Raw genomic sequence first — 57671 nt, 5'->3', positions numbered from 1 at the left:
ACCGGTCGGCATGTTCCGCCTGGGCTTGTCGTCGGAACTGGCTGATCTGCTTGCCGGGCTGTCGCTCGCGCAGATCGTCAAACTGGCCTCTTCCGACCAGCTTTTGTGCTTCTTCCGCTTCAACGACCACTCGATGTTGTCGGCGTTGACGCAAACGACGAAGCACACTGCAGTTGCACCGACTCACGCGGCGATCCTGCTTGCAGGCCAGCCCGCCGAGCAATTTGCCTGATCGAGGTGACTGCGATGCAAAAGCGTAGCCTGACGGAAGACGCACAAGAAGTATTTCGCGCCATCGCCCTGATCGAACTGGGCGCACGCATGCAGGTGCTGGAGAGCGAGTTGACGCTCTCGCGCGACCGCATGATCCGCCTGTACCGCGAGGTGAAGGGTGTATCGCCGCCCAAGGGCATGTTGCCGTTCTCGGCGGACTGGTACATGACGTGGCTCGCGAACATTCACGCGTCACTGTTCTATAACACGTACCTGTTCCTGAAGAACGAAGCGCGCTGCTCGCATCTCGACGCGCTGACGAAGGGATACCGCCTGTACCTGGAGCACTGCAAGCACAGCGAAACCGAACCGGTGCTGGACTTGACGCGCGCCTGGACGCTGGTGCGTTTCTTCGACGCCGATATTCTGCAATTGACGAAGTGCTGCCGTTGCACCGGCAAGTTCGTCGCGCACAAACACGATCTGCAGCACAACGTCGTGTGCGGTGCATGCCAGCCGCCTTCGCGCGCCGGCAAGACGAAGAAGGCAGCGGCGGCCCGTCAGGAAGCAATCGAAGCAACCCAGGTCGCCGAAGCCGCCTGACAGAGGCGCCCGCATCATTTGCGATGACGGCTGGTCCGCCCGATTCGCACCGAAGCCTGAAAAGAGTCCGCGCAATTCACTGCGCGGACTCTTTTGTTTTGGTGCTCAGTGGCGACGCGCCAAGCTCGGCGTTCGAGCCGCGGGTTTCCCCGCGAGGGCGCGACGCCGGCCAAATCCAACTCAGTCCACCAGCCCCACCGTCTGAATCACGAGCCACAGGTTCGCGGCGGTAATCACCGCAAACAGCGTCCACGCAACGATTCGGGTGACAAGCGTGTTCGCAAACTCGCCCATCAGCGCGCGGTCGCTCGTCATGCGAATGAGCGGATAGAGCGCGAACGGCAGTTGCAGGCTCAATACCACCTGGCTTGCGACGAGCAGCTTGCCGACCGCACCGTTGCCCAGCATCTGGACGCCTATCAACGCGGGGATCAACGCGAGCGCACGCGTGATGAAGCGCCGCTGCCAGCAGGGAATTTTCAGGTTCAGGAAGCCTTCCATGATGACCTGCCCTGCCACGGTGCCCGTAAAAGTGGAGCTTTGCCCCGACGCGAGCAGCGTGATCGCGAACAGCACCGCCGCGAAGCCGGTGCCGACAATCGGCGCGAGCAGTTTGTAGGCGTCTTCGATTTCGGTCACCTGGTTATGACCGGTCGCGTGAAAGGCGGCAGCCGCGAGAATCAGGATCGCCATGTTGATCATCAGCGCGAGCAGCAGCGAAACGATGGTGTCGATGCGCGACATGCCGATTGCCGAGCCGATGCTCGCGGAATCGCGCTTGACCGCGCGCGTCTGCACAATCGACGAATGCAGATACAGGTTATGCGGCATGACGGTCGCGCCGAGAATGCCGATCGCCAGATACATCGGCTCACGTGAACTCAGCGCCTGCCACGACGGAATCAGCCCTTGCGCCACCGACGGCCAATGCGGCTTGACCAGCGCGAGCTCGACGATGTAGCCAACGCCGATTGTCGCAATCAGCCCAAGCATGATTGCCTCGAGGTCGCGAAAATTCTTGCCCTTCAGGCCGAGCACGATCAGCGTATCGAATGCCGTGAGCAATACGCCCGTGGTGAGCGAGCATTTGAAGAGCAGATGGAAGGCAAGCGCGCCGCCCAGCACTTCCGCCAGATCGCACGCAATGATCGACAGCTCGGCCAGCAGCCATTGTCCCCGCGCGACGGCCGGTGAATAGCGCGCTTTGGACAACTCGGCCAGATCGCGCCCGGTGACAATACCAAGACGCATGCTCAGACACTGCAGCGCCATTGCCGCGAGACTTGAGAGCATGACCACGAACAGCAGGCTGTAGCCGTATCGCGAGCCGGCTTCGATGTCGGTGGCCCAGTTGCCTGGGTCCATATAGCCGATCGAAACCAGCAGGCCAGGGCCTGCGAATTGCAGGATCTTTTTCCAGAAAGGCGCGCCAGGCGAGACGGCGACTGAGCCTTGCACCTCGGATGGGCAGAATGGCGCTGTCGCGGTAGTCGGTAGTTTGAACTGCAATCCGGGAGTCTCTTGAGGATGAATGAAACGGCGCAGACAGGCTGCGCCGCGAACCGCCTCAAGTGTACAAAGAAACCTCCGGCAATGTCCCGTTCAGTGCATACCGGCCGACGTCGCGCACGCGATAGTCGAGCGGATCGTGCAGCGTATGCACGCGCGCGTTGCGCCAGAAGCGGTCGAGCGCCAGTGGCCCGTGCGTTGCGCGCGCGCCGCACGCGTCGAAGAGTTTCTCGCTAACCTCGAGCGCCGCGCGGTGCGCGACGATTTTCGCCTCGGATGTGGCGAGTGCCACGTGCGCACGCGCCTGCGCGCTGAGCGAAGGGCCTTCGCGCCATGCTGCATCCAGCGCCTGCGCGGCGCGCACGGCCAACGCCTCGGCGCTCACTGCCTGGATGCGCATTTCGCCAAAGCGCTGAATCAGGTATGGATCGTCGGTGGCCTTCGCCACGCCCGAAGTCAGCCACGGTTTGCCGTACTGCGTGACATACGCTCGCGCTTCCTCCAGCGCGCCTTGAGCAATGCCGACGAACAGGTTCGTCATCACCTGTTGCGAGACAAGCGTGCGCAAACTCGCATACGGCGTGTCGGCACGGTCCAGCACCTCGTCAGGCTCCACTCTGACCTGCGCAAAAGAAACGCTGCCGCTGTCGGTCTGCCGCTGGCCGATCGGATTCCAGTCGTCGTTGACGGTGATGCCCGCGCGCGCGGTCGGCACTACTGCAAACAGTGTCGTGCCGGACTGAGGGTCCTGCGCGGAAACCGTCATCATTTGCGAACCGCGCGTGCCGGAGCAAAAGCCTTTTTGCCCGTTCAGAACATAACCGCCGTCGCCGGTTGCAGTTGCAACGAGCCGCGCATCCAGCGGATTCACCGCGTTGCCCCACCACCAGCGCTCTTTCACCGTCCCTCTCAGGTAGCGCTCGCGTTGCGCGGCATTGCCCCATACATAGATGCTCACTTCCTGCAAAAAAGTGAAGCCGAGCAGATGCGCGAGCGCGCTGTCCACCTGGGCGATCTTGCGAATGACCTCGTAGATCTCCGGCCAGGGCGCGCCTTCCCCGCCGAATTCGCGCGGAATGGCGAGCGTGAGCAAGCCCGCCTCGGCGATCCACTGTTTTTCCTGTGCGGCATGCCCGCCGGCCTGGTCGCGTTGCGCAGCGTTCGCATGCAATGCTGCAAGCAGCGCGGCAAGATCGCGCGAGACCGGCGCGGCGGACGCCTCGCGCGCGCGCAGCGCGCCGGCTTGAGCAGAATCGTTCATGCTGTTTCCACGTGAGGACGTTTGAAGGGCGAATGAGGAAAGCGTAGAGGACGAAGAGCGGCGGAAGGCTCGCGCCCATCGTCCAGCAGGTTTCATGATAGGCGGTGACGCCGCCAACCGGTAGGAGCGGCGCTATTCGTCATGCGAAAGCGCTGTTGCGCCGACGCGAGATCGGCGTGCTCTCGCGCACCGCAAGACATCAGGCGCGCTGCGCGAGCCGCCGCACGAAGCGGTCGCCGACCAGTTGCACCGCGGTGACGATTGCGATGAGCAGCACGATTACCGTCACCATTACCGTGGTATCGAAGCGCTGATAGCCATAGCGGATCGCGAGATCGCCGAGGCCGCCCGCGCCGACCGCGCCCGCCATCGCCGAGGAGCCGATCATCGCCACCACGGTTATCGTGAAGCCGCCAACGATGCCAGGCAGCGCCTCAGGCAACAGCACATGCCAGATAATGTGCCGGCGCTGCGCCCCCATTGCCTGCGCCGCCTCGATCAAACCGCGATCCACTTCGCGCAGACTGACTTCCGCCACGCGTGCAAGAAACGGAATAGCGGCGATGCTAAGCGGCACGATCGCGGCCCATACGCCGATGGTCGTGCCGATCAAGAAACGCGTGAGCGGCAGCAGCGCGACGAGCAGAATGATGAACGGCGTGGAGCGGAATGCATTCACGAGCGCGCCGAGCGTGCTGTTCACCGCGCGTTTTTCGAAAATGCCGCCGCGCGTGGTCGTGACCAGTACCAGCGCAAGCGGAATGCCGACGAGCGCAGCAATCACTGCGGAAACGCCGACCATCACGAGCGTATCGCGTATCGCGCCGACGAGTTCAGACAGCCAGAGTTCAGACATAGCCCAGCACCTCGACATGATTCGCATGGCGGCGCGCCCGTTCGAGCAACGCGCCAACCTGCGCGTGCAGCGCGGTGCGTCCGCTTGCACGAACCTGCGCGGACACGATAAGACGACCCTGCGCGTGCCCCTGAATACGGTCGATACCGCCATGGACGAAACTCACTCCGCTGCCCTCGACGCTCAGCGCTGATGCAAGGCCGGCCAGATCGGGATCGCGCGCGTCGCCGCCGGTGAAGCGCAGGTCGAGCAGAACGCGGGCGTCGCCTTGCGCAATGTCGGCGAGCGGCTTCACTCGCTCGGCCAGGTCCGCCGGCAGATCGTGCACCAGCGTGCGCAGCAGCGCACGCGTCGCGTCGTGCTGCGGAGCGCCGAACACGCGCCACACCGGGCCTGTTTCGACTACGCGGCCACGCTCGATCACAGCCACCGTATCGCACACTTCGCGAATCACCTGCATTTCATGTGTGATCAGAACGACGGTCAGATTCAGCCGCCGGTTGATGTCGCGCAGCAAGGCGAGAATTGCTTGCGTCGTTTCGGGATCGAGTGCGGACGTGGCTTCGTCGCACAACAGAATGTCGGGGTCCGTGACGAGCGCGCGCGCAATGCCCACACGCTGCTTCTGTCCGCCCGACAAGCTCGCCGGATACGCATCGCGCTTGGCGGCAAGCCCAACGAGTTCGAGCAGCGCGTCCACTTTTTTGTCGATGGCCGCTTTCGGCACACCGGCAATTTTCAGCGGCAACGCAATGTTCTCGCGCACGGTCTTTGCCGAGAGCAGATTGAAGTGCTGAAACACCATGCCGATACGGCGGCGCAGCGTAACGAGTCCGCGTTCGTCGAGTTCGCCGACACTCACGCCGTTCACGCGCACCGCTCCCGAACTCGGCTTTTCGAGGCCATTGACGAGCCGCAGCAGCGTCGACTTGCCCGCGCCGCTGCGGCCGATAATGCCGAATACCTCGCCGCGCGCGACCTTCAGCGTCACCTCCGCGAGCGCCGTGGTCGACACACCGCGCGAGTCCGCGAACACTTTGCCTACGTTGTCGAACACCACGGCGGCCTGGGTGGCCGCTGCATGCGCGCGCTGATCCGCTGCAAGCGCCGGCGAATCTTCAATGAACTGCGGTGCGTCGAAAAGAGTGGCCACGGCTTCGCTCCTCTCAGGCTTCCACGGTTTGCTTGACGCCGCTTTGCGGGCGGCGATGCTGCGCACCGGCATGCACTGCCGGCAAACGCGCGCGTCCGCCGCCGAACAGCTTCTCGCGCAAAGTCGGCGCGGGGTCGTAATCTTCCTTGTAAACGCCGCGGTTTTGCAGCTCGGGCACGACGAGATTCACGAAGTCCTCGAACGATTCGGGCATGACCGTGCGTGTCAGATTGAAGCCATCCACGCCCGCTTCGTCGATCCACGAAACGAGCTCGTCGGCAATCTGTTGCGGCGAGCCGACCACGGGTTTCGCGCGGCCGCCAAGCGTCATCTGTTCAAGCACTTTGCGCTTGGTCCACACGCCGCTCACGCTCTTGCTGGAAATGGCCTCGACCGCGGATTGCATGGAGTCGGTCTTGACATACGAGATCGGTTCATCGAGCGCGTATTGCGAAAAGTCGATACCTGTCGAGCTGGAAAAATGCGCGATGCCCCCTTCCGCGCTCGCATATCGCCGATACTCTTCGAACTTTTCCCGCGCGGCGCGCTCGGTTTCGCCTACCACGACGGTAATGCCCGCGAAGATCTTGATGTCGTCGCGCGCACGCCCGAAGCTCTCCGCCCGTGCGCGAATGTCGTCGACAATAGACCGCGTCAACTGCTTGTTCTGCCCACCCACGAACACACATTCCGCATGACGTGCCGCGAAATCCACACCGCGGCTCGACGAACCCGCCTGATACAAAACCGGCGTGCGCTGCGGCGAAGGCTCGCTCAGGTGAATCGCGTCGATCGAATAGTAGGGACCGTCATGCTTTACGCGGTGCACCTTGGCCGGCTGCGAAAACACCCGTGCAGCGCGGTCGCGCACCACTGCGTCGTCTTCCCAGCTTTGCTCCCATAGCTTGTAGACCACATCCATGTAGTCGTCGGCGCGCTCGTAGCGGTCGTCGTGGCTGATCTGCTGCGCGAGACCCATGCCGCGCGCGGCACTGTCCAGATAGCCGGTCACGATGTTCCAGCCGACGCGGCCTTTCGTGAGGTGATCGAGCGTCGACATGCGGCGCGCAAACAGATACGGCGGCTCGTAAGTGAGATTCGACGTGACGCCAAAGCCGATATGCTGCGTGACGTGCGCCATGGCCGGCACGATCAGCGCCGGATCGTTGATCGGTATCTGCACGGCTTCGCGCAACGGCGTGTCGGGGCCGCCTTCGTAGACGTCGTACACGCCCACAATGTCGGCGAGAAAAATGCCGTCGAACTTGCCGCGTTCAAGTGTTTGCGCAAGACTCGTCCAGTACTCGAGGTCCGTATAACGAGCAGACTGGTCTCGCGGATGCGTCCACAAACCGTGATTGATATGACCGACCGCATTCATGTTGAACGCGTTCAGCAGGATCTTTTTCTTCGGCATCGCGCGACTCCCGTGGTTCTCTTCAGTATGAAAGTCACCGCTTACCAGGCGACCGCGTAAAGATCGCCAAATGCCTTGTCGAGCGCGGCGCGCACCGCCGGCGAATGCTGATAGATCGAAATAAACTTGCGAATGCGCGGATCGTTTACGCTCTCCGGACGCACGACCCATTGAATCGCATAGTTCCTGTTTTCCAGCCCGTCGAACAGCAGTGCGCTGTTCGGATCCGTGGTGCCCGCGAGCTTGATGAAGCTCGGGTAGCCCTGCGCCAGATCCACGTCGTCAAGCGAGCGTGCCAGTTGCGACGCCTCGAGTTGAATGATCTTCAGATGCTTGGGGTTCGCGGTGATATCGAGCGTAGTGGCGCGATAGTCGATGCCCGGCGTGAGCTTGATCAAACCGGCTCGTTGCAGCAGCAACAAACCGCGGCCGCCGTTCACCGGATCGTTGGCGATGGCCACCGTCGCGCCGTCCTTCAGTTCGTCGAAACGCTTTATCTTTTTCGAGTACAGGCCGATCTTCATGATCGTGCCTGGCGCAATTGCAACGAAGTTGTAGCCGCCCTGCTTTTTCGCGTTCTCCAGAAACGGAATGTGCTGGAAGTAATTGACGTCGATGTCCTTGTTCGCAAGCGCCGCGTTCGGCGTATTCCAGTCGGTGAATTCGGTTACCTTGACGTCGAGCCCCTGCTCTTTCGCTTCGCGCACCGCGACTTTGAGCGCCTCGATTTGCGGGCTGGTGGCGGTGCCTATCTTCAGCGTCGGCGCATCCGCCGCAAGCGTGGGCGCGGCGGACACCGCAAGTGCAAGACCCAATGCGCTGAGCAGCGCGAGCGCCGGCGCACGCAAAAAGCGCAGCGCGTTGAGAAGAAAAGTACGCATGGTGGACTCGTGTTGACGATGTGATGGATTCGCGGCGAGCCTGACCGGCAGTCTGCGCCAAAGTGCGAATCATCATAGTGGCCACGATGCGCGCGGGTCTACGAAGCGATTTTCGAAAGGAAAGTGCGAAAAATGATTTGCGCATAAAACAAGCCGGACCGCGCTCGTGGCGCGGTCCGGCTCTTTTCCAACACTCAAATGGGTAACCGAAGCGTTTAACGCTTCGCCACCTGTTCTCCAGTCACGCTGCCAGAAGCAGGCGTTGCAGCCGGAGCCGCCGACCCCACCGCGGTGCCCGACGCCGGCGCATCGCCCCAGCCGCCACCGAGCGCGCGAATCAGGTTCACGGTTGCCACTGCCTGCGTGCCCTGCAAGTGGCTCGCCTGCAGTTGCGTGCTGAGCACCTGCCGCTCGCCGTCGATCACGTCCAGATAGCTGACCGCGCCCTCCGTGTACTGCGTACGGGACAGACGTGCGGCACGCTGCGACGCCTGCACGGCGTTGTTCTGCTCGCGCATCTGGTCTTCCAGCAGCCGCAGATCGGCCAGGTTGTCTTCGACTTCGCGGAACGCGACGAGTACCTGCTGACGATACTGCGCGACGTCTTCGTCGTAGCGCGCGCGTGCCTGCGCCAGATTCGCCTTGCGCCGGCCGCCGTCGAAAATGGGCACTGTCAGTGCGGTGCCTGCAAACGGACCGAGAATGAACGCGCGGCTCGACCACATGAACAGATCGCCCAAGGTCGCCGACTCATAGCCGAATGCGCCCGTAATGTCGAGCTTCGGGAAGAACGCCGACTTCGCCAGACCCACGCGTGCGTTTGCCGCCGCCATTGCGCGCTCCGCCGCCGACACGTCTGGCCTGCGTTCCAGCAGCGCCGAAGGCAGGCCAGGCGGCACCCGCACCGTGACCGGCGTGAGCGGCGCTTCGGCGAAGGAGAACTCCGCCGGCGGCTTGCCAAGCAGAATCGCGAGACTATGTTCCGAAGCCGCGCGCTGACGCGCGATACCCACTGCATCGGCGCGAGCGCTCGCGAGTTCATTGCGCGCGCGCGACACGTCGAGCTCGCTAATGTCGCCTTCCTTGAAGCGGCGCTCGATAAGCTTGAGCGTGTCTTCACGCAACGCCACCGTGCGGCGATACAGATCCTGGTCGGTGTCGAGCTCGCGCAACTGGAAATAATTTTGAGCAACGTCGGCCTGCAGCGACAACTGCACCGAACGGAACAGCGCCTCGCTTTGCTGCTCGTCCGCGCGCGAAGCATTCACGTTCGAGCCGACACGTCCGAACAGATCCGCCTCATACGACGCGCCGACCTGTGCGCGCCAGATGGTGCCGGTCGTGCCGCCCGCGCTGTCCGGCTGGAATTGCGAAGCCGCGGAAGCGCGCTCGCGAGTCGGGCCGAAACCCGCGTCGAACTTCGGGAACCAGTCCGACTTCGCCGCGCGCGTCACCGCTCGCGCCTGCTGCACGCGCGCCGCTGCCGCCTTCAGGTCCTGATTCGCGGCAGCCGCCTGCTCCTCGAGGGCATCGAGTTGCGGGTCGCCGAAAATCTTCCACCATTCGCCGCGATGCGCGTCGTCAGCGGGTTGCGCCGTTTTCCACGTGCCCGTGTCCTGCGCCGATACGGCTGACGCTCCCGAAGCCGCTACCGGCGCTTCCTTGAAGGCAGCGGGCGTATCCACTTCTGGACGCTTGTAGGTGGGCTCCACCGAGCAGGCCGCGAGCAGCGCGAGCAGCAAACCACTCGCTGCCACACGGCCCCATCCGCTCAAAAACTCATAGCGTTTCATTGTTGTTCTCTCCTCAGGCGTCCGTGACCGGCGCGCCAATGCGCGGCGAGTCTTTCTGCGCGACATGAATCGTCCCGCCGGCCATCGTACGCAGCACCACATAGAACACCGGCGTCAGCATCAGCCCGAACAACGTCACCCCGAGCATGCCGAAGAACACCGCGACACCCATTGCATGACGCATTTCCGAACCGGCCCCGGTGGACAACACCAGCGGCACGACACCCATGATGAACGCAATCGACGTCATCAGAATCGGCCGCAGACGCAAACGGCTCGCTTCAATTGCCGCCGAAAGCGGGGTATGTCCATCGTGTTCCAGTTCGCGGGCGAATTCCACGATCAGAATCGCGTTCTTCGCGGACAAGCCCACCAGCACCATCAAGCCGATCTGCGTGAAGATGTTGTTGTCGCCGCCGGTGAGCCACACGCCGGTCAGCGCGGACAGCACGCTCATCGGCACGATCAGGATCACGGCGAGCGGCAGCGTCAGGCTTTCATACAGCGCGGCGAGCACGAGGAACACGAGCAGCACGCTGATCGGGAACACCCACAGGCCCGCATTGCCCGCAAGAATCTGCTGATAGGTCAAGTCGGTCCACTCCAGCTTCACGCCGCGCGGCAAAACTTCGGCCGCCACGCGCTCGGCCGCGGCCTGAGCCTGACCCGACGAGAAGCCAGGCGCCGGTCCGCCGTTAATGTCCGCAGCCGTATAGCCGTTGTAACGCACCACCATTTCCGGACCATACGTCGGCGTAACCGTGACGAGCGACGACAACGGCACCATGTCGCCCGCCGAATTGCGCGTCTTCAGTTGCAGGATGTCGTCGGCGTGTTGACGGAACGGCGCGTCTGCCTGCACCCGTACCTGATACACGCGGCCAAAGCGGTTGAAGTCGTTCACGTACAGCGAGCCCAGATAGATCTGCATCGTGTTGAACACGTCCGTGACCGGCACGCCAAGCTGCTTCGCCTTCACACGGTCGAGGTCCACGTTCAGTTGCGGCACGTTGATCTGATAGCTGGAGAAGGTCGGCCCAAGCTCAGGCGTTTGCGCCGCCTTCTTCACGAATGCCTCCGCTGCCTTGTTCAACTCCGCGTAACCGAGCGCGCCATGGTCCTCCAGCTGCATCTTGAAGCCGCCGAGCGTGCCGAGACCGAGCACCGGCGGCGGCGGGAACACGGCGACGAACGAGTCCTTGATCGCGCCATACTGCTGATTCAACGAGCCTGCAATTGCGCCCGCCGAGAGCTTCTTGTCGCCGCGCTCCTTGAACGGCTTGAGCGTGACGAACACGATGCCCGCGCTCGAGCTGTTGGTAAAGCCGTTTACCGACAAGCCAGGGAACGCCACCGCGCTTTCCACGCCCTTCTGCTTGAGCGCGATAGCGCTCATGTCGCGGATCACTTTTTCCGTGCGATCCAGCGACGCGCCGTTCGGCAACTGTGCAAACGCAATCAGATACTCCTTGTCCTGCGCGGGCACGAAGCCGCCTGGCACGATACGCGCGATCAGCACCGTTGCGCCGAGCAGAATCGCGTACACCGCGAGCATTGCGCCCTTACGGCGCAGCACGCCCGTCACGCCGCGGCCATAACCTTCGGAGCCGCGATGAAACACCTTGTTGAAGCCCTTGAAAAAGCGGCCCAGCACCCGGTTCATCACACGCGTGAGGAAGTCTTCCTTCGCGCCGTGGCTGCGCAGCAGCATCGCGGACAATGCCGGCGACAGCGTCAGCGAGTTGAACGCCGAGATCACCGTGGAGATCGCGATGGTCATCGCGAACTGCTTGTAGAACTGACCCGTGAGGCCCGTCATGAACGCAAGCGGCACGAACACGGCGACGAGCGTGAGCGCAATCGCGATAATCGGCCCGCTCACCTCCTGCATCGCCTTATACGTTGCGTCGCGCGCACTCAGTCCGTTTTCGATGTTCCGCTCGACGTTCTCCACCACCACGATTGCATCGTCCACCACGATCCCGATGGCGAGCACCATGCCGAACAGCGACAGCGCATTGATCGAGAAGCCGAATGCAAGCAGCAGCGAAAAGGTACCGACAATCGACACAGGCACCGCGATCAACGGAATGATCGACGCGCGCCACGTCTGCAGGAACACGATCACGACGATCACCACCAGCGCGATAGCTTCGAGCAGCGTATGCACGACCGCCTCGATACTCGAACGCACGAACTGCGTGGGGTCGTAGACGATCTTGTATTCGACGCCCGCCGGCATGTCTTGCGCGAGTTCCTTCATCGCGGAGCGCACTTCGTCGGAAATCGCGAGCGAGTTCGCGCCCGGCGCCTGGTTGATTGCGAGCGCAACCGCCGGCTTGTTGTCGAGCAACGAACGCAGGCCGTATTCCGACGCCGCCAGTTCGATGCGCGCAATGTCGCGCAGGTAGGTCACGCCGCCATCCGGCGCGGTCTTCACGATGATGTCGCCGAATTCGCCCTCCGTCTTCAGACGGCCGCGCGCATTCACCGACAGCTGCAATTGCGTGCCCGGCACCGAAGGCGACGCGCCGATCACACCGGCTGCCACCTGAATGTTCTGCTCGCGGATCGCGTTGACCACTTCGGTTGCCGTCAAACCGCGCTGCGCGACTTTCTGCGGATCGAGCCAAACGCGCATTGCGTAGTCGCCCGAGCCCCACAACTGCACTTCACCCACGCCCTGAATGCGCGCGAGCCGGTCCTTGACGTTGAGCAGCGCGTAATTGCGCAGATACGTCATGTCGTAGCGGTTGTTCGGCGAGATCAGGTGGACCACCATGGTGAGCGTAGGCGAGCTCTTGATGGTCGTCACGCCAAGCCGTTGCACGTCTTCCGGCAGACGCGGCAGCGCCTGGTTCACGCGGTTCTGCACGAGCTGCGTGGCGAGATCCGGGTTGGTGCCGAGCTTGAAGGTCACCGTCAGCGTGAGATTGCCGTCGCTATTTGCCTGCGACTGCATGTACAGCATGTTCTCCACGCCGTTGATCTGCTCTTCGAGCGGCGAAGCGACGGCTTCCGCGATCACTTTGGGATTCGCGCCCGGATACTGCGCGTGCACCACGACCGACGGCGGCACCACTTCCGGGTACTCCGAGATCGGCAGCTTGAAGAGCGAAATCACGCCCGCCAGCAGAACCAATACCGATAGCACGCCCGCGAAGATCGGCCTGTCGATGAAGAATTTGGATATGTTCATTGGAAGCTCTTGATGTTTGGAGCAAGCGGTTGGAGCATGCGCCGCGCGTTGCCTGCCGCGGCTGCGACGCTCACGAGTTCTTGTCCGCTTTGGTGCGCGTCTGTGCGAGCGGCGCGCTGTTCGGGTCCTGGTCGGTCGTCATGGGCACCATGTGCGCGCGCACCGCATCGCCCGGCCGCACGCGCTGGATACCGTTGACGACGATCCGGTCGCCTGCCTTCAGACCGCCCTTCACGACGCGCAGACTGCCCTGCATGTCGCCCACCGAAATCTCGCGATACGCGACGTGATTGTTCTGGTCCACCACCAGAACGAACTTCTTGTCCTGGTCGGTGCCGACTGCTGCGTCGTCGATCAGCAGCGCCGGGTGCGGTTCGCTGCCGCCCACTTTGACGCGCGCATACAGGCCCGGAATGAGCGTGCCGTCCTGATTGTCGAAACGCGCGCGCACGCGGATCGTGCCCGACGACGTATCCAGACGGTTGTCCACCGACTCGATCGTGCCGCTGCGCGAATAGCCGGTTTCGTCGGCGAGGCCGAGTTCCACCGGCACCTTGCTGCCGTCCTTCGCGCGACGCAGATACTGCAGGTAGGTCTGCTCGTCGGCGTCGAACGATGCGTAGATCGGCGAGACCGATACGAGCGTGGTGAGCGGCGCGGAGCCTGCACCGGCCGACACCACGTTGCCCACCGTGATTTCCGCGCGCGACACGCGGCCCGACACCGGCGCGACGATCCTGGTGTAGCCAAGATTGATGCGCGCGGTTTCAAGCGCGGCTTGTGCGGCCTTCAGGTTTGCACTCGCTTCGCGCGCGGCGTTCTGCTTCTCATCGTAATCGCGCTTGGCGATGGCGTTGTCGGCAATCAGGCGTTGCGCGCGTTCCCAGTCGCTTTGCGTATAGCCCGTGCGCGCCTGAGCCGCCGCAAGCTGCGCTTCGGCACGGTCTACTTCCGCCGCGTACGGACGCGGGTCGATCACAAACAGCGTGTCGCCCTTCTTCACGAGCGCGCCGTCCTTGAAGTTGACGGACACGATGGTGCCCGGCACCTGCGAACGGACGTCCACTTTTTCCACTGCTTCGAGTCGGCCCGAATAGGTTTGCCAGTCGGTAATCGTCTTTTGCACCACCGTGGCTACATCGACTTCCGGCACGATGGTCGGCGCAGCGGGCGAGCTCGCGTCGACACGGATCGCGCCAAAGGTGCCGAGTCCGGCAAGGACCACGACGGCAAGCGCGGCAACCGCCACGCGGCGGCGAGAAAGAGGAAGAATGGTCATGTGTAGCTCCCGGTATCGTTGATTAATGTTCTGCCTGGTTCTGTTTCAGTGCTGCTTCCAGCCACTGGTTTCAGCCGCTGGTTTCAGCCACTGGTTAGCGATGTGCGCGCGCATCGAAGCGCCACTGAAAAAATCTCACTGCCTCCTGCAAGGCGGGCGGATGATCGGCCAGCGCCGCATGCGAGACCGCCGGATAGCGGACCACCTGAGTCAGCACGCCCGCGTCGATCAGACTGCTCGCGTATTTCTCCGCCTCGACGTGCAGCACGTCGTTCTGCGCCGTCGCGATCAGCGTGGCCGGCAAGCCAGCAAGCCGCGACGACTCCAGCGGCGCCGCATACGGATGCATGCGTTGCGACGCCTGCGGCAGGTATGCGCGGTAGCAGGCCGCGCATTCTCTTGCCGTGATGTCCGAGCCGAGGCGCTTTTCGTCGCCAAGGCGCGTGAGACTCGGGTCCAGCATCGGCCCGAATAAAGCCTGCGCGGCAATCTGCACGTCGCCCCGATCGCGTGCGATGAAAGCGAGGCAATTGGCCAGTTGGCCGCCCGCATCATGGCCCGCCACGCCAACCTTTCTGCTATTGCCGCCAAATGCACGCGCTCGCGTCTGCACCCACAACGCCGCGCGATGCGCGTCTTCCGGCGCGGCGGGAAACGGAAACTCCGGCGCAAGCGAATAGCCGACCGACACCACTAACGCAGGTAAATGTTCCGCGAAATAGCGCGACGCAAAATCCGCCTGCTCGATCGACCCCTTCGTAAAGCCGCCGCCGTGAAAATAAAGCAGTACCGGCAGTGCGGTTTTCCTCGTCTGCCGGTACAAGCGCAATGTGATGTCCTGCGCGTGTCCTTCAATCTGTACGTCAGTTACTTCCAGTGCCGTGCTGTCGGCCTCCGCCGGCTCATTGGCGGCGGGCGTAAAAGAGAACGGCGGTTTGAATGCATCCATGTGGAGCCGCGCAATGCGCAAAGAACTTCAATGGTGCGAATTGTGGGTTCGGCAGACTCGTAAATAAATGCCTATAATCCGGCAACACAATTCGGTCCCTCTGAACAATCAACCGATTGCCCGGTGGATCCGAACCCTGCTCAGTACGCCTGCCCCTTCTGGAGGTTTGCAATGGACCGGCTTCAGGCCATGCAAGTGTTCACGCGTGTCGTCGACACAAACAGTTTTACCCGCGCAGCGGAAACGCTCGACCTGCCGCGCGCCTCCGTTACCACGATCATTCAGAACCTCGAAGCGTTCCTCGGCACACGGCTCATGCACCGCACGACCCGCCGGCTGTCGCTCACGCCGGACGGCGCCGCGTACTACGAGCGCTGCGTGCGCATCCTCGCGGACGTGGAAGAAACCGAGGCCAGTTTCCAGAGCGGCAATAAAAAACCGCACGGCAAGCTGCGCATCGACATGCCTGGCTCGATTGGCCGCTTGCTGGTCATTCCGAAGCTGTGTGAATTCCACCAGCGCTATCCGGACATCGACCTGCAACTCGGCCTCTCGGATCGACCGGTCGACCTGCTGCAGGAAGGCGTGGATTGCGTCGTGCGGGTCGGCGCGCTGCAGGATTCCTCGCTGGTGGCGCGGCGTATTGGCCTGTTCGAGGGCGTAACGTGCGCGGCTCCGTCATACATTGAGCGGGCCGGCATGCCGACTTCGCTCGAGGACCTGGAAAATCACAAAGCAGTCAATTACTTCTCGAGCCGTACCGGACGCACGCTCGATTGGGCATTCATGGTTGATGGCAAAGAGGTTGAAGTGAAGATGAAGAGCATCGTCTCGGTCAACGACGCGGATGCCTACGTGACCTGCGGGCTGGAGGGTTTTGGCCTGATTCAGCCGGCGCTCTTCATGGTGCTGCCGCAACTGCGTTCGGGCCAACTCGTTGAAGTACTGCCCGAACTGAAGCCTTTGCCGATGCCCATTTCCGCAGTCTATCCGCACAGTCGGCATCTGTCGCCTAAAGTCCGTGTTTTCGTAGACTGGATCGCCGAAGTATTCGATCGCTGCCCATTGCTGAGCGGTCGAGGCACACTCGACGCTACCTGCTCGAAGCGCACACTCGAAGAACGGGAGTTTTCTCCCGCACTCGACACTCCGGTTATTTCGGAATGGGTCGCGTGAGGCGGTTCAATTGAAGTACACAAAATGAAACAGTGAATTCCAACCGCGGCGCTAATGCCGCGGTTGTTCTTTGTGCCTTGGTTTTTAGGGCTCTTAAAGCGATTGTTCTGGAATCGCGACAATTCATTTCGCGAAAGCGCAATTTATCGACACGCGCCCGAAGTCTACATTTCACCCTGTCCGCAGCGCCCTCGTGCTGCCAATGAATCGACAGGAGTGAATCATGAAACGCAATCTTCTCGCAGGTCTTGCTCTCTCGCTGCTCGCCAGCGCGCCGGTTTTCGCACAAGGCAATGGCATTGGCCACGCCGGCAGTTATCAGACTCAACCCGCCGCGACGACGAGCGGAAAAACGCGCGCAGAAGTGAAGGCCGAACTGGTTGCAGCATATCGTGACGGCTCGCTGCCTTCGCTGAATCGCACCACGTATCCGAACAAAGGGCTGATCGGCCAGACGCAGGCTGCACGCATCGCACTACAGGAAGGCGCGAGCGGCGATGTCACGCGAGTAGCGACGGGGCAATAAGCCCGCGGAACAGTGAACTGCCAAAATGCTTAGTGATCCGGAATGATTTCGGCCGCTGCGATAAATGCGAGTACATTTGCAAAGGAGTAGATCATGACACCATCGGAACTCGACAACTGGGATACGGACGCGGCAGTATGGACACCGTATCGCGCACCGCAAAGGTAATGCGCGGCGCAACTGCAACAAGGGCCGCATGAAGCGGCCCTTGTTGCAGCAGTAGCTTAGCGCTTTGGTACGCCGTCGCGCCATTCGCTCCAGTGCGTGACGATATCCTGCACGAGCGGATTGCCCGAGCGGTACAGGTTCTCCAGCGCAATCGTAAAACCGCCTTGGGCCGAGTAGTTCAGCAGATTGTCGGCGCTGGTCTGCCCATCGTACGGGCGGTCGAAATCGGAGCCCGCGCGCAATACAGCCACGCGGTTCAAATCGACTTTATGGACCGAAGCCGCGCGTTTGAGCGCTTCATACGTCGCATTGTCTTCCTGCTGCGTCGTGCAATAGACGCCTTTCCCATCGGTCAGTATCCTGGTCCAGTCGCGTGCACGTTGCCCTAGCAGCGTGCCGGACCACCACGTGTCGCCCGCGAGCGTATCGCATTGAATGACGGTGGGCGGACGGTTGGCCGGCGCATACGAATACTTGGCGCGCGCAGCCTGCGCCTGTGCATTGTCGGAAAGCACGACGTTGCGCGACAACGCGAACGCTGTATCGGCAAGCTGCGTATTGAGCTGGAATACTTCCGTCCGGTAATCGAGCGGCGGCTTTTCCGAAGGGCTCTTCGTGTTGATGCCGAGATAGCCGGTGTTCCAGCCGGCTGGAATTTCACGCCCGTCTATTTCCCATTGAATGCCGAAATCCACGAGATATTTGGCCCATGCGGCGGAGCCGACCGTGCCCTGCTGCGGGTCGATGCCGGCAATGCCCGCCACCATGAAGTACGTATGCCGCAAATCGAAACGCGGCGAGAACGTCAGCGCCATGATGGAAGCCGCGGCATTGGTGTGTCCCATGCCGGTGGTCATTACGCACACGTCCTGGCGGTTGCAATGCACCGCCGGGTAGTCGGGCGACAGGCCGTCCACTGGAATATCGCGCCACGGGCCGAGCTTGTCGAGCCACACCTGGCCTTCCGGGCCGAACATGGAGATGATCATCACCTTGACGGGCCGCCCGCGCGAAGCAACGTCTTCATGCGAAAAAGCGCTGCTGTCGTCCGCGCTGGCGGGTCCGGAATTAAAGGCTGCGCATGCCGCGAGTGCAATGACGGAGAGCGCGCCAAATGTGCGAGTCAGCATCGTGATCTTCCTTTTGCCTGTCATGCAGTTGGGGAGAGTGCCGCTTCAAGCCGGAAGAAGTATAGATGCGACGAAATGATTGTCCAGCCGATTACGCGGCAATTTCGCTACTCGCGCGAAGCTCCGCGCGAGCCGCATGCACCAAAAGAATGAAACCCACGGAAGAAGCCCACGAAGAAGGGCAACAAACAAGCGCAGGGAAGAAACTCAAACGCGTGGAATGTCCGGTTCGAAAAACACCCAGCGCACCTGCGGAAACGCAGCCTGCAAGTCGGCCTCTATGACGTTGATTGCGTCGACCATGGCTCGGCCGCTCGCGTAATCGATCATTTCTGCCTGCACCGCCACCACCACATGGCGTCCCCATTGCAGCGTGATCATATTGATGATGCTGCGAATTTCGCTGCGTGCGCGCAAATGCGCCTCGATTTCGCGGCGCACTTCCGGGCTCGCCGATTCGCCGACGATCATCGACTTCACCTCGCGCGCCACCAGCCCGGCAATCACCATCAGCAGCAGCCCGACTGCAACCGAGCCCAATGCGTCGTAGACGGGATTGCCGGTCACGAGCGTCAGCAGCACGGCAACGAAGGCCATGGCAAGCCCCATCAGCGCTGCAATGTCTTCGCCCGCTACCACCAGCAGTTCCGACTCGCGCGTCTCCCTGAACCAGCGCCACATGCTCTTGTCGGGATGCACGCGGCGAATCTCCTTGAGCGCGCCCCACAGCGAGAGCGCTTCCAGCACCACCGACACGCCCAACACCACCAGCGCCACATAGGCATACTGCAAAGGCTCACGCGCGATTATGCGATGCACGCCTTCGTACACGGAAAACGCGCCGCCCACGAAAAACAGCAGCAGCGCGACCAGCAGCGAATAGAAGTTGATCTCGCGGCCGCCGCCCATCGGATGCAACGGGCTTGCCGGCCGGCGCGCCTGACGCAGACCGAACAGCAGCAGCAGTTGATTACCGCAGTCGGCAGTGGAGTGAATGGCTTCGGCAAACATCGAACCGGAGCCGGTGAACGAAGCGGCGGCGAACTTGCAGACAGCAATGCCAAAGTTGGCGGCGAGCGCGTAAATAATGGCTTTCGGCGATTCTTCTTTCATCGTCGTGGAGGGCGTTGGACTCATTGCAAACGGCTTTTACCGGCCGGGAACCCGTATTATGGCGATGCCGGGCGGCGTGGTCCAATAGCGGCGCGGGACGCATCGCGCCCCCGCCGCTCACGCCCGTTCGAGCGCCGCCATTTCCCGCACGATCACCAACAGCATCGACAGACTCGCGCCACCCGTAGCCCGCAAGTCCGCGAGCAGCCGCGCATAGCGCTCCAGTTGCGCGGCCCGTTTGTCGCGCCATGCGTGCACCAGGGCGTCCGGCGTGGAAGCGTCGTCGGCCCCGGCGAGCGCGCTCGTCGTGAGCGCGCGTTTCAGACGCGCGAGTTCGGCCAATGCGGATGCGCGCGCCAGCATGTCCCAATGCGACGGCGCAGGCAATGCGGCCGCCCGCTCGCTGATCCAGTGGTAGTTGAGCAGCGTACCGAGCGCGAAGTAGACGCCCGCCACGAGTTCGAGCTTGCGCTCGCAAGTCGACGCCACCTCCGCGATGTCGAGCAGCGCCGCCGAAATCTCGCCGCTTGCTATGCGTACCGCGAGGTCGCTGTCGACACCCGCATCCACCAGCACGCGCTGCCGCTCGGAGAGCGCCTCGAGGTCGGCGGCCGGCAAGAGCGCCGGCCATTGCGGCGCGAGACGCTGCGCGGCGTCGCGGCAACGCGCCAGCAGATCGCTCACGTCGTCGCTGTTCACCGCCGGCGACGACAGATGCCGCAGGAACCACAACGCCGAACGTTCGACGAGCCGCGCGACTTCGACGAACATGCGCGCCTGCACGTCGTCGGCGACGCGGTTGTCGAGCGCATCGATGCTGTGCCACACGTCGTCCAGATCGAACACGTCGCGCGCCATAATGCACGCGCGCACGATGTCGCCCGGCCGCGCGTCGGTCTCTTCCATGAGGCGGTGCACGAACTCGCAACCGACGCGGTTCACCAACGCATTGGTCAAGTGCGTCGCGAGAATTTCACGGCGCAGCGGGTGTCGCTGCATTGGCTCGCCGAAACGCTGGCGCAAAGGCTTCGGAAAGTATTCGATCAGCATGTCGCCGACGAGCGGGTCTTCCGGCACCGACGATTCGAGCAGCGCGTCGTACAGCCACATTTTGCTGTACGCAAGCAGCACCGCGCGCTCAGGTGTGGTGAGCCCCTGTTTCGCGGCCTGCCGCTCGGCCACTTCTTCGTCGCTCGGCAAGAATTCGATGGTGCGGTTCAGGCGCCCCGCGCGTTCGAGGTAGCGCATGAGGCGCGCTTCCGCGTCGAGCAGTTCGACACCGTAGCGGCCAGCAATGGAAAGCGCCTGGGTCTGGTAGTAGTTGTCCTTCAGCACCAGCAGGCCGACTTCGTCGGTCATTTCGGCGAGCAGCGCATTGCGCTGCTTGTCGGTCATTTCGCCGTCGGCGACGACGAGTCCGAGCAGGATCTTGATGTTGACCTCGTGGTCCGAGCAGTCGACGCCCGCGGAGTTGTCGATTGCATCGGTATTGATGCGCCCGCCGCGCTGCGCGAATTCTATGCGCCCGAGTTGCGTGAGCCCGAGGTTGCCGCCTTCGGCAACCACCTTGCAGCGCAGATCGGCGCCATTCACACGGATCGCGTCGTTCGCGCGGTCGCCCACTTGCAGATGCGTTTCGCGCGTCGCCTTCACATACGTGCCGATGCCGCCGTTATAAAGCAGATCGACGGGCGCCTGCAAAATCGCCCGCATCAGTTCCGCAGGCGACAGCGCAGCCTCACTGATACCGAGCACCGACTGCACCGCGGGCGACAGCGGAATGGTCTTGGCGGTGCGCGGAAACACGCCGCCGCCGGCTGAAATGAGCGAGGGGTCGTAGTCCGCCCAGCTCGATCGATCGAGCAGAAAGAGCCGGCCGCGCTCGGCAAGACTGTTTGCCGGATCGGGATTCGGGTCGAGAAAAATGTGCCGGTGATCGAACGCTGCAACGAGCTTGATATGCGGCGACAACAGCATGCCGTTGCCGAACACGTCGCCTGACATGTCGCCGATGCCGACTACCATGAAGTCCATAGTCTGTGTATCGACGCCCATTTCGCGGAAGTGCCGCTTCACCGACTCCCATGCGCCGCGCGCGGTGATCGCCATCTTCTTGTGGTCATAACCAACCGAGCCGCCCGACGCAAACGCGTCGTCGAGCCAGAAGCCGTATTCCTGCGAAATGGCGTTCGCGTAGTCGGAGAAGGTGGCCGTGCCCTTGTCGGCGGCCACTACCAGATACGGATCGTCGGGATCGTGGCGGACCACGTCGCGCGGCGGAACCACGGTCGTGCCCGACAGGTTGTCGGTGAGATCGAGCAGGCCGCGCAGGAAGGTCTGATAGCAGGCAATGCCCTCGCGCATCCACGCGTCGCGCTCGCTTTGCGGCGGCGGGTTCTTCACGACGAAGCCGCCCTTCGAGCCTACCGGCACGATCACGACGTTCTTCACCATCTGCGCTTTCATCAGGCCGAGCACTTCAGTGCGGAAATCCTCGCGCCGGTCGGACCAGCGCAGGCCGCCGCGCGCCACGCGTCCGCCGCGCAAATGCACGCCCTCCACGCGCGGCGAGTACACCCATATCTCGAACATCGGCTTGGGCTCGGGCAAACCGGGCACTTGCGCGGGATTGAACTTGAACGACAGATACGGTTTGGGCTTGCCTTGCGCATCGAACAGGTAGTAGTTGGTGCGCTGAGTCGCCTTGATGACGCCGAGAAATTGCCGCAGTATGCGGTCCTCGTCGAGATTGGGCACCTGGTCGAGCGCGCCGTCTATCGTCTTCAACAGATTTGCGACGCGCGCTTCGCGCGTGCCCTCGAGCGTCGGATCGAAGCGCGCGACAAACAACTCGACCAGCATGCGGGCAATTGCCGGGTTGCCGGTTACCGCGCGCTCGATATACGCGTCGCTGAAGGTCGAGCCTACCTGCCGCAAATACTTCGCATAGGCACGCAGTATCGTCACCTCGCGGGCGCTCAACTGTGCACGCAGCACGAGTCGATTGAAGTCGTCGCTTTCCACTGCGCCGGTCCACACCTGGGCGAACGCGTCTTCGAAAAGATCTTTCACGCGCTCGATATCGAACTCTGTGTCGTCCGCCAGTTCAAGGCCGAAATCGTGAATCCACGCAGGCGTTGCGCCGAGCGCTTCGATCAGATACGGCCGCTCTTCGTCTACCCGCACGCCGAGATGTTCGAGCATCGGCAAGCTGCGCGACAAGGCGATCGGCATGCCCGCGCGATACACCTTGAAGCGGAATGCGCGCGGCCCGGCTTCGATAGGACGGTACAGGTTCATCGCGAGCCGCTCGCTGCCCTGCACGCGCTCGATCAGTTCGATATCGCGCACCGCCGTGCGCGCGGCGTAGTCGTCGCGATAGCCGGCAGGAAACGAATCGGCATAGTGTTGCAGCAGACGGTTGCCCTGCTCCTCGCCGAACGCGTCGAGCAATGCATCCGCCAGATCGTCCTGCCAGCGGCGCGCAACCTGCACGAGACGTGCTTCGAGTTCGCGCGTATCGACATCGGGCATGCCGCCCGCTTTCGCATGGACGACGAAGTGAATTCGCGCGAGCGTCGACTCCGAAAGCAGCGGCGTGAATTCGACGCTCTCTCCGTTGAATGCGTCCACAAGCAGATTCGCGATACGCTGCCGCAAATCGGTGTTGTACTTGTCACGCGGCACGAACACTAGGCACGACACGAAACGGTCGAAGCGGTCGCGCCGCACGAACAGACGCGTGCGCTGATGCTCCTGCAAACGCAGCACGCCAAGCGCGATGTCGTAGAGCTGGTTTTCGTCGGCCTGGAAAAGCTCGTCGCGCGGATACGTTTCGAGCACCGTGAGTAGCGACTTGGCAAGATGACCTTTCGGCAGGAAACCGGCCCTTCTCACAATGTTCGCGCATTTGCGCCGCACGATCGGAATCTCCGCCGCAGACACGAAATATGCGGTCGATGTATACAGGCCAATGACGCGCCGCTCGCCGACCACCTTGCCGTCCGCACCGGTCAGCTTGATGCCGACGTAGTCCAGATAACCTGGGCGATGCACGGTCGCGCGCGAGTTGGCCTTGGTCAGGAAGATGGGCGAGGCGCTCGCAATGATCTCGGCGGCGGCCGGCGGCAACGCCGTGACCTCGGAAGCCGCCGCGCCGCCGGGGGACATACCGCCCGGCTGCGCGCGCAAGCCGTCGCGCAGAATGCCGAGCCCTGAGCCGGGCACCGCGCGCAAGCCGTAGCCCGTGCCGTGTTGCACCAGTTCATAGTCGCGCTGACCGAGGAAGGTGAAATGATCGGCCACCATCCACTCGAGGAACGCGCGCGCTTCCATTGCATCCGGGCCGCTCTCGCCCGCCTTCATGCTTTTTATCGTGACGCGCGCGAGCTCTACTATCTTCGGCCAGTCTTCGACTGCGGCACGCACGTCGAGCAGTACCTTGGCGATGTCCTCGCGCAGTGTGTCGAGCTTCGCCGCGTCGCCGCAACGGTCCACTTCGAAATGAATGAACGAGGCCAGTTGCGAGCGTGTGTCGGCGGCTTCCTCGGCGCCTTGCGTGACGCGCACAATGTCGCCGTCGGCACCCCGCCAGATGCGAAACACCGGATGCACGACCGAATGCAGCGCGAGCCCGTGGCGGTTCACTGCCATTGAAACGGAATCGACCAGAAACGGCATGTCGTCGTTGACGATCTCGATCACCGTGTGATCCGAGTGCCAGCCGTGCTGCTCGAGAATCGGGTTATAGACGCGCAACCGTTCCTTGCCTGGCACGAAGCGCTGCGCGGTCTGCCAGTGGGCGAGCGCGGCGCCGTACAGATCGGCAATGGAGCGGCTTTGCAGATCGTCGGCGTCGACGAAATCGTAGTAGTGCCGCAGAAAAGGCTCGACGATCTGAAACGCCGGCTCGGGCAAGCGCCCTCGTGCAAACTCGACGACATCGTTCAGCAAGTGCGTGACGGCTTCTTCGTTCTTTGCTTGCATGATGAACTCCCCCGGCTGGCGGCATTGGCGAGGATCGCCCGGATCGGATGCATCGTCTGAGGAACGATTATGCACCCGCATGGCGCCATGCGACCGATGCGGGGAGTTAGGTTATACCCGCTGCTGCGCTTGCGCGGGCCGCAAGGGCGAGCCATCCGCCCACCTGTTGCGCGACCCACGCCGAATCGTCGTGCGGCAAATCGTGGCCCGCCCACGGATGCACGCGATGCGCGGCACCCCACGCCGCCGCGAGCTTGGCGGAACACGCAGGATTCACCAGCCGGTCCTCGCGCGAGGAAAGCAGCAGCAGCGGACAAGCCGGCTTCGCCGCTGCCGCGCGAAAGCGCGCCGCGGCCCACAGTTGCCGCCATGCATTCGCAAGGCTCACCGGCGCGCTGCGGCGAATCATGCACCATGCGTCGAGATCCGCCTCGTGCGCGCCGACGTCATTGCATGTCAGGCGATGAATGCCGCGCTCCGCGCGCGACGCGTCGTGCCAATGGCTCGCCACTTGGATCAGCTCCGGCCATGCGCCCGGACGCAACCGCTCATGCGCCCGACTGAACGGACGCATGCTGGTGTTGATCAGCACCATTCGCGCGATTTCGTCGGGATACCGTTGCGCCCATGCTGTCGCGACCATGCCGCCCAGCGACATCGCCAGTATGTTGAAGGGCCCGCTCGTGGCCTCGTGCGGCGCGCGCTCCTGCAGTGCGGCAATACGCACGGACTCGACCATCGCTGCAACGGTAGCGGGCGCTCGCACATGCGCGAGCGCACCGTTGCCCGGCAAGTCGAGCAACATCAAACGCGCCCCGCCCGTGGCTTCGCGCAACAGCTCGGGCAAGCGGCCCCAATGACGCGTCTCGCGCGTCAGCCCGCGCAGCAGTATCCACGTACTCATCAAGTGTTCGCCCTGTACCAGTGATCAATCGCGCTTTGCAGCAATTGCTCGCGGCGCTGGCCTTGCGGCAGCCAGCGCTGCGACGAAAACGCCGCACGCGCGAGGAAATCGAGCAGATTCGCGTGGCGCCGCAACACGCGAGCCGTGCGATGCGCCTTCACGGGATTGAAGAAGCCCTGGCGCGAAAACAACTGGCGCGGATTCTTCTTGATCCATAGCCACGATCCGAGTTCAAGCGTCATCGGCAGAAAGACGTTGGCGGCGGGCGCGCGGTCGTACGCGCAGTCCCACAGATCGCCATGCAGCAGGTATTGATGGCTTTGCGGCTCGAACGTGTAGCCGTGATGTGGATGCGCGCGCTCGAACATGGTTTTCAGCACGTACATTTCCGGCAGATGCGGCATCAGCTTGCGCGTGCGTGCGTACGGAAACCAGATGCTGTCGCTCCAGCCGTAGCCCGAATGGCAATCTAGCGCGATGCTCATCGGCCGCGCGGCCAGCTCGGTTTCGACCACTTCGAGCAACGCGGCGGCCTCGGCTTCCATGGGACCGCCGCGGCGCCCGCGATACCACGGCAACCATGCGCCGACGCGCTGGCCACCTGCCAGGAGCGGCACGCGCTCGTCTGCGTTTTGCGGCGCATTGCGCATCAGGTCGACGCCGTTCGGGTTGGCGCGCGTGGCCGCCCACATTCCGCCAGGATTGACGATCGGCATGAAGACGAGGCGGATGGATTGCAGTTGGCGCACCAGCAGTTCGTCCCATTCGAGCCGCGCGAGCAGCGCGCGCATGTAATCCAGCACGAGTTGCGAGCCGATCCGCTCGAGTCCGTGAATGCCGGCGAAAAAGCCGATGGCCGGCGCCTGCGGATCCGTCGACCCAATGCTCGCCGTATGCACGCTGAAGCGCCGGCCCCGCACGGCCGTCTCGCAGACGGTGCGGATCGCAAAACTTGCGCTGCCCTGATCGAGGATCGTCTTGAGATCTTCGTACTCCGCAAAAGTGTCGGGAAGAAAGCTCAAAGGCTGCATGTGGGCGTCGCAGAGTATCGAGGACGGCAGGGCCATGACGCAATATAGCCTGGCTGTCTGTCAGCCTGTATGACGGCTGCGCCAATGCACACGCCGTCATGCGCCTGTCATTCAACCGTCATGTTGCCGGCCGCGAATTTGCGCCTTTTGCCTCGCAAAGCCCCTTCGCATGAGTGGCCCATTCATCGGTCCCACATCGACCCATGCAACGGTCGAGGCGTTCTGCTCGAATAATCACGGGCTTGCGGCCAGATATGAGGCCCGTCCCCCGTGCCCACTATTCGACTTCCATGCATACCTCTGTCGTCTTGCTAGTCCTGCTGTCGGCGCTGCTGCACGCCAGCTGGAACGCGTCGCTGCATCTGTCGCAAGACCGCGTGTGGCTGCTGGGCATGATGGCCATTCCCTACCTCGCCGTGAGCGCCGTCGGCGTGCTCGTGTTGCCGATGCCCGCGCCGGCTGCATGGCCGTATATCTTTGCGTCGGTGCTGCTGGAGTTCGGCTATCTGCTCGCGCTGATCCGCGCTTACCGAAGCGGTGACTTCGGCCAGATCTATCCGATTGCGCGCGGTCTGTCGCCCATGCTGGTGTTCGTCGGCGCACTCGTATTCGCGCACGAATCGTTGAAACCGCTCGCTGCCACCGGCGTCGCGCTGGTGTCGAGCGGCATCGTCTCGCTCGCGTTTCGCCGTGGCATGCGCTTTTCCGGAGAAAGCGTACCGTTCGCGCTTCTCACCGGCTTGTTCATCGCGACGTATTCGGTGGTGGACGGCATTGGTGCGCGCGTCGCGGGCAACGGCCTGAGCTACATCATGTGGGTTTACCTGCTCTGGAACGTACCGCAGTTTCTGCTCGCGTGGCATTGGCGCGGCGGCGCGAAAGGACTGTTCGTCGGCCGCGCGGTGGTGCTGCAGGGCATCGCGTCTGGCGCGCTGGCGCTCATCGCCTATTGCGTGATTATCGAAGCGTACCGCTATCTGCCTATCGCAATGGTGTCGGCGCTGCGCGAATTGAGTTCGATCTTCGCAGTGCTGATCGGCTGGCTCTTCATGCACGAGAAACTCACGCTACGGCGTGTTGCGGCATGTGCGCTCGTCACGTTGGGCGCGGTGCTCATCCGCATCTGACGCGCTTGTGCACGACGCTTGCGCGCCGCTCGCCCCTTCAAATGGCTCCTACATTTTTATAGAAATGGCTCTGAAGTCCAGAGCCAAATCTCACTATAGTCGCTGCATGTGCCGCGCCTTCACGCGCGGCGTCCGCCGACAAGCGAGGAGCCACGCGATGAACCTGAAGAACGCAGAATTGAAGAGCCGCAAGGACGCAGCCACGCCACGCGGCGTCGGCGTAATGTGCGATTTTTACGCCGAGCGCGCCGAAAACGCCGAACTGTGGGACGTGGAAGGCCGCCGCTTTATCGACTTCGCCGCGGGTATCGCAGTGTGCAACACGGGACACCGTCATCCGAAGATCGTAGCGGCGCTGCGCGACCAGTTGGATCACTTCACGCATACGGCGTATCAGATCGTGCCGTACGCGTCCTACGTCGAGCTTGCGGAAAAACTCAACCAGCGCGCACCCGGCGATCATCCGAAGAAGACTGCCTTTTTCACCACCGGCGCCGAGGCTGTCGAAAACGCGATCAAGATTGCGCGCGCCGCGACCGGCCGTCCGGGCGTGATCGCCTTCACGGGCGGCTTTCACGGCCGCACGCTGATGGGCATGGCGCTCACCGGCAAGGTCGCGCCGTACAAGCTCGGCTTCGGCCCGTTTCCGTCCGACGTGTTCCATGCGCCGTTTCCCAATCCGCTGCACGGCGTGAGCACCGCTGACTCTCTGAAAGCGCTCGAATTCCTGTTCAAGGCGGACATCGACCCGAAGCGCGTGGCCGCGATCATCTTCGAACCAGTGCAGGGCGAAGGCGGTTTTTATCCGGCGCCAGTCGAGTTCGTGCGCGCACTGCGCAAGCTGTGCAACGAGCACGGCATTCTGCTGATCGCTGACGAAGTGCAAACCGGCTTTGCCCGCACCGGCAAACTGTTCGCCATGCATCACTACGACGTGGTGCCTGACCTGATGACGGTCGCCAAGAGTCTGGCGGGCGGCATGCCGCTGTCGGGCGTGATTGGCCGCGCCGACGTGATGGACGCCGCGGCGCCCGGCGGCCTCGGCGGCACGTATGCCGGCAATCCGCTCGCGCTCGCCGCCGCGCATGCGGTGCTCGACATCATCGACGAAGAAAAGCTTTGTGAGCGCGCCACCGTTCTGGGCGACCGGGTCAAAGCCAAACTGCTCGCGCTGCAAAAAGACGCGCCGCACATCGCCGATGTGCGCGGCCCCGGCGGCATGGTGGCCGTCGAGTTCTGCAAGCCGGGCAGCAGCGAGCCGGACGCCGACTTCACGAAGCGCGTGCAGGCCCGCGCGCTCGAACGCGGCCTGCTGCTGCTCGTGTGCGGCGTCTATTCGAACGTGGTGCGCTTCCTGTTCCCATTGACGATTCAGGACGCCGTGTTCGACGAGGCGCTCGCCATTCTCGAGGACGTGATCAAGGACAGCGTTGCTGTGGCTGCTTGAGGAATGCGAAAAACATGGCCACACTGACTCTGCAAGATCCGGCTCTATTGAAGAGCGCCGCGTACATCGCCGGAGAATGGCAACGCGCGGACGACGGCGCGAGCTTCGAAGTCGTGAACCCGGCAACGGGAGAAACCATCGGCACGGTGCCGCGCATGGGCACGACGGAAACGCGCCGCGCCATCGCCGCAGCGAACGCCGCCTGGCCCGCCTGGCGCGCGAACACCGCCAAACAGCGCGCGGCGATCCTGCGCAGATGGCACGACCTGATGCTCGAGCATGCCGACGATCTCGCGCTGATCCTGACCACCGAGCAGGGCAAGCCGCTTGCCGAGGCAAAGGGCGAGATCCAGTACGCAGCATCCTTTCTCGAATGGTTCGGGGAGGAAGCGAAGCGCGTGACCGGCGACACCATCCCGACGCCCGCAAGCGACAAGCGCATTGTCGTGACGAAGGAACCGGTCGGCGTCTGTGCAGCCATCACGCCGTGGAATTTCCCGGCTGCAATGATCACCCGCAAGGTCGGTCCGGCACTCGCGGCGGGCTGTCCGATCATCGTCAAACCGGCCGAAGCCACGCCGCTCTCGGCGCTCGCGCTCGCCGTGCTGGCCGAGCGCGCGGGCGTGCCGCGCGGCGTGTTCAATGTCGTGACGGGCGAACCGAAAGCGATCGGCGCGGAAATGACCAGCAACCCGATCGTGCGCAAGCTCTCGTTTACGGGCTCGACGCCGGTTGGGCGTTTGTTGATGGCGCAGTGCGCGCCCACTGTGAAGAAGGTATCGCTGGAACTGGGCGGCAACGCGCCGTTCATCGTGTTCGACGACGCCGATCTCGACGCTGCCGTCGCGGGCGCGATCGCGTCGAAGTATCGCAACAGCGGCCAGACCTGCGTTTGCACCAACCGCTTCTACGTGCACGACCAGGTGTACGACGCATTTGCCGAGAAGCTGCGCGCCGCCGTCGAGCAACTGAAGGTGGGACGCGGCACCGAGGCCGGCGTCACGCAAGGTCCGCTGATCAACGAGGCGGCTGTGCGCAAGGTCGAATCGCATATCGAGGACGCGCTTGCCAAAGGCGCGCGGGTCGTCACGGGCGGCAAGCGTCACGCGCTCGGTCACGGCTTTTTCGAGCCGACCGTGCTCGCCGACGTGACGCCCGAGATGAAGGTTGCGCGCGACGAGACCTTCGGCCCGCTTGCGCCGCTGTTCCGCTTTTCATCGGACGAGGAAGTGATCCGGCTCGCGAACGATACGGAGTTCGGCCTCGCGTCGTACTTCTATAGCCGCGACATCGGGCGCGTGTGGCGCGTTGCCGAAGCGCTCGAATACGGCATGGTGGGCATCAATACCGGCCTGATCTCAAACGAAGTCGCGCCGTTCGGCGGTGTCAAGCAATCCGGTCTTGGGCGTGAAGGCTCTCACTATGGGATCGACGATTACGTCGTCATCAAGTACATGTGCGTGGGGGGTGTCTGAACGTGAAAACGGCACGCCAGCGCGTGCCGTTCTTGTTTGGCGCTTGTCTTTGGCGCCAGTACTTCGCACCTGCCTTTCGCCCCTGCCTTTCGCCCTTAGTGCGCGGCGAGCAGCGCCGCGCCACACTCACTTAGTGGGCGACGTACACCGGCGCCGAATACGAGCTCGACGTAACCTCGGCGCGGCTGCCGGCTTGCGACGAACCGTTGGTCGCCGAACCGTAACCGCTCGTCTGGGCCGTACCGTTCTGCGCGGCAACGCGCGCCTCAGCGGCCTGGATGTTCGCCGGGTAATCGTAGTCGTTCGCAGTGGCCGGGTTGTAGCCGGCCTTTTCCAGTTGAATCAGCTCAGCGCGGACCTGAGCGCGCGTGACCGGCTGGTTCGACTGCGCGAACGCCGCGAGCGGTGCGGAAATAAGAGCAGCAATAACAGCGGCTTCGATCAGCGATTTCATGATTACTACCTCCAGAGATTGTTTTGTCAGGCGCCGAAGGCGGTTGTCTTCAGCAGATGGACACAGTCTAGGAGGCAGACGACCTAGGGTAAACCCCGAATCTGCGAATTCACTGTTGCGAGGCGCGTGCTAATTCGCCGGCTCGCGGGCTGATTTGCGCTTTGGGCGGCACCAACGCGCCGCCCGGTTGCCGGTCGCTTCTCGGGCTCATGCCGAAGCGCGCGCGATACGTCCGCGAAAAATGCGACGGGGACTCGAACCCGCAAGCGACGCAAATGGACGTGACCGACATGTCCGTCTGTTGCAGCAGTTCGCGCGCGCGGCCAAGCCGCAATTGCAGATAGAAGTGCGTGGGCGTGTCCTTCAGCGACGCGCAGAAGAGCCGTTCCAGTTGCCGGCGCGTCACGCCGATTTCCTGCGCGAGCCGGTCGGGCGTGAGCGGCTCTTCCATATGCTGCTCCATCACGCCAATCACCTGTATCAGCTTGCGATTGTGCACACCGTAGCGCGCGGCAATCTCCATGCGCTGATGATCCGAACGCTGGCGGATGCGGCTCACCACGAACTGCTCCGACACCGCCGACGCCAGCGCGGCGCCATGCTTGCGGCCGATCAGGTCGAGCATCATGTCGATCGACGCAGTGCCGCCCGCGCAGGTGATGCGCCGCGCGCCGATCTCGAACAGTTCCTGACTGGCATCCAGCGACGGGTAGCGCTCGCGAAATGCCGACAGCGCCTCCCAATGCACCGTCACGTTGTCCGCGCTGCCGAAAAGCCCCGCTTCCGCGAGCACGAAGCTGCCGGTGTCGATGCCGCCGAGCGTCGCGCCCGCGCGCGCGAGGCGCTTTAGCCGCTCGCCAAGTTCGCGCGTGTAGCACGCGAGCGGCTCGAAGCCCGCCACCACGAAGAGCGTAGGGCCGCCGCCGGACGGCTCACCGTGGCTGCCCTTGCCCGCCTCGCCCAGATTGCCCGCTTCGTCCAGCTCGCCGATTGCTGCGTCGGCGTTGATCGAAATGCCGTTGCTGGCCGCGACCGGCGCGCCGTTCAGACTGACAATGCGCCAGCGGTACAGCTCGCCGCGAAAGCGGTTCGCCACGCGCAACGGCTCGACAGCCGACATGAAGCCGATCGCCGAATAGCCCGGCAGCAGCAGGAACGATATCTCTTCAGGCATTTCGCGGGAATCCGGTAAAGGCACACAAGCCGGGAGCGCGAGCGGACGCGCGGTTCCCGGCGAGCGTAGCAAGCGGCTAGCGAGCGGACAAGGCGCCAAAAATCGCGGCGGGCACATGCTGCGTTGCAATGCCGGAGGGCTTGCGCAACCGCGAACTCCCGCCGACGCATGCCCCTGGTGGTTTTCCCTCGTTGTCGCGTAGAAGCAAGAAGGGGTCGCTGACGGTCGCTTTGGCGGCAATATGGGGCATTAACGTTAGTGCCATTCCGTACGCATGATTGATCGGTTCATGTAGCACCTCGTGCATCACTTGCCGGCGGGCCGCCCTTTGCATTGGAACATCGGGGCGACTCCTTTCGAAAACGCTAACAGACGTATATCGGCGTCAATAGGGAAGGTCATGAAGTCACGCATCAAAACGCTGCTCGCCCAATTTGCCCGGCGCGGCCAATCCACACAAGCTGCGCGACGGGCCCGGCTCGCTTGCGCCGCGGCCGCCTGCGTTGCGGCCGTCACCGCGCTGCCCGCGTCGGCCCAAGACCCGGCCGCCTGCCGCGCCGTGCGCTTCGCGGACATCGGCTGGACCGACATCACGTCGACCACCGCGCTCGCCTCCACCGTCTTCGAGGGGCTCGGTTATCAGCCGGTGACCACCGTCGCTTCGGTGCCCATTTCGTTTGCCGGCCTGAAGAGCAAACAGCTCGACGTGTCGCTCGGCTACTGGTGGCCGGTGCAGGAGAAAGCGATCGCGCCGTTTGTCGAATCGAAATCCATCGACGTGCTGCAACCGCCGAACCTGACCGGCGCGAAGGCCACCTTCGCGGTGCCGGGCTATGCGTATGACGCGGGCCTGAAAACCTTCGCCGACATCGCCAAACATCGCGATCAGCTCGACGGCAAGATCTACGGCATCGAGCCCGGCAGCAGCGCCAATGCGGCCATTCAGAAGATGATCGCCACCAACAAGTTCGGCCTTGGCGGCTTCAAGCTGATCGAATCGAGCGAAGCGGGCATGCTGGTTTCAGTGGAACGCGCAATTCGCGACAAGAAATGGGTGGTGTTTCTCGGCTGGGAACCGCATCCGATGAACATTCAGATCGACATGAAATACCTGTCCGGCAGCGACGGCGTATTCGGTCCGAACGACGGCGAGGCTCGCGTGTACACGCTGACCTCCCCCGACTATCTGACGCGCTGCCCGAACGCGGGCAAGCTCGTGAGCAACCTGCGCTTTTCCACGCAGCTCGAAAACGTGGTGATGCAGTCGGTAATGAACAAGGAAAAGCCCGCCGATGCCGCAAAGGCGTATCTGAAGAAAAACCCGCAGGTACTCGACGCATGGCTTGCCGGCGTGAAGACCTACGACGGCAAGGAAGGTCTGCCCGCGGTCAAGGCTTACCTCGGGCTGTGAATTTCACGAGTGGCGCACTGAACACGCACTGAACAATCAGAGGAACCTGTACGCATGAACCATGAAGTTATCGTGACCTGCGCGGTCACCGGCGCCGGCGATACCGTCGGCAAGCACCCCGCCATTCCCGTTACGCCGAAGCAGATTGCCGAGGCCGCCATTGAAGCGGCAAAGGCCGGCGCCACCGTCGCGCATTGCCATGTGCGCGACCCGAAGACCGGCCGCGGCAGCCGCGACCCGCAACTGTATCGCGAGGTGGTGGACAGAATCCGCTCGTCGGGCACGGACGTCATCATCAATCTGACCGCGGGCATGGGCGGCGATCTGGAGATCGGTCCCGGCGAAGACCCGATGCGCTTTGGCGCCAACACCGACCTGGTGGGCGGCCTGACGCGCCTCGCGCACGTCGAGGAACTGCTGCCCGAAATCTGCACGCTCGACTGCGGCACGCTCAATTTCGGCGACGGCGACTACATCTACGTGTCGACGCCTGCGCAATTGCGCGCGGGTGCGAAACGCATTCAGGAACTCGGCGTGAAGCCTGAACTGGAGATCTTCGATACGGGCCACCTCTGGTTTGCCAAACAGTTGCTCAAGGAAGGGCTGCTCGACGCGCCGCCGCTCTTCCAGTTGTGCCTGGGCATCCCCTGGGGGGCGCCCGCCGACACCACGACGATGAAAGCGATGGTCGACAACCTGCCTGGCGGCGCGCAATGGGCCGGCTTCGGCATAGGCCGCATGCAGATGCCGATGGTCGCGCAGGCCATTCTGCTCGGCGGCCACGTGCGCGTGGGCCTCGAAGACAACATCTGGCTGGATAAAGGTGTGCATGCAACCAATGGCACGCTGGTGCAGCGCGCGGTGGAAATTATCGAGCGTCTCGGCGCGCGCGCGCTGACGCCTGCCGAGGGCCGCCGCAAGCTCGGCCTGCCCGCGCGCGGCGAACGGCCGCTCGAACGGCGCGCGGCCGGCGCATACGCTTGAGCACCCGAAAAACTCATAGGCAAACAAGGATATCTCAGCAATGGCAGTGATCGTCGATATCAAAACATTCGCCGCAATCGGCGCGGGCGTGATCGGCAGCGGCTGGGTGGCGCGCGCGCTCGCCCACGGCCTCGACGTGCTCGCGTGGGACCCGGCGCCCGGCGCGGAAAAGCAGTTGCGCGACAACGTGGCGAATGCATGGCCCGCGCTCGAGCGCGTCGGACTCGCGCAAGGCGCGTCGCAAGCGAGGCTGCGCTTCGTCGATACGATCGAAGCCTGCGTCGCGCAAGCCGATTTCATTCAGGAAAGCGCGCCCGAGCGCGAGGAACTGAAGCTCGCGTTGCACGAGCAGATCAGCCGTGCCGCGAAGCCGGACGCGATCATCGCCTCGTCGACCTCGGGCCTGTTGCCGAGCGACTTCTATGCGCGGGCCGTCAACCCGCAGCGCTGCATAGTCGGGCATCCGTTCAATCCGGTCTATCTGCTGCCGCTCGTCGAAGTGCTCGGCGGCGAGAGCACGGCGGCCGACACCATCGACGCCGCGCTGCACATCTATCGCTCGCTTTCGATGCGACCGCTGCGTGTGCGCAAGGAAGTGCCTGGCTTCATCGCCGACCGGCTGCTCGAAGCGTTGTGGCGCGAGGCCCTGCATCTGGTCAACGAAGGCGTGGCGACCACCGGCGAAATCGACGACGCCATCCGCTTCGGCGCGGGCATCCGCTGGTCGTTCATGGGCACCTTCCTTACCTACACGCTTGCGGGCGGCGACGCCGGCATGCGCCATTTCATGCAGCAGTTCGGCCCCGCGCTGGAGCTGCCGTGGACTAAACTGGTAGCGCCGAAGCTGACGGACGAGCTGATCGACCGCGTCGTGGACGGCACCGCGGAACAGGTCGGCCCGCGTTCGATCAAGGCACTGGAGCGCTATCGCGACGACTGCATCACGAGCGTGCTGGCGGCAATTAGCGAAGCCAAGGCGCGGCATGGGCTGCAGCCCGCCGATTGAAGCCAGGGCTGCAAGAGCGCGCGGCTGCGCCGCGCAAGCGGCGCAGCAAGCGTACCGGGCACGGCACCGCGCTGCGCCGGACGAGCCGGCCAATGTGCCCCGCACACTGTGCGCGATCGCGGTTCGCTCACGCGCCCGACCAAGCTGCCGATCGCGCTTCCAACCACGGCCCCACCTACCAGGAGACCTGGCACCATGCCGCAAACCGCTTCCCTGCCCTGCTACCGCGACACGGTGCGCGCGGAATGGGTCGACTACAACGGCCATTTGCGCGACGCGTTCTACATGCTGATTTTCAGCTTCGCGACCGACGAACTGATCGACCGCATCGGTCTGCCCGACGCCGTGCGCAGGCAACGCGGGCGGTCCATCTACACGCTCGAAGCGCACATCAACTATCTGCACGAGATCAAGGAAGGCACGCGTGTGCGCGTCGATATGCGCGTGCTCGCGCATGACGCGAAGCGGCTGCATCTGTATCTGGAGATGTTCGCCGACGAAGGCGAGACGCCGGTGGCCGCGGGCGAGCAGATGCTGCTGCACGTCGACACCAGCGGGCCGCGCTCCGCGGCGTTCGATCCGGACGTTGCGGCGCGCGTCAAGGAACTGGCCGACGCGCACGCGGCTCTACCGGCTGCCGCCTACGCGGGCCGCATGATCGGTCTGCCGGCAGCGGCCCAACGCGGCCGGAGCCACCATGCTTGAGCCGCAAATGGCCGCGTTCATTGCGCGCGCCGCCGCCGTCTATCCGGGGCACAGCACGTCTTTGACGCCGCGCGAGCAGCGCGACATCTACGACCGCTATGCGGCCGCTTTGACGCCGCCGTTGCCGTCGCAAGTCGTCGCTGAGGACGCGCCTTTCCAGACCGCCGCCGGCCATTCGATAGCGCTGCGCCTGTATCGCAACCGCGCCCGCGCGCAGGGTTCGCCGCACGGCGTCGTGCTGTACTTCCACGGCGGAGGCTTCGTGCTGGGGTCGCTCGACAGTCATCAGCTCATCACTGCGCGCCTCGCGGCGGATACCGGCCTCGACGTGATCGCCGTCGACTACCGGCTCGCGCCTGAACATCGCGCGCCGGCCGCGCACGACGACTGCCTGGAAGTCACGCGCGCGGCGTTGCAAAGCCGGCTGCCGTTCGAGCTGCCCGCGGGCGCCACCCTGCAACTCGCCGGTGACAGCGCCGGCGCGACCCTCGCGGCCAGCGTCGCGATGCTTCTGCGCGATGAAGGCGTTGCCGGCATCGGCGGCGTTGCGCTGATCTACCCGATGCTCGGCACGGACCCGCAGCCGCCCGCACGCGATACCGAAGCGCACGCGCCCATGCTGACGCTCGCCGACGTTCACGCGTTTCGCGACATGTACTGGGGCGAAGCCGCGCCGCGCGCCGACTGGACCATTCCGCTCGCTGCCGCGCGGTATGACCTGCTGCCGCCTACGCTCGCCATCGGCGCGGAACACGACCCGCTCAGAGACGACGCACGCGTGTTCGTCGAACGCATTCAGGCAGCCGGCGGACAAGCGCGGCTGTGGATCGGTGCGGGACTCGTTCACGGCTGCTGGCGGGCAATCGATTCAAGCCCCGGCGTGCAAGCCATGCACGTCGAAGTGTGCCGCTTTCTCTCGGAACAGGCCGGGCTCGCCTGATCACCAGGATCGGCAATAAAAGTTATGCGTTATCAATAAGTCCACTTGTCACGCGCAGGCGAAACGTCCGTGCTTGCGCATAACCACTTCCCCTGCTTCTTATGCTCATGCGCGCATCCGATTGCGCGCTTGCGCGTGTTCTGTTGGCTGACCCACTGAATAAAAGAATCGCCGCGTCAACACTGTCGTCGGCCTGATGCACCGCGATCCTGGCGGCCTTGCGCGAGCCGCGCGAGGATAGCGCCGCACTTATCGCGCGCCAATAGCCACATCGTCCATTTCCCCAACAGAATGGGATGTGCCCGTCTTGTCGGCAGGCATGTGTGGCTGCCACCAGCAGCCGTTCCTGTAAAAGGAAAATCGTATGTTGATGCGAGAAGTCATTCCCCAAGCTCTGAATCGCGGCAACGCTCATCTTTCGGATAATCCGCTGACAACGGATGCCCCGAAGACCTTCGTTCATTCGTTCGACATCTATCTAAAAGATTCGAATGCCTTCATGAACACTTATTTCGCGCGCTACTTCGAATGGCAGGGCGTGTGTCGCGAGCGGTGGTTCCACGAGTGCATTCACGACGATCTGCTCGGCTCAGACGGCATGTTCGTCACCAAACGCGCGCATCAGGAATATGTGCATGAGACCTTTCCGTTCCAGCGTGTGGACTGCTACCTGAACACCGTGCAGGTCAGGCAATGCTCGGCGTACTTGCTGTTCCGCTTTTGCGTCGACGGGCGCAAGGTGTCGCAGGGTTATCAGCAGATTCTGTACGCCGGGCGCGACCGCAAGATCCGCCGCTTTCCGGACGGCATAGTCGAACGTGTGAAGGAGTATGAGTTGCCGTTGTCCGCGCTGACCGAGTAGGACGCGGCGCATCCACGGGGCCTTAACGCCGGCGTGCGTCGCGCGCCGGCAGTTCTGGCAACGCCCTGTCCGCTGCCGAGCCCGGCAGCGGCAGGCGCACGGTAAACGTAGTATGCACGCCGCGCACCGAAGCGCATTCGATACTTCCGCCGAGCAACTCGGCTGCGCGGCGGCAAAAGGCAAGCCCCATTCCCGCGCCGCTGCCGTGGCGCTTGGTCGAAAAGAAGGCGTCGAAGATATGCGGCAGGACATCCGGCGCAATGCCCGGACCCGTGTCGCGAAATTGCAGCACGCAGAATTCGTGGTCTTCCAGCGCACCGATCGTGATCTGCCCTTCGCCGCTCACATGAATCGCGTGCAGCGCGTTTTTCAGCAGGTTGAACAGCATGAACACCACCACGGTGTCCGAGCCGGAAAAGCGCAGCGTGGCGTCGATGGGCAGCACGGTGACGCGCTCGCGTTCGCCGGCGCGAAACGGATAACGCTCCAGAGCGGAATTCACGCACTGCTGCACGGCGTGCGCGCTGAAACGGCTGCGGTCGAGGCGCTCGAGCGTAAAGGAAGCGAGCGCCATTTCGACCATCGCGCTCGTGCCCGACACTTCCCGCCGGATGGCGGTGGCAAGCTGGCTGATGCGCTCTGACTGCGCGGAATGCTCATGATCTTCGTAAAGGCCGTGAGCGACGGCGAGGCGATAGCCGTTGAACACATGACTCCACACGCTCGCAATCTCGTCCGCGTGCATGCCGATGGTGGCGAGCGGAGTCGCGATTTCATGCGCGATGGTGGCCGCCAGCGCATACGGATGAATCAGGTCATAGCGGACGATGGTGATGGCGAGCAGCCCGAGGCTCAAGGCGATGAACAGCACGCCTGGCGGATAGAACGGATAGCCGTAGTTGACCGCGTAGTCGACGGCGGCAAACGAGTAAAGACCCAGCGCCGCGAGGCACAGGTCCAGACGCCGCCGCGCCTGGCCGCCCGCCTGCTTGCGCGCGCCGAAGAGAAGCTGCGCGCTGCGCAGCGCGAGCAATACCGTTTGCAGCACATGCAACGGATGCAGGGGACCGGCGAGCGGATAGTAGCCGAAGAAATAGTGCCGATAGCCCGACACCACCTCATTGCCGGGCAGCAGGGCCGCGAGCACGAAACACAAGCCATATGAGGCCAGCAACACGGGCCGCTCGCGGCGCCGCGCCGCCACCTCTGTGACGAAGTGATAGAACGTGGTGGGCAGAAAGAGAATGAACAGGTAGCCTGCGCGCACCAGCAAGCCCGCTACGTGCGGGTCTTCTGTCTGAAACAGCAAGGTCCATGTGCCCTGCCACGTGAAAGTGGCTGAGCACATCAGCAGGAACGGCACCGACAGCCTCGTGATGCCTTGCGTGATGACCACGTAAAGGCCGAACACCACGAACATGGCCGACACGAAGGCGGTTGGAATGGCGTACATGGGGCTCGGCGTGCCGGCAGGCGTTAGCGCGCGCGCTCACTCCGCCACTGGGCAAACGTCAGCGGCCTGATGCCGGCTTCGGCCACTTCGGGAGACTCTATCGGGCTCCAGCAGTAGAACGCCTCGCCCCAGCCGGGAATGGGTTGCGGCTTGAGCATCCGGAACTCGACATTCGAGCGATAGGCGAGATGCGGCCAGAAGAGCGGCATGACGTCGCGCACCGCCATCTGCCTGAGCAACTCGGCGGGGCCGCTTTCGTCCGCAACGATCTCGCCTTGCGCGATCCAGTCGTGCTCGGCCCATGCGACGAAGACACTTGCCCTTCCCTCGCGGTCGAACATCAGAATGGCATTCTGCTCCGGCCGCCAGTAATACTCGACGATGCCGTTCTCCTTCACCACTTCGTCGATCACCTTGTGGGTGCGCGGATCGCAATAGGTCATGCCGTTCTCGCCCAGCGCGAGCCAGCCCGCCTCGGAGCAATGGCGGCTCTTTGCGTCCTTCAGGAAGTGAACGAGCCGGTTCGCCGAATCGGCGTCGGTCTTGCGCAGATACAGATCGACAATGCCCGCGTTGAATGCTTTCACGGCGACGGTCTCGTCCGCGACGCCCGTTAGCAGAATCTTCGCGCAATGCAGGTTGGATATGGATGACAGAAATTCGACGCCGCTGACGCCAGGCATGTCGTAATCGACTACGACGGCAGCTACTTCGGCGAAGCGCGAATGGCGCGCCAGCACGTCCCGCTGCGGCGAAGTTTCGACAAAGCGATCAAAACCCGTTTCGCTCAAACATGCGGAAGCCGGCGCGAATTCCAGCGAATTTTCCCGCGCGTGCTGGCGAATGAACGCAAGCGCCGTTTGCGGGCGCGAGAAAAACAGATTGGTGGAAACATCCGGAAAGAACCGGCGCAGCGCGTCGAGGTAGTTGTCGTTGTCGTCTACGAAAACAACCGTGGTCGGATAGGAGACGGGTGGTCGAATAAACTTGTTCATATTTTCACGTGGTTCGTCAGACCGCCGCAGCGGATCAGCGTGACAGGCTCGCCAGTCGCCGCATGCGCTCACGTGGAACAGGCCGGCGTGCCGCGGCCGGTGCTGCTATTGCGCGCGCCGGGCCGGTCTCCGTTGAACGGTATAGTACAGGGCTCCCGGCTCTAACAGTACAAAGTTAAGCGCATTTGCGGCGGCGTATGCGGCCTGAATCAAAAACGCATGAGCGATGCAGATTGTGGAACGGCGGCCGCCTGGTTGGGTTGCAGCCGCGCACTGCGCGCATGCCGCAGGCTAGGGACGCGCAGCCACTTCGTCGAGATGATCCAGCAGCGCCGCGGGGTCGTCGTAGACCCGGAGGGCGCCGGCTCGCTCCAGCTCTTCCGTGCCGTAGCCACCCGACAGCAGGCCCACGCCGAGCGCGCGGCAGCGCCGCGCCGCGAGCATGTCCCAGATGCTGTCGCCCACCACCACCGAGTGTTCGATCTCGACGCCAAGACGTTCGGCCGCAGCAATGAAGAGGTCGGGGTCGGGCTTCGCGTATTTGACGTCGTCGCGCGTCACGACCACGGCTTTCGACGGATCGACGCCGAGCGCCTCCAGATTGACCGCCGCGGTTTCCATGCGGCCGCTGGTGGCCACGGCCCACGGCGTGCCCGCTTGCGTGAGCGCGTCGAGCAGTTCGCGCGCGCCCGGCAGCGGACATACTTGCGCGCGCAACCTTTTATACGCGGCCGCATGTGCCTGGCGAAGACGCTCGCTGCGCTCAGCGCTGATATCGCCATGCGTCTCGCGTAGGAGCTGGTTGGTGAAGAGGCCGCCGCTCATGCCGATCTTTCGATGAATGCGCCACACCGACAGCGAAATGCCTTCGCTGTCGAGCGCTTCTTTCCAGGCCAGCACATGCTGGTAGACACTGTCGACGAGCGTGCCGTCGAGATCGAACAGAAATGAGGTCTGGATACGCATGGTGGGCTCCTTTCGATGGCTACGCCTGCCAATATGCCACGTCACGCGCTGCGAGGCATCAGCGCGTCTTGCCGCGCCCGCCCTTGCCGCCCGTCGCGGCGCGCGGCGCATCCTTGCTGGCGGGCGCGCCGCCGCTCAATTGCTCCATCCACGACAACGCGTCGACATACGACAGAAACTGTTTCAGATAGCCTGGCGACAACTCGCGCATCAGTGAGAGCGAGCGGTGCACGAGACTGCTCGAGTTGAGCGGCCCGGCGTTGCCGGGCGCCGGCTGCAGCGACTGCCGCACCTGCCCCTCGGCGCGAACCCGGGCCCACGTCTGCCGGAAATAGTCGAGCTCGGGGAGTTCGGGATAAGCGGCCGCGTCAACGCGCCGATGACGTCGCGCCGCACCGTGCAATTCGGCGACGAGTCCGGCGAGCGCGCTGGGTGTCGGCTGGTTTCGGGAAGCGGGGACGGTCGGCGCAGTCGCTGTGTTTGCGCCGGAGGAGTTGGTGTTTTCGACGTTGGCGTGGGTGGGCCGGGCGTCTTCGTCGTCTTGATCGCGATGGTCGCGGTGGTCGCATTCGTCGCGTTGAGGGCGTTGATCGGCTTGGTCGCCTTGATTGCGTTCGTCGCCTTGTTCACGCTGACCACTCTCGTCGCCAGCGTCACCGCGTTCGATGTCGCGCGCATACGCTTCGAGCAGCGCGGCAAGCTTCGCGTCGAGCACACGCCGCGCCTCGCCGCTGTGCGCGGCGGCGCGCCGCTCGAACGCGTCGATGAAACGAAACCGCAGCGGGTCGACCCGGTCGGCGCCGCGCGCGGCCCAGGCGTCGAGGATCGCGCGCGATGTCTGCGGCGTGGCGGCTCCTTCTGTCATGTCGTCGCCCCGTGCATCACTCGCGGGGCTTCCCCGCGGCGGCCGTGGAAAGCCGCGGAACCGGCGCGATTTCCACGCGGCGGTTGCGCGCACGCCCTTGCTCGTCGGCATTCGAACTGACCGGCTGGCCCGAGCCGAACGCCGCGGCGAATACCGACGACGCCGGCACGCCCGCGTCGATCAACGCGCGCGTGACAGTCAGCGCCCGCTGCGCGGACAGTTCCCAGTTGTCCGCGAACCGACGATTGCCCTCGCGCAAGCGCTGGTCGTCGGTAAAGCCGCTCACCATCAGCATCTCGTCGTTCGCGCGCAGATAGGCGGACAAGGGGCCGGCAAGACTCTTCAACAGATCGCGCCCTTGCGGCTGCAACTGGTCGGAGTTCAGCGCGAACAGCACGTTGCCGCTGATGCCGATGCGTCCGTTGACGAGCGTCACGCGGCCGGCCGCGAGCGGGCCCGCCAGCGCCTCTTCGAGTGTCTTGCGGCGTTGCGTTTCGAGCTGACGCTGTTTGACCTCCTGCTCGAGTTTGTTCGACAGTTCGAGCTGCACGCCGATCACAGCCACCAGAATCAGCATGAACGCGCCGAGCAGCACGGACATGAGATCGCCGAACGCGGCCCAGATCGGCGTGCCAGGCTCGACGCCGCCGTCGATTTCCTCGCTCATGCCGCTCATGCCGCCTCGACTCCGTCCACGGTGCGCCGTGCCGCGAGCTGCTGCAGATCTTCGACAATCTGCTTTTGCGACATCACGCTCAAATCGACCACCTCGCGCGCCTGCGCGACGTAGTAGGCAAGCTGTTCGTCACTGCGCGCAAGCGACTTGTCGAGCGCCGCCTCGATCCTTTCCAGGTGCGCGACGAGCTTGTCGTTGGATTCGCCGAACGACTGCACGGCCGCGCCGAACGCTTCGCCGAGGCTTGCCACCTCGACGGCGCCGCCGGTGATCTGCGCGGCAATCGTGCCGATCCTGTCGGCCTCGGCCTCGACCTTTTCGGTAAAGCGGGTGCCGACTCGCTCCAGCAGATCCGCGGAGGTCGCAACGAGCGCGTCCACTGCCGCGCGCTGTTCCGTGGATGCATGGTTGACCGCGTCCAGCAGCGTCTCCAGTGTTTCCAGCAGACGGCTGCGCTCCTGCAGCATCGCCGTGTCGCGCACCATGCTGTCCGACAGTTTCTGCCGCAATTCGGCGACCACTTCGGCAGCGGCTTTCGGCGCCTCGGAGGCCGCTTGCACGAGCCCCGCGATCTCAGCGATGGTTGCGCTCGCATGCGCCTGGGTCTGCGCGGAGATGTCGCGCGCGGTCTGCTCGAACGTGTCGCAGATCTGCTGCTGACGGCTCGCGGTGCGCTCGCCCGCCTGCTGCCATTGGTCGCCGAGCGTCGCGGCGAGCGCGTCGAGCTTCGCGGTCCATGCTGCGAGGCGTGCCTCGTTTTGCTCGCCGGATTGTTGCAGTGTTTGTCCAAGCGTGGTCGAGAGCGAATCGAGTTCCGCCGTCCATGCTGCGAGGCTTGCTTCGTTCTGCTCGCCGGATTGTTGCCATTTCTCGCCAAGCGAAGTCGCGAGCGCGTCGAGCTTCGCGGTCCATGCCGCGAGGCGTGCCTCGTTATGCTCGCCGGTTTTTTGCCATGTATCGCCGAGCCTGGTTGCGAGCGAATCGAGCTTCGCGGTCCATGCCGCGAGCCGGGCTTCGTTCTGCTCGCCGGATTGTTGCCATTTCTCGCCAAGCGAAGTCGCGAGCGCGTCGAGCTTCGCGGTCCACGCCGCAAGCCGTGCTTCGTTCTGCTCGCCCGCCTGCTGCCACTCCTTGCCGAGCGTGGCCACCATCGTGTCCAGCTTCGCCGACCACGCCGCGAGCCGCTCTTCGTCGCGCGAAGCCATCACGGTCTGCATCTGCGCATGCGACTCGCCGACGGTCCGCAGCAACGACGCCGAATGCTGTTCGAAGGTCGCCGCTGCCGCAGCCAACGCCTGCTCGTGCCGCGCCGCCATTGTCTCGCCTGTCTGCTGCTGCTGCGCCAGCGCCGCCTTCCAGGCCTCGGAGACCTGCCCCGCCGCAGCTTCGAGGCGCGCGGACACGCCGCTCACCAGTGCGCCCGAACGCTCGTCGAAAGTCTGCGCGAAGCTCTCCAGCGACGCGCGCAGTTGCCGCGTCATCTCCTCGTTCGAACGCTGCTGGCCGGCGAGCGCCTCGTTCCAGATGCCGGCGACCTTGGCCGTAGCCGACTCGAAGCCGCTCGACAAACCGTCCAGTTGCCGCTGCACCGCCTGCGAAACGTTCGCCTGCAAGGCCGCGCTCTCGCGCGCGAGGCCGGCCATGGTCGCCTGCATCACAGGCTCGAGCGCCTCGCCCGCGGCCCGCGTGCTGTCCGCGACGCTTTGCTTCAACGACTGTTCGACGGACGCCGCGAGGCGCGCATAAGCAACCTGCGCCTTACTGTGAAATGCTTCCTGGCTTGCCAGTTGGCGCTCGTTGAACGCCAGGCTGTGCTGCTCCATTGCGGCCATCATGGTTTGCAGACGGTCGACGAGCGTCGGCATCAGCTCCGCTTGCCGCTGCAAAAGACGCAAGCTTTCCTCGCGCTGGTGCGCCTGCGAATAGACGCGCAGTGTGCTTGCGCTCGTCGCGTCCAGCCGCTGCGCAGCCTCGAGCCGATCGCGGCGGCACAGCGCGGACAGCAGGCCGAGCATTGCCGAACTCGCGACGCCGGCGATCGAAGTGCCGAACGCAAAGCCAAGACCCTTGACCGGCGCGGCGAGCGAAGCGCGAATCGCCGCCAGATCGGTCGCGCTGTCGAGCGCGAGGCCGGTGCCGCGCAGCGTCACGACCATGCCGAGCAGCGTGCCGAGCATGCCGAGCAGCACCAGCAGGCCGACCAGATACGGGGTGAGTGCCGGGCCCGGCAACGCAACGCGCTCGCCTTCGATACGCAGTTGCGCCGCATTGCGCAAGCTCGGATGCAGCTGCGCGAGCCACGCGTCAAGCCGCGGCGGCGGCTCGGACAGGCCGTCGAGCGCGCGGGCGAGCGTGGCCGTGGCCGCGCCGTAGCACCGCAATTCGAGCGCGCCCGCCAGATAGAACGCGCCGATCAGCAGCGTGACGGCCAGCGCGAGCCAGTTGGAACCGACATAGCCGACGGCAATGCCGCACACCGCGGCGAGACCTGCCGCGAATACAACGAGATCAATACGATATCTGGACATAGTGTCCCAGTTAGCGAGTACGAAGGGCGGCGAGCAACCCTTCGACCGGTTGTAAACGAACATCCAGCTCGGCAAGCAACACGCTTCGCATGTCCTTGCGGAACACCTCGAGCCATGCGCCGGGCGCGCCGGGAGCCGGCGGCTGCTCCGCCTCCGCCTGCTGCCCCGAGTCGCGCAGGCGCTCAAAGTGTCCGGCGAGCAGCACCGGCAGATTAGCCAGCAGGCTGCGCTCGCGTTCGGCGAGCGCGCGCTCCATCACGGCGTCCAGCAGCGCAAGGCGGCCCATCGCGGGCGTTCTCGCGGCGAGCAACGCGCGCAGCCGGCCGCGCAGGTTGCCGACACCCGTTTCCATCGATTGCTGCATGGCCTGGTAGCGCTGGCGAAACAACGCGTAGTCCACGGGCACGGCGGGCGCAGCGACGTGTGCGGACCCGCGGCGTCTCGCGCTCACGAACGCGCTGTCGCCGGTGATGGTGTTGACGAGCGAGCTTCGAACCCGCGCGCACTCCGCTTCTTCCGCGCTGCCGAAGGTTCGCGCGCCCGCCGGCACGGCGGGCGGCGCGCCAGTCAGCGCCGAGGACAGCGCGATCGCGTCCGTCCAGCCGAGCCACTGGCTCAGCCGGTCCGATAGCGATTGCCGCGGTTCGGGAACGTCGACTTGCGCGAAACGCGCCAGCAGGCGAACGAGCTCGGGGCCGCTGAGTGCTGTGCGTTGGGGGGCTTGCAACATACCGCCGGATGCAAAAAAAGTCAGCAGTTTACACGCTGACGCCCGCGACGGCTTCGGTCCCTATAAGAACGTCGTGCGACGCGGACATCCTGGCGCTTGTGAATGGACGTTTTGTGCGCTCCGTGCCTTAGGGTTGCAGCGGCGGGTTGCAGCGGCGGGTTGCAGCCGCGCGCCCGGCTGCTGCCGCCACCCATGTCCATCCGCTCAGATCGCGCCGCGCGGCCGCTGCTGGTCGGTATCGACGCAGCACACGAGCGCATCGGCATCTTCATCGCCCACGCTCAGATAGATATGCCCGACCGAGCTGTCGAAGTAGAGGCTGTCGCCCGGCATCAGCCTGAACGACTTGCCGTTCTCGAAGCGCAGTTCGAGCTCGCCGGCGAGCAGGAACACGAACTCCTCGCCCGAATGCCGGATGTACTCGGGGAAATCCGCCACGGCGCGCGCGTGGATGTGCGCGCGCATCGGCATCATGCGCTTGCCGGTCAGATTGTTGGCGAGCATGCCGTACTCGTAGTTCGGCGTGTCGTACACGTGCTGCTTGCCCGCCGCGGTGAACGACGGCTTCATCGCGCCGGAAGCGGGCTTGCGACGCCGGCCGAAAATCGCGTCGAACTCGAGTTCGAGCGAATGCGCGAGCGCCGCGAACTTGTCGTAGGTGAGCGCGATGTCGCCGCGCTCGGCCTTCGAGATCGTCGAAACGGCAATGCCCGAGCGCTCCGACAGTTCGGCGAGCGTCAGTCCGCGCGCCTTGCGCGCCTGCCGCAAATGCCCGCCCACCAGCTTGTGATCCAGCGCAGGCGGGGCTTCGCGCGCGGGCGACCTGGGTTTTTCCACTACGCCTTTGGCCATCTCGACTCATTCCATTTGCCAGAAAATTTCTCGTATACGAGAAATTATTTTTTTCTCGTATATGATAACTCACGTCGATTCCACCATCCTGTGGGGCCCGTACCGTGTCTACTCTTGCGCTCAGTAAGTCTGGCTTGTCCAGAACCCGCGTCATCACTGCCACGACCATCGGCACGGCGCTCGAATTCTACGATTTCACGATCTATAGCTTCTTCGCCATCCAGATCGGGCAGTTGTTCTTTCCGGGCGAGTCTTCCGTCAATCAGTTCCTGCTGTCCATCGGCGTGTTCGGCGTGGGCTTCGTGGTGCGGCCGCTGGGCGGCGTGGTGATCGGAGCCTACGCGGACCGCGCGGGCCGCAAGAACGCGATGGTTCTCACCATCATGCTGATGGCGCTCAGTTGCGCGATGATCGCCTGTGCGCCCACCTACGCGGTCGCGGGACTCGCGGCGCCGCTGATCGTGCTTCTCGCGCGTCTGATCCAGGGTTTCGCGGCGGGCGGCGAGTTCGGGCCGGGCACGACGCTGCTTGTCGAATACGCGACCGACAACACGCGCGCTTTCTTCGCGAGCTGGAATTTCGCGGCGACCGCAGCGGGCCTCGTGCTCGGAGCGCTGGTCGCGACTCTCGTCAACGTGGCGCTGCCGAAGCAGGCCGTGCTCGAGTGGGGCTGGCGCATTCCGTTCGTGCTCGGCATCGTCGCCGCGCCGGCCGGCATGCTGATCCGCCGGCGCCTCGAAGAAACGCTGAGCTCGCGCGAACCTCACGAAGCGGCGCCGCGCGGCGCGCTGAGGGCCGCGCTGACCACTCATCTGAAGCTGACCATTCTCGGCACCTTCGCCGAATTGGGTGGCTCCGTCTCCGTGTACATCACCGCGTTTTTTCTCCCGAGCCACGCGGCACGCGTGCTGCATCTTTCGTCGACGTCGGCGGTCATCTCGGGTATCGTCAGTTCGCTTGCGCTGTTCGTCGCGGCGCCGCTTGCCGGCATGCTGGCTGATCGCTACACCCGCAAGCGCGTACTGGTGATCTCGCGCGTCGCGATGCTGTTGCTCGTGTATCCGGCATTCGCATTTTTGAGCGCACATCCGTCGATGACCGCGCTTTGCATCGTCTCCGCGCTGCTTGCCGTGTTCGTCTCCGGGCAGATCGTGCCAGTGCTGGTGATGATTCCAGAACTATTCCCGAAGCATGTGCGCGCAACGGGAATCGCGTTGACCTATGTGGTCAGCGCATCGTTTTTCGGCGGTTTTTCGCCGTTTATTGCAAGCTGGCTGGTGGCGCGCACCGGCAATCTGCTGGCACCGGCCTGGTACGTCGCCGCCGCGTGCGCAATTTCTCTCGTGCCGGTAATCTGGCTGAAGGACCGCACAGGCGAAGCACTTGCATGACGAAGGGGACGCAATGATGCAGGACAACGTGAATCAGGACGACGGATTGCCGAGCCGCAGCGCGGTCGAACTGCGCCGCATGATCGGCACGAAAGAAATTTCGCCGGTCGAATTGCTCGACGCGTGCATCGCGCGCATCGAGGCCGTGAATCCAGCGGTCAACGCAATTACCGCAACTGACTTTCCCCGTGCGCGGGCCCTGGCGAAACGCGCCGAGAAACAGGTACTCGACGGCGAGCCGTTGGGTCTCCTGCATGGCCTGCCACTCGGCGTGAAAGACCTGGAAAATACCGCCGGACTCCTGACTACTTATGGCTCGCCCATGTCGCGCGGCAATGTTCCCGCGCAGGACGTGGTGCTTGTCGAGCGCCTGCGTGCCGCCGGGGCGATCGTCACCGCGAAGACCAACGTGCCGGAACTGGGCGCGGGAGCCAACACGCGCAACCCCGTGTGGGGCGCAACCGGCAATCCGTTCAATACAGCGTTGAACGCGGGTGGCTCGTCCGGAGGTTCGGCGGCGGCGCTTGCCTGCGACATGTTGCCTGTCTGCACCGGCTCGGACACGGGTGGCTCGCTGCGCATTCCGGCTTCCAAATGCGGCGTGGTGGGCTTTCGTCCGACGCCGGGGCTTGTACCGAATTCGCGCAAGCTGGTGGGCTGGTCGCCGATCTCCGTGGTCGGGCCAATGGGTCGCACGGTTGCCGACGCATGCCTGCAACTCGCCGCCACCGCGGGCATCTCGGCAGGCGATCCACTCAGTTCTGCCGTCGATCCGCTCGGCTTTGCGGTACCCGCCGACATCGACCTCGGCACTCTGCGAGTGGGTTGGACCGAAGACTTCGGCAGTTGCGACGTGGATGCGTCGATTCGCACCGTGTTTCGCGAGCGCATGGCGTTGATCGCGCCGTTTTTCCGTTCCTGCGAGGAAGTACGCTTCGATCTCGGCGACGTGCATCGTTGCTTCGACGTGATTCGTGCGGAGAGTTTCGTCGCCGGTCTGCACGACGCCTATACGCACGACCCGAATCAGCTCGGTCCCAACACCCGTGCCAACTACGAGCTCGGCGCGAGCATGAGCCTCGCAGACAGCGCTTGGGCGCAAGCGGAGCAAACGCGCATCTTCAAACGCTTCCAGGCCGCGTTCCAGCAGTACGACGTGATTTTCTCGCCGACCACGCCGGTGTCGCCGTTTCCGTGGCAACAGCTCTACGCCGCGCAAATCGACGGGCGCGAGCAGGACAACTATTACCGCTGGCTCGCGCTCACCTACGTGGTCACGCTCACTACGCACCCGGCTGTGTCACTGCCATGCGGTCTCGATCACGCGGGCATGCCGTTCGGCTTGCAGATCGTCGGGCCGTTTCATGGCGATCGCAAGACCCTGGCGGTCGCGCACGCACTGGAGCAGGTCTTTGCGCAATCGCCCATGTTGCGGCGTCCGCGACCGGATCTGTCGAAGCTCACGAAGCCGGATGCGTCGTTAAAATCCATTGTGACCTCGCCTCCTCTTTTCACCGACTCCAGCGCCGGCAGCGCGGGCCTTTCCGCGGTCTAACCGATGACAGCAACCAGATTCGATACGGTAGTGTTGGGCGCCGGCATTGTCGGCGTGTGCGTGGCCGTTCATTTGCAAAAGCGCGGCCGGCAGGTCGCCCTGGTGGACCGCAAGCCGCCAGGCAACGAGACTTCGTTCGGCAACGCCGGGCTGATTCAGCGCGAAGGCGTCTACCCGTATGCATTTCCGCGCGGACTGGGTACGTTGCTTCGCTATGCGCGCAACCAGTCGCTCGACGTTCGCTACCACGCCGACGCGCTTTTTCGCGCGGCGCCGTTCCTGTGGCGATACTGGCTCAATTCCGAGCCCGCAAGACACGCGGCGATTGCCAGGTCGTATTCGACGCTGATCGAGCACTGCGTGAGCGAGCACCGCGCGCTGGCCACGGCTGCCGGCGCGAGCGCATTGCTGCGCCCGACAGGCTGGATCAAGGTATTTCGCAGCACTGCCGCTCGAGATGCGGAATTCACGCACGCCGAACAATGGCGGCGCGAATACGGCGTCGCCTTCGAAACGCTCGACGCGCCCCGCCTGCAGCAGGTAGAGCCTGATCTGGACAAAACGTTGCTGGGTGCTCTGCGCTACACGCAGGCAGATTCGGTGAGCGATCCGAATGCGCTCGTCACGGCCTACGCGAAATACTTCGAGAGCCTTGGCGGACGATTCTTTACCGGCGACGCCAATACCCTGCGCGACGGCTGGCAGGTCACGACCAGCGAGGGGACGATTGCGGCTTCGTCGGCGGTTATCGCGCTCGGGCCGTGGTCAGGCGTGCTCAGCTCGCGGCTGGGTTATCGCCTGCCGCTCGGCGTGAAGCGCGGCTATCACATGCACTATGCGCCACGCGCGGGGGCACGCCTGAATCATCCGGTGCTCGACGCCGAGCGCGGCTATCTGCTCGCGCCAATGGCGCGCGGCATTCGCTTGACGACCGGCGCCGAAATTGCGCTGCTCGACGCACCCAAAACGCCGACACAACTCGCCGCCGTCGAGCCGATTGCGCGCACGCTGTTTCCGCTCGACAAGCGCCTCGACGATCAACCGTGGATGGGCGCGCGGCCATGTACGCCCGACATGATGCCGGTTATCGGGCGGGCTGAACAACACCAGGGCTTGTGGTTCGCATTCGGCCACGCGCACCACGGACTCACGCTCGGTCCGGTGACAGGCCGCCTGATCGCCGAAATGATGACCGGTGAAGAAACGCTCGTGGAGACGCGGCCCTTCAGGGTGAACCGGTTCTAGCGGCTGACAGAAGCGGCGTGCGCCGCTTCTGTCAGTGCAGCGGTTGCAACGCCGTCCATTGCGTCCAGCCGGTATCGCCTTGGGCCGCGCTGATACGCAACGCGCGCGAACCGTCCGCGAAAATAATCGATTCGGCACAACATGCTTCGGGGTCCGGAAGATCGCGCACGCCCACAAAGCCAATCTCGTGTTTGAATGCCAGATTGCCCTCGCGCAATATGTCGAGATAAGACGGCTCATCGTCGTCGAATGGCTGAGCCGTGCAACGATTCAACAGCACGGCAGCGACTTCTGCATCACACATGTCTCTCTCCTGACCAACGCAACACCGCCTGACTCAGCGGTGCTCAAGCTTGTCTTCTTGATGAAATCATTCTAGAAGCAGTGGCCGAACATTCCACCTGCTTCACCGCCCGACTAACGCTGCTCACGCCGTGTTGCGAAGCGGCTGGCGCGGGACAGTTTGCCGCTGCACTCGGCAGCGCTGCCTGGGCGGCCGAACAGAAAGCCCTGCAGAAAATCGCAACCCATCTCGCGCAGCAACGACGCCTGCTCCTCGGTCTCCACGCCTTCCGCTGTGACGGATATTGCGCATGCGTGGGCCATTCTCACCAGCGCGTGTGCAATTGCCGCGCAGTCCTTGTCGTGCGGCAAACCCGCCACAAACGAGCGGTCGATCTTCAGGCCGTGCGGCGAAAAGCGCTTCAGGTACGACATGGACGCATAACCGGTGCCGAAGTCGTCGATTGCGAGCCTCACGCCCATCCTGGTCAACGCGGATATGGTCGCGCCTATAGTCGGGTCGTCGGGCATCAGCATGCCTTCGGTAATCTCCAGTTGCAAAGCGGACGGTTCTAGCCCCGTGTTCGCGAGGCACTCAGCGACATGTTGCACGAGGTGTTCGTTGAACTGAACCGGCGAGATATTGATGGAAACAGTGACGTCCGGCGCAATGTTCCAGCGCCAGTCAGCAACCTGCGCGCACGCCTGCGCGAGGACCCAGCCGCCGATGCTTTCCATCAAGCCCGCCTGTTCAGCAATGGGAACGAATTCGGCCGGTGATACGTCGCCAAGCTCGCTGCTCGTCCAGCGCAACAATGCCTCGACTCCTACGGTTTCGCGGGCGGCGGCATTCACGACTGGCTGATAGGCCAGCCTGAATTCACCCGCGTCAAGCGCACCGCGCAGCCGTTCCTCAATCGCAAAGCGGCGCTGCGCCGCTTCGTGCATGTCGCCGGTGAAAAACCGCAAGCTACCGGGGCCCTGCGTTTTCGCGCGACGCATCGCGGCGCCCGCATCGCGCATCAGCACAGCGGCGTCGCGCGAATGGACGGCGCCGAGCGCTACGCCGCCCGACGCGCTCACGCGGTACGCGCGGCCCGCAATCACAAATGGCTCGGCGAACAGCCCGAGTATCTGACGCGCATACGCCGGCAGCGTCGGCACGTCGCGGTCACCGTCTGTAACAATCACAAACTCATCACCGCCGATGCGTGCAAGCAGATCGTTCGCCGCCACGCGGCCTGCAAGCCGCTGCGCGACGCTGCGCAACAGGCGGTCGCCAAGATCATAGTCGGCCATGTCGTTGATCCTGCTGAAGCAGTCCAGGTTGACCACAATCATCGCGACATGCGCGGCGCGCGCAGATCGTAGCCACTGCTGGGCTCGTCCTGTCACGTAAGCGCGGTTATAGACGCCGGTGAGCGAATCGATAAACGAGCCGTGCGCAGGGTGACAATGCGCGTGCGTTCGCGCAGTTGCTGCTGCGAATGCAGAGTCCGTCCAGGCGGGATGCACTCTGAGATCGGAACGACTTGCCGATAGCGCGGGGACTTGCTCAGTCATCGTTACACTCCTATGCTAAGCCTTACACATTAATTACCGACAGACCGCTTTATGTACTCACATACCTTATAAAAAACATCAAGGACTACGTTGCAAATGACTTCGTCATGCTAGGGAAAACAAGTACTCCGACGTTGCAGCCGTGCCTCCACGATATGCCGGCATAGGCCACTTGAGAACGGGCCGCGCTGGTGAACGCGTAAAGCAACGGCGAACGCTTCGCCTCATGCCACAAACCGCCGGACCACACTTATGAAGATCCATCAACTGCGCGTACTGATCGCGATTGCAGACGCGGGCAGCGTCAGAGGCGCCGCTCGCGCGCTGGCTTCTTCGCCCGCTGCCGTCACGCAAAACATCCAGCAGCTTGAAGAAACCGTGCGCATGCAGCTGGTCGTACGCACTTCGTCGGGCGTGACGCTCACGGCGTGCGGGCAGACACTGCTTGCACATGCGCGGCTCGTCGCCGCGCAGATGACGCGCGCACATCAGGCCATGGACGCGATGCGCGGCGAACCGAGTGGGCGTCTTTCCATTGCCGTGACCGCATGGGTCGCGTTGACGTTTCTGCCCGAAGCCGTGGAGCGTTTTCGCGCCAGAATGCCTGCAATCCAGCTGGAATTGTTCGAGGGGCTGCTCGCCATCGCAACACCGCGTCTGCGCGACGGCAGTCTGGACATTTACGTGGGGCGGCAAGCGCCTGGCGCAACTACTTGCGACTTCAACTATCAGCCGCTCTTCGCCACCAGCCGCGCGATCGTGGCTCGCCGCGGCCATCCGCGTGCCGAATCGCGCTCTCTCGCGGACTTGCTCGACGACGACTGGCTGGTTGCGCTCGATCCTGAAACGGAAGGGCAGGCGTCCTATCAGATGTTCGCCCGCTATGGCTTGCCCGTGCCGCGCAGCATCCACTTTCTGCATTCGCTCACGGTAGCGCTCGCGCTCCTCAAGCGCACGGACATGGTGAGCATTTTTCCATGGCCGCTCGTCGAGCTGTGCGCGGCGCGCGACGGTTTGTGCGCGATCCCGCTACGGGAAGAACTGGAGGACTCCACAGTCGGCATCATCATGCGCACCGGCGAGCCTGCCGATGCTGCGTCGCGATGCTTTATCGATTGCCTGCTAGAAACGATTCGCGACGAATCATGGGACCGCAGCCCGGACATTCGCCGGGCCATGCAATCCGTGGAAGTACTGGTGTGACGCATGGGCCCGGTCGGGCGCGGGCACATGCTGCTGCAAATGAAAAACGCCGCGAGCGTAAGGCTCGCGGCGTTGGTAACGCTGAATCAGGACTGGACGATCAGGCGGTCACAGTCACTCGCCGCGGCGACACGGCAGAGACGACAAACGCCACCACGACGTTCGCTACGAGAGCGATCAGGCCAATGTAGACCGGATATACCGCATCGCCGAGATGCAGTGCGAACACCGGCTTGAGCCCTTGAGACACCGCAAGCGAAGTGCCGAGCACGATGCCGACCAGCCAGCCGCTAAAGAGCCCAGGCGTGTTCAGGCGACGCGTGTACAGCGAGAAAACGATCGCCGGGAAGATCTGCAAGATCCACACGCCGCCGAGCAGTTGCAGGTCGATTGCGTATTGCGTCGGCAGGAACACGATGAACAGCAGCGCGCCGAACTTCACGACGAGCGAGACGATCTTCGCGTTGGCCGCTTCGGCTTCAGGCGTGATGTTCGGCGAAACCAGCGGACGCCACAGATTGCGCGTGAACAGGTTGGCCGCGCCGATCGACATGATTGCCGCCGGCACCAGCGCGCTGATTGCAATGGCTGCCGCCGAAAAACCGACGAACCACGACGGGAACAGTGTGCTAAAGAGCGCCGGCACTATGTCCGAAGCAGACTTCACGTGCACGCCGGCCGCAATCGCCATGTAGCCGAGCAACGCAATCAAGCCCAGCAGCAGGGTGTAGGCCGGCAGGAAGATCGCGTTCTTGCGCACGGTGTTCGCCGACGACGACGACAGCACCGCCGTCATCGTGTGCGGGTACATGAAGGCGGCGAGCGCCGAACCCAGCGCGAGCGATGCATATGCGGTGAATTGCGCAGGCTTCAGGATAATGCCGGTTGCGCCGCCCTTCGCCTTGAAGTACGTATCCGCTGCGTCGAACACGTGCGCGTAGCCGCCGAGCTTGGCCGGAATCAGCCACACCGCCGCAATCACGACGATGTAGATCATGATGTCCTTGACGAACGCGATCATCGCCGGCGCACGCAAGCCGCTTGCGTATGTGTACAGCGCGAGAATCACAAAGGCGACGATCAGCGGCAATTCACCGGTAACGCCGAGCCCCTTGATCACCACCTGCATGCCGACCAGTTGCAGCGCAATGTACGGCATGGTCGCGACGATGCCGGTCAGCGCGACCGCTGCCGGAAACCACTTGCCGCCATACTCGCCATGCACGTAGTCGGCGGCCGTAATGTGGTGTTTCGCATGTGCGATTTTCCACAGCTTCGGCATGACTGCGAACACGAACGGGTAAACAATGATCGTGTACGGCAGTGCAAAGAAGCCATACGCACCGACAGAGTAGACCAGTGCCGGCACGGCGATCACCGTATATGCGGTGTAGAAGTCGCCGCCGACCAGGAACCAGGAGATGATCGTGCCGAACTGCCGGCCGCCCAGGCCCCACTCGTGCAATTGCGTCAAATCTCCGCGTTTCCAGCGCGCGGCAAAGAAGCCGATGACCGTGACAAGAGCAAAGAACGCGATGAAGACGGTCATCGCCACCGGATTGACGGGATTCAGGTCGCTCATTTGACACCTCGGTACACGACGTAAATCAGCAGCGAGGTCAACGGCACCCACAGAAACTGATACCAGTAGAAAAACGGAAAACCGGCGAACGACGGACGCGTGTCGTTATAGAAAGGCAGCCACAACAGCGCGATATACGGGAGCAAAAGAATGAGCCAGCGCCAGGACCGGCCGGCCGGTGGGGAGGTCTCCATGTACTTCTCCTAGATCTATTATTGACGCCGCGTTGCAGGACTCGTAGTCCCGCGCGCGGAAAACCGGTGCGGGCATCTGCGTGGAGTACCCACACAACGACGCTATCGGAACCGGAACCTGCTGTTTGCCCACTGCCGGCGCACGATGAGAAAGAGCATGAACCACGCCCGACATCGTCATACGAATGGTGGAGCGGGTTGCGCCGGCAGCGCGGCCAAGGCGTCCGCGAGACGCCATACGCCGCGGGGATGTAGTATTCGCCTTCGTACGCGTCCTTACAAGCGCGCAACTACGTAAGCGGACTACGTATTACTACGTAGCCGGGTGGCGGTCTTTTCAACGATGAAACTCAAAGCCAAGATTGTTCTGCTGGCTATTGTGCCCTTCCTCGCGGCTATTTCCAGCATCGAAATCGGTGTGCGCCGCGAAGCGACGGCGCTCGCGCAAGCGCAGCACGCGACCACCCAGGCCGCTTATATGGCCAGCAAGGAAATCGAGCTCAAGCATTACGTCGAGCTGGCGACGTCTGCGATCGCACCGTTGTACGAAGAAGACCAGGACAACGCCCGCGACGACGCGCTGCGCCGCACGCGCGCACTCGGCATTCTGGAAAAGATGGACTTCGGCAAGGACGGCTATTTCTTCGTCTACGACACGCACGGCCGCTCGCTGATGCATCCGCGCGAGCCGGATCTCGTTGGGCGCGATCTGTCCGAGCTGCGTGATCCGGAAGGCGTGCCGACCATTCAGAAGCTGCTCGCCGCCGCCGCGCAAGGCGGCGGCTATGTGCGCTATCTGTGGCATCGTCCGTCGACGGGCAAGATGGCTTCCAAACTCGGCTACGTGGTGCCGCTTCAACGCTGGGGCTGGATGATCGGCACGGGCATCTATCTGGACGACGTGGACACCACGCTCGCGGATATTGACCAGCGTGCAGCGACAAATATAGACCGCACGATGATGTGGATAGATACCATTGCGCTCGCCGGGCTCGCTGCGATCGCGCTGTGCGCGCTCGTGCTCAACATCACCGAATATCGCAGTGCGGACGCTAAACTCAAGCGGCTCGCCCAGCAGGTCGTCGAATCGCAAGAAAACGAACGCGCGCGGCTTTCGCGTGAATTGCACGACGGCATCAGTCAGATGATGGTGTCGGTAAAACTGCTGCTTGAATCGGCACTCGCCCGCTTCGAGCGCAGCGAGACGCGCGTGCCCGCCGCCGAGGCCGCGCTGTCGACCAGTCTCACGCGGCTCGGCGATACACTGCGTGAAATACGGCGCATTTCTCATGCACTGCGCCCCTCTATGCTCGACGACCTTGGCGTGGCGGCCGCAATCGAGCAACTCACGCGCGAACTCGGCGAACAGTCCGGTATTGAGATCGGCTTTACACAGATCACCCATACGCACGCCGCCTCGTTGACGGATGCGGTAAACACGGTGTTGTTCCGTATCGCGCAGGAAGCGTTGACCAACATCGTGCGCCACGCGCATGCGTCCAATGCTGCGCTTGCGCTGGAAATTTCGAACGACGCGGTCACGCTCAGCATCGCCGATAATGGCCGCGGTTTCGACGTCACGCATGCGTTTGTCGGCCGCCGTTCGGGTGTGGGCTTACGGAATATGCGCGAGCGCGTGGAAGCCCTTGGCGGCACGCTGGCGCTCAGTTCGCAGCCGGGCCACACGCTCGTGACCGCGCGCGTGCCACTCGGCGCTGCGGCAATGGAAGGCGATAGGCAGAGTCTGCAGGAAACCTCTTCATGAACGACACATCACATCCAACCACCCGCCTGATTCTGGTCGACGACCACCCGCTCGTTCGCGACGGCTTGCGTGCGCGGCTCGAAGCCGTGCGCAA

The 57671-nt window shown here is 63.6% G+C and carries 49 protein-coding genes (2 of these 49 only partly in view); 19 read left to right on the top strand and 30 right to left on the bottom strand.

Translation table 11 applies throughout. The features are described 5' to 3' along the window. Positions 1–232 carry the 3' portion of a flagellar transcriptional regulator FlhD gene (gene flhD / locus JNB89_RS03975; protein ID WP_006052742.1) on the top strand. It extends 89 nt beyond the left edge of the window, so the window shows 232 of its 321 coding nt (coding positions 90–321); its start codon lies beyond the left edge, outside the window; its stop codon occupies positions 230–232. Between the two features lie 14 nt (positions 233–246). Continuing rightward, positions 247–816, top strand: a complete 570-nt coding sequence (flhC, locus tag JNB89_RS03970) for a flagellar transcriptional regulator FlhC (protein ID WP_013342731.1) — start codon at positions 247–249, stop codon at positions 814–816. A gap of 180 nt (positions 817–996) precedes the next feature. Here flhC and JNB89_RS03965 read toward each other — a convergent pair whose 3' ends face one another. The 10 genes from JNB89_RS03965 to JNB89_RS03920 form a co-directional block, all read right to left on the bottom strand. Then, positions 997–2325 carry an Nramp family divalent metal transporter gene (locus JNB89_RS03965; protein WP_220361338.1) on the bottom strand — a complete coding sequence of 443 codons (1329 nt, stop codon included), beginning with the start codon at positions 2323–2325 and terminating at the stop codon, positions 997–999. Between the two features lie 58 nt (positions 2326–2383). Further along, entirely contained in the window at positions 2384–3586 is a 1203-nt protein-coding gene (locus JNB89_RS03960) for an acyl-CoA dehydrogenase family protein (RefSeq protein WP_220361337.1), read from the bottom strand. Between the two features lie 199 nt (positions 3587–3785). Next, a complete protein-coding gene (locus tag JNB89_RS03955; RefSeq protein WP_220361336.1) occupies positions 3786–4442 on the bottom strand; it encodes a methionine ABC transporter permease in 657 nt (218 codons plus the stop codon). Beyond that, a complete protein-coding gene (locus JNB89_RS03950; RefSeq protein ID WP_220361335.1) occupies positions 4435–5595 on the bottom strand; it encodes a methionine ABC transporter ATP-binding protein in 1161 nt (386 codons plus the stop codon). The genes JNB89_RS03955 and JNB89_RS03950 overlap by 8 nt, the downstream gene beginning before the upstream one ends. A 13-nt stretch (positions 5596–5608) precedes the next feature. Beyond that, positions 5609–7012, bottom strand: coding sequence for an LLM class flavin-dependent oxidoreductase (locus JNB89_RS03945; RefSeq protein WP_220361334.1), 1404 nt, complete (start codon positions 7010–7012; stop codon positions 5609–5611). A 41-nt stretch (positions 7013–7053) separates the two neighbouring features. Further along, positions 7054–7893, bottom strand: coding sequence for a MetQ/NlpA family ABC transporter substrate-binding protein (locus JNB89_RS03940; RefSeq protein ID WP_220361333.1), 840 nt, complete (start codon positions 7891–7893; stop codon positions 7054–7056). A 215-nt stretch (positions 7894–8108) separates the two neighbouring features. Then, positions 8109–9686: an efflux transporter outer membrane subunit gene (locus JNB89_RS03935; RefSeq protein ID WP_220361332.1), complete on the bottom strand. Its 1578-nt coding sequence runs from the start codon at positions 9684–9686 to the stop codon at positions 8109–8111. Between the two features lie 13 nt (positions 9687–9699). Further along, positions 9700–12885, bottom strand: coding sequence for an efflux RND transporter permease subunit (locus JNB89_RS03930; RefSeq protein ID WP_013342723.1), 3186 nt, complete (start codon positions 12883–12885; stop codon positions 9700–9702). Positions 12886–12955: 70 nt separating this feature from the next. After that, on the bottom strand, positions 12956–14164 hold the full coding sequence (locus JNB89_RS03925; protein ID WP_013342722.1) for an efflux RND transporter periplasmic adaptor subunit: 1209 nt from the start codon (positions 14162–14164) through the stop codon (positions 12956–12958). 94 nt (positions 14165–14258) lie between these two features. Further along, a complete protein-coding gene (locus JNB89_RS03920; protein WP_135891303.1) occupies positions 14259–15113 on the bottom strand; it encodes an alpha/beta hydrolase in 855 nt (284 codons plus the stop codon). Between the two features lie 171 nt (positions 15114–15284). Between JNB89_RS03920 and JNB89_RS03915 the strand changes: the two genes are divergently transcribed. Continuing rightward, the gene (locus JNB89_RS03915) at positions 15285–16289 is read left to right on the top strand and encodes a LysR family transcriptional regulator (protein WP_013342720.1); all 1005 of its coding nucleotides are present in this window, start codon (positions 15285–15287) and stop codon (positions 16287–16289) included. Positions 16290–16512: 223 nt separating this feature from the next. Continuing rightward, a complete protein-coding gene (locus JNB89_RS03910) occupies positions 16513–16815 on the top strand; it encodes a DUF4148 domain-containing protein (protein ID WP_013342719.1) in 303 nt (100 codons plus the stop codon). A gap of 224 nt (positions 16816–17039) precedes the next feature. Here JNB89_RS03910 and JNB89_RS03905 read toward each other — a convergent pair whose 3' ends face one another. The 5 genes from JNB89_RS03905 to JNB89_RS03885 form a co-directional block, all read right to left on the bottom strand. Then, positions 17040–18113, bottom strand: coding sequence for a purine-nucleoside phosphorylase (locus JNB89_RS03905; protein WP_220361331.1), 1074 nt, complete (start codon positions 18111–18113; stop codon positions 17040–17042). A 207-nt stretch (positions 18114–18320) separates the two neighbouring features. Beyond that, positions 18321–19226 (bottom strand): cation diffusion facilitator family transporter, encoded by a 906-nt coding sequence (locus tag JNB89_RS03900; RefSeq protein ID WP_220361638.1) that lies wholly within the window; start codon positions 19224–19226, stop codon positions 18321–18323. 117 nt (positions 19227–19343) lie between these two features. Beyond that, complete coding sequence (locus JNB89_RS03895) at positions 19344–24212, bottom strand: NAD-glutamate dehydrogenase (RefSeq protein WP_220361330.1); 4869 nt, start codon at positions 24210–24212, stop codon at positions 19344–19346. Positions 24213–24318: 106 nt separating this feature from the next. Beyond that, positions 24319–25116 carry an alpha/beta fold hydrolase gene (locus tag JNB89_RS03890; protein WP_220361329.1) on the bottom strand — a complete coding sequence of 266 codons (798 nt, stop codon included), beginning with the start codon at positions 25114–25116 and terminating at the stop codon, positions 24319–24321. After that, a complete protein-coding gene (locus tag JNB89_RS03885; RefSeq protein ID WP_013342714.1) occupies positions 25116–26147 on the bottom strand; it encodes a M14 family zinc carboxypeptidase in 1032 nt (343 codons plus the stop codon). Before JNB89_RS03885 ends, JNB89_RS03890 begins: the two co-directional genes overlap by 1 nt. Positions 26148–26437: 290 nt before the next feature. Here JNB89_RS03885 and JNB89_RS03880 point away from each other — a divergent pair, with 290 nt between their 5' ends. The 3 genes from JNB89_RS03880 (at position 26438) to gabD (ending at position 30196) form a co-directional block, all read left to right on the top strand. Beyond that, complete coding sequence (locus JNB89_RS03880) at positions 26438–27274, top strand: DMT family transporter (RefSeq protein ID WP_220361328.1); 837 nt, start codon at positions 26438–26440, stop codon at positions 27272–27274. A 157-nt stretch (positions 27275–27431) separates the two neighbouring features. Beyond that, positions 27432–28721 carry a 4-aminobutyrate--2-oxoglutarate transaminase gene (locus tag JNB89_RS03875; RefSeq protein WP_135891299.1) on the top strand — a complete coding sequence of 430 codons (1290 nt, stop codon included), beginning with the start codon at positions 27432–27434 and terminating at the stop codon, positions 28719–28721. A 14-nt stretch (positions 28722–28735) separates the two neighbouring features. Continuing rightward, positions 28736–30196 carry an NADP-dependent succinate-semialdehyde dehydrogenase gene (gene gabD / locus JNB89_RS03870; RefSeq protein WP_220361327.1) on the top strand — a complete coding sequence of 487 codons (1461 nt, stop codon included), beginning with the start codon at positions 28736–28738 and terminating at the stop codon, positions 30194–30196. A 130-nt stretch (positions 30197–30326) separates the two neighbouring features. Here gabD and JNB89_RS03865 read toward each other — a convergent pair whose 3' ends face one another. Together JNB89_RS03865 and JNB89_RS03860 are read right to left on the bottom strand one after the other, a co-directional pair. Next, positions 30327–30650 (bottom strand): DUF4148 domain-containing protein, encoded by a 324-nt coding sequence (locus JNB89_RS03865; RefSeq protein WP_220361326.1) that lies wholly within the window; start codon positions 30648–30650, stop codon positions 30327–30329. A gap of 109 nt (positions 30651–30759) precedes the next feature. Further along, a complete protein-coding gene (locus tag JNB89_RS03860; RefSeq protein ID WP_220361325.1) occupies positions 30760–31824 on the bottom strand; it encodes a GlxA family transcriptional regulator in 1065 nt (354 codons plus the stop codon). Positions 31825–32224: 400 nt separating this feature from the next. Here JNB89_RS03860 and JNB89_RS03855 point away from each other — a divergent pair, with 400 nt between their 5' ends. The 5 genes from JNB89_RS03855 (at position 32225) to JNB89_RS03835 (ending at position 36870) form a co-directional block, all read left to right on the top strand. Then, the gene (locus JNB89_RS03855; RefSeq protein ID WP_220361324.1) at positions 32225–33235 is read left to right on the top strand and encodes a choline ABC transporter substrate-binding protein; all 1011 of its coding nucleotides are present in this window, start codon (positions 32225–32227) and stop codon (positions 33233–33235) included. Between the two features lie 54 nt (positions 33236–33289). Continuing rightward, positions 33290–34219: a 3-keto-5-aminohexanoate cleavage protein gene (locus tag JNB89_RS03850; protein WP_013342707.1), complete on the top strand. Its 930-nt coding sequence runs from the start codon at positions 33290–33292 to the stop codon at positions 34217–34219. 40 nt (positions 34220–34259) lie between these two features. Continuing rightward, entirely contained in the window at positions 34260–35225 is a 966-nt protein-coding gene (locus tag JNB89_RS03845) for an L-carnitine dehydrogenase (protein WP_220361323.1), read from the top strand. 195 nt (positions 35226–35420) lie between these two features. Further along, the gene (locus JNB89_RS03840) at positions 35421–35930 is read left to right on the top strand and encodes a thioesterase family protein (protein WP_220361322.1); all 510 of its coding nucleotides are present in this window, start codon (positions 35421–35423) and stop codon (positions 35928–35930) included. Continuing rightward, the gene (locus JNB89_RS03835) at positions 35923–36870 is read left to right on the top strand and encodes an alpha/beta hydrolase (protein ID WP_220361321.1); all 948 of its coding nucleotides are present in this window, start codon (positions 35923–35925) and stop codon (positions 36868–36870) included. The genes JNB89_RS03840 and JNB89_RS03835 overlap by 8 nt, the downstream gene beginning before the upstream one ends. Before the next feature lie 22 nt (positions 36871–36892). Here the strand turns inward: JNB89_RS03835 and JNB89_RS03830 are convergent, their stop codons facing one another. Beyond that, positions 36893–37333, bottom strand: a complete 441-nt coding sequence (locus tag JNB89_RS03830) for a hypothetical protein (RefSeq protein ID WP_220361663.1) — start codon at positions 37331–37333, stop codon at positions 36893–36895. Here JNB89_RS03830 and JNB89_RS03825 point away from each other — a divergent pair. After that, on the top strand, positions 37235–37732 hold the full coding sequence (locus tag JNB89_RS03825; protein WP_135891291.1) for an acyl-CoA thioesterase: 498 nt from the start codon (positions 37235–37237) through the stop codon (positions 37730–37732). The two genes, JNB89_RS03830 and JNB89_RS03825, sit on opposite strands and share 99 nt — an antisense overlap. A gap of 22 nt (positions 37733–37754) precedes the next feature. On the opposite strand, the gene JNB89_RS03820 is transcribed toward JNB89_RS03825, so the two are convergent. The 8 genes from JNB89_RS03820 to JNB89_RS03785 all read right to left on the bottom strand — a co-directional run bounded on the left by JNB89_RS03820 (position 37755) and on the right by JNB89_RS03785 (position 46797). Then, positions 37755–39185 (bottom strand): sensor histidine kinase, encoded by a 1431-nt coding sequence (locus tag JNB89_RS03820; protein WP_220361320.1) that lies wholly within the window; start codon positions 39183–39185, stop codon positions 37755–37757. Between the two features lie 23 nt (positions 39186–39208). Next, positions 39209–40180, bottom strand: a complete 972-nt coding sequence (locus JNB89_RS03815) for a response regulator (protein WP_220361319.1) — start codon at positions 40178–40180, stop codon at positions 39209–39211. A 291-nt stretch (positions 40181–40471) separates the two neighbouring features. Next, positions 40472–41146, bottom strand: a complete 675-nt coding sequence (locus JNB89_RS03810; RefSeq protein ID WP_013342700.1) for an HAD family hydrolase — start codon at positions 41144–41146, stop codon at positions 40472–40474. A 58-nt stretch (positions 41147–41204) separates the two neighbouring features. Then, positions 41205–42011, bottom strand: a complete 807-nt coding sequence (locus tag JNB89_RS03805) for a DUF2894 domain-containing protein (RefSeq protein ID WP_220361318.1) — start codon at positions 42009–42011, stop codon at positions 41205–41207. A 16-nt stretch (positions 42012–42027) separates the two neighbouring features. Beyond that, positions 42028–42678 carry an OmpA family protein gene (locus JNB89_RS03800; RefSeq protein ID WP_220361637.1) on the bottom strand — a complete coding sequence of 217 codons (651 nt, stop codon included), beginning with the start codon at positions 42676–42678 and terminating at the stop codon, positions 42028–42030. 5 nt (positions 42679–42683) lie between these two features. Further along, the gene (locus JNB89_RS03795; protein WP_220361317.1) at positions 42684–45215 is read right to left on the bottom strand and encodes a DUF802 domain-containing protein; all 2532 of its coding nucleotides are present in this window, start codon (positions 45213–45215) and stop codon (positions 42684–42686) included. A 10-nt stretch (positions 45216–45225) separates the two neighbouring features. Further along, positions 45226–45945: a DUF3348 domain-containing protein gene (locus JNB89_RS03790; RefSeq protein WP_220361316.1), complete on the bottom strand. Its 720-nt coding sequence runs from the start codon at positions 45943–45945 to the stop codon at positions 45226–45228. Positions 45946–46149: 204 nt separating this feature from the next. Beyond that, positions 46150–46797 carry a helix-turn-helix domain-containing protein gene (locus JNB89_RS03785; protein WP_220361315.1) on the bottom strand — a complete coding sequence of 216 codons (648 nt, stop codon included), beginning with the start codon at positions 46795–46797 and terminating at the stop codon, positions 46150–46152. A 104-nt stretch (positions 46798–46901) separates the two neighbouring features. Between JNB89_RS03785 and JNB89_RS03780 the strand changes: the two genes are divergently transcribed. Genes JNB89_RS03780 through JNB89_RS03770 form a run of 3 tightly spaced genes read left to right on the top strand, consistent with a single transcriptional unit; the run spans position 46902 to position 50988 of the window. Then, positions 46902–48188 carry an MFS transporter gene (locus tag JNB89_RS03780; protein WP_135891285.1) on the top strand — a complete coding sequence of 429 codons (1287 nt, stop codon included), beginning with the start codon at positions 46902–46904 and terminating at the stop codon, positions 48186–48188. 13 nt (positions 48189–48201) lie between these two features. Further along, positions 48202–49743: an amidase gene (locus JNB89_RS03775; protein ID WP_220361314.1), complete on the top strand. Its 1542-nt coding sequence runs from the start codon at positions 48202–48204 to the stop codon at positions 49741–49743. Positions 49744–49746: 3 nt separating this feature from the next. Continuing rightward, the gene (locus JNB89_RS03770) at positions 49747–50988 is read left to right on the top strand and encodes an NAD(P)/FAD-dependent oxidoreductase (RefSeq protein ID WP_220361313.1); all 1242 of its coding nucleotides are present in this window, start codon (positions 49747–49749) and stop codon (positions 50986–50988) included. 31 nt (positions 50989–51019) lie between these two features. Here JNB89_RS03770 and JNB89_RS03765 read toward each other — a convergent pair whose 3' ends face one another. Together JNB89_RS03765 and JNB89_RS03760 are read right to left on the bottom strand one after the other, a co-directional pair. Next, complete coding sequence (locus JNB89_RS03765) at positions 51020–51292, bottom strand: hypothetical protein (RefSeq protein ID WP_013342691.1); 273 nt, start codon at positions 51290–51292, stop codon at positions 51020–51022. Between the two features lie 113 nt (positions 51293–51405). Continuing rightward, positions 51406–52833, bottom strand: a complete 1428-nt coding sequence (locus JNB89_RS03760) for a putative bifunctional diguanylate cyclase/phosphodiesterase (RefSeq protein WP_220361312.1) — start codon at positions 52831–52833, stop codon at positions 51406–51408. A 252-nt stretch (positions 52834–53085) separates the two neighbouring features. Here JNB89_RS03760 and JNB89_RS03755 point away from each other — a divergent pair, with 252 nt between their 5' ends. After that, the gene (locus tag JNB89_RS03755) at positions 53086–54036 is read left to right on the top strand and encodes a LysR family transcriptional regulator (protein ID WP_135891281.1); all 951 of its coding nucleotides are present in this window, start codon (positions 53086–53088) and stop codon (positions 54034–54036) included. A gap of 100 nt (positions 54037–54136) precedes the next feature. On the opposite strand, the gene mctP is transcribed toward JNB89_RS03755, so the two are convergent. Both mctP and JNB89_RS03745 read right to left on the bottom strand, forming a co-directional pair. Next, positions 54137–55618: a monocarboxylate uptake permease MctP gene (gene mctP / locus JNB89_RS03750; RefSeq protein ID WP_013342688.1), complete on the bottom strand. Its 1482-nt coding sequence runs from the start codon at positions 55616–55618 to the stop codon at positions 54137–54139. Further along, a complete protein-coding gene (locus JNB89_RS03745) occupies positions 55615–55812 on the bottom strand; it encodes a DUF3311 domain-containing protein (RefSeq protein ID WP_220361311.1) in 198 nt (65 codons plus the stop codon). The genes mctP and JNB89_RS03745 overlap by 4 nt, the downstream gene beginning before the upstream one ends. 343 nt (positions 55813–56155) lie before the next feature. Here JNB89_RS03745 and JNB89_RS03740 point away from each other — a divergent pair, with 343 nt between their 5' ends. Both JNB89_RS03740 and JNB89_RS03735 read left to right on the top strand, forming a co-directional pair. Beyond that, complete coding sequence (locus JNB89_RS03740) at positions 56156–57577, top strand: cache domain-containing protein (protein ID WP_013342686.1); 1422 nt, start codon at positions 56156–56158, stop codon at positions 57575–57577. Then, positions 57574–57671, top strand: the start of a protein-coding gene (locus JNB89_RS03735; protein ID WP_220361310.1) for a response regulator. It continues 550 nt past the right edge of the window; the window shows 98 of its 648 coding nt (coding positions 1–98); it begins with the start codon at positions 57574–57576; the stop codon falls past the right edge of the window. The genes JNB89_RS03740 and JNB89_RS03735 overlap by 4 nt, the downstream gene beginning before the upstream one ends.

This window comes from Paraburkholderia phenoliruptrix, assembly GCF_019511605.1.
GTDB lineage: Bacteria > Pseudomonadota > Gammaproteobacteria > Burkholderiales > Burkholderiaceae > Paraburkholderia > Paraburkholderia phenoliruptrix_A.
The sequence above is the reverse complement of the archived record's forward strand: the minus strand, read 5'-3'. Positions and strand labels throughout refer to the sequence as shown.

Coding starts and splice junctions, on each gene's coding strand:
- flhC (WP_013342731.1), top strand. CDS start 247: ATGCAAAAGCGTAGCCTGACGGAAGACGCACAAGAAGTATTTCGCGCC.
- JNB89_RS03960 (WP_220361337.1), bottom strand. CDS start 3,586: ATGAACGATTCTGCTCAAGCCGGCGCGCTGCGCGCGCGCGAGGCGTCC.
- JNB89_RS03955 (WP_220361336.1), bottom strand. CDS start 4,442: ATGTCTGAACTCTGGCTGTCTGAACTCGTCGGCGCGATACGCGATACG.
- JNB89_RS03945 (WP_220361334.1), bottom strand. CDS start 7,012: ATGCCGAAGAAAAAGATCCTGCTGAACGCGTTCAACATGAATGCGGTC.
- JNB89_RS03940 (WP_220361333.1), bottom strand. CDS start 7,893: ATGCGTACTTTTCTTCTCAACGCGCTGCGCTTTTTGCGTGCGCCGGCG.
- JNB89_RS03935 (WP_220361332.1), bottom strand. CDS start 9,686: ATGAAACGCTATGAGTTTTTGAGCGGATGGGGCCGTGTGGCAGCGAGT.
- JNB89_RS03930 (WP_013342723.1), bottom strand. CDS start 12,885: ATGAACATATCCAAATTCTTCATCGACAGGCCGATCTTCGCGGGCGTG.
- JNB89_RS03925 (WP_013342722.1), bottom strand. CDS start 14,164: ATGACCATTCTTCCTCTTTCTCGCCGCCGCGTGGCGGTTGCCGCGCTT.
- JNB89_RS03920 (WP_135891303.1), bottom strand. CDS start 15,113: ATGGATGCATTCAAACCGCCGTTCTCTTTTACGCCCGCCGCCAATGAG.
- JNB89_RS03915 (WP_013342720.1), top strand. CDS start 15,285: ATGGACCGGCTTCAGGCCATGCAAGTGTTCACGCGTGTCGTCGACACA.
- JNB89_RS03910 (WP_013342719.1), top strand. CDS start 16,513: ATGAAACGCAATCTTCTCGCAGGTCTTGCTCTCTCGCTGCTCGCCAGC.
- JNB89_RS03905 (WP_220361331.1), bottom strand. CDS start 18,113: ATGCTGACTCGCACATTTGGCGCGCTCTCCGTCATTGCACTCGCGGCA.
- JNB89_RS03900 (WP_220361638.1), bottom strand. CDS start 19,226: ATGAAAGAAGAATCGCCGAAAGCCATTATTTACGCGCTCGCCGCCAAC.
- JNB89_RS03895 (WP_220361330.1), bottom strand. CDS start 24,212: ATGCAAGCAAAGAACGAAGAAGCCGTCACGCACTTGCTGAACGATGTC.
- JNB89_RS03890 (WP_220361329.1), bottom strand. CDS start 25,116: ATGAGTACGTGGATACTGCTGCGCGGGCTGACGCGCGAGACGCGTCAT.
- JNB89_RS03885 (WP_013342714.1), bottom strand. CDS start 26,147: ATGCAGCCTTTGAGCTTTCTTCCCGACACTTTTGCGGAGTACGAAGAT.
- JNB89_RS03880 (WP_220361328.1), top strand. CDS start 26,438: ATGCATACCTCTGTCGTCTTGCTAGTCCTGCTGTCGGCGCTGCTGCAC.
- JNB89_RS03875 (WP_135891299.1), top strand. CDS start 27,432: ATGAACCTGAAGAACGCAGAATTGAAGAGCCGCAAGGACGCAGCCACG.
- gabD (WP_220361327.1), top strand. CDS start 28,736: ATGGCCACACTGACTCTGCAAGATCCGGCTCTATTGAAGAGCGCCGCG.
- JNB89_RS03865 (WP_220361326.1), bottom strand. CDS start 30,650: ATGAAATCGCTGATCGAAGCCGCTGTTATTGCTGCTCTTATTTCCGCA.
- JNB89_RS03860 (WP_220361325.1), bottom strand. CDS start 31,824: ATGCCTGAAGAGATATCGTTCCTGCTGCTGCCGGGCTATTCGGCGATC.
- JNB89_RS03855 (WP_220361324.1), top strand. CDS start 32,225: ATGAAGTCACGCATCAAAACGCTGCTCGCCCAATTTGCCCGGCGCGGC.
- JNB89_RS03850 (WP_013342707.1), top strand. CDS start 33,290: ATGAACCATGAAGTTATCGTGACCTGCGCGGTCACCGGCGCCGGCGAT.
- JNB89_RS03845 (WP_220361323.1), top strand. CDS start 34,260: ATGGCAGTGATCGTCGATATCAAAACATTCGCCGCAATCGGCGCGGGC.
- JNB89_RS03840 (WP_220361322.1), top strand. CDS start 35,421: ATGCCGCAAACCGCTTCCCTGCCCTGCTACCGCGACACGGTGCGCGCG.
- JNB89_RS03835 (WP_220361321.1), top strand. CDS start 35,923: ATGCTTGAGCCGCAAATGGCCGCGTTCATTGCGCGCGCCGCCGCCGTC.
- JNB89_RS03825 (WP_135891291.1), top strand. CDS start 37,235: ATGTTGATGCGAGAAGTCATTCCCCAAGCTCTGAATCGCGGCAACGCT.
- JNB89_RS03830 (WP_220361663.1), bottom strand. CDS start 37,333: ATGAACGAAGGTCTTCGGGGCATCCGTTGTCAGCGGATTATCCGAAAG.
- JNB89_RS03820 (WP_220361320.1), bottom strand. CDS start 39,185: ATGTACGCCATTCCAACCGCCTTCGTGTCGGCCATGTTCGTGGTGTTC.
- JNB89_RS03815 (WP_220361319.1), bottom strand. CDS start 40,180: ATGAACAAGTTTATTCGACCACCCGTCTCCTATCCGACCACGGTTGTT.
- JNB89_RS03810 (WP_013342700.1), bottom strand. CDS start 41,146: ATGCGTATCCAGACCTCATTTCTGTTCGATCTCGACGGCACGCTCGTC.
- JNB89_RS03805 (WP_220361318.1), bottom strand. CDS start 42,011: ATGACAGAAGGAGCCGCCACGCCGCAGACATCGCGCGCGATCCTCGAC.
- JNB89_RS03800 (WP_220361637.1), bottom strand. CDS start 42,678: ATGAGCGAGGAAATCGACGGCGGCGTCGAGCCTGGCACGCCGATCTGG.
- JNB89_RS03795 (WP_220361317.1), bottom strand. CDS start 45,215: ATGTCCAGATATCGTATTGATCTCGTTGTATTCGCGGCAGGTCTCGCC.
- JNB89_RS03790 (WP_220361316.1), bottom strand. CDS start 45,945: ATGTTGCAAGCCCCCCAACGCACAGCACTCAGCGGCCCCGAGCTCGTT.
- JNB89_RS03785 (WP_220361315.1), bottom strand. CDS start 46,797: ATGGCCAAAGGCGTAGTGGAAAAACCCAGGTCGCCCGCGCGCGAAGCC.
- JNB89_RS03775 (WP_220361314.1), top strand. CDS start 48,202: ATGATGCAGGACAACGTGAATCAGGACGACGGATTGCCGAGCCGCAGC.
- JNB89_RS03770 (WP_220361313.1), top strand. CDS start 49,747: ATGACAGCAACCAGATTCGATACGGTAGTGTTGGGCGCCGGCATTGTC.
- JNB89_RS03765 (WP_013342691.1), bottom strand. CDS start 51,292: ATGTGTGATGCAGAAGTCGCTGCCGTGCTGTTGAATCGTTGCACGGCT.
- JNB89_RS03760 (WP_220361312.1), bottom strand. CDS start 52,833: ATGACTGAGCAAGTCCCCGCGCTATCGGCAAGTCGTTCCGATCTCAGA.
- JNB89_RS03755 (WP_135891281.1), top strand. CDS start 53,086: ATGAAGATCCATCAACTGCGCGTACTGATCGCGATTGCAGACGCGGGC.
- mctP (WP_013342688.1), bottom strand. CDS start 55,618: ATGAGCGACCTGAATCCCGTCAATCCGGTGGCGATGACCGTCTTCATC.
- JNB89_RS03745 (WP_220361311.1), bottom strand. CDS start 55,812: ATGGAGACCTCCCCACCGGCCGGCCGGTCCTGGCGCTGGCTCATTCTT.
- JNB89_RS03740 (WP_013342686.1), top strand. CDS start 56,156: ATGAAACTCAAAGCCAAGATTGTTCTGCTGGCTATTGTGCCCTTCCTC.